The sequence below is a fragment of the Pseudoalteromonas sp. BZA4 genome (genome assembly GCF_040104395.1).
Lineage (GTDB): Bacteria > Pseudomonadota > Gammaproteobacteria > Enterobacterales > Alteromonadaceae > Pseudoalteromonas.
In genome coordinates this window covers 57,672-115,342 of the sequence record NZ_JBECOT010000001.1, presented here as the reverse complement: position 1 = coordinate 115,342, position 57,671 = coordinate 57,672, and the positions used below count along the sequence as shown (strand labels likewise).

The following is a 57,671-nucleotide window of genomic DNA, read 5'->3' as shown; positions in this document are numbered from 1 at the left end:
CGTACTTTTTCTGAGCATCCCATACACTCTATATATGGCATCATTCGTGTTTGAGGTGTTTTACCAGAGTCTTCTATTCTGCCAAGGATGATTGGTAACTCCTTATCACCAAATACCATTTTCATATCATTCATAAGGCTTGTTAAATTAGCTAAATAAACCTTAGATGCTTGCTCATGATAGGCATCGGCCTCACCTTGCATCCAAATAATCCCTGCTGGGACTAAAGTATCTGCTTCACCATCTGTATCATTGTTATCTAACGCAGATCTTACTGTAGTTTGAAAGTTATCCCAATGGTTGATCTTGGTGTTGTCAGCAACCGGGTTACCAAAAAAGAGTAAGGTATTTTCAACTGGTTTTTTATACTACGCAGGTAAATATTTATTAAAGCCAAACCCTTCTATATTTGATTGGCCGCCCATAAAGTAAAGCAAATAGTCATCCGCTTTACTTTGCGTACTTACTGCTAATAGAGCACATAAGGCTAGTTTTTTTAACATCATTTTCCCTTGCTCCAAAAGCAACATGCCCAATAAATATTGGGCATGTTAATTACGTTTTTACTTCAATGCTTCTTCAACAACTGGGTAATGATCCCACACATGTTTATCGCTCACTGAGCGGAGTAACTTAATGTATTCAGCATGAGTCCAAGCAAGTGGTGTGGCTGAGTTTGTACCCTCACCTAGCTGATAGCTTGCTTTATTGTTGCCTACGCCATCCCAAACTTGTTCAGGTAACATCATGCCTTCATTGGCAAATGCTTCCATACCTTTTACATAGGTGTCTTTAATCGCTTGTTGCTTCATCGCATCAAGGCTATTAATTGCGTTTGCAGCAGCAATTTCATAGTGACCACGCTCACCTGTGAAAAACGGCCATACACGACCACGTTGACCAGGGGTGTTGTTACCACCTTCAGCATAGTTGTTACCTGTCACTTCATCTTCACCGTAACCATCGTTACCATAGCGGCGGTAGCCTGGGAATGAACCTGAGCCATCAGCAAAATTAAAGGTGTAACGCACTTGTAGGTTATCAACTAAGGTTTCATCATCGTACTCTGGTAATGTTTTTACAATGCTTGGCGCAAGTGCATCACGAACACCATAACGTACAAGCTCTAAGAAACCACCATCAAGGATTTGCTTTTTATCAAAGCCTTCACGGCCATTATTGGCGTTAAGTGTGGTTGATGAGTTTGGATCTTTGTCTTGACCAATACGAATGAAATATTCACCATCGCTGTTTTTAGACTTAAGGTTACCTTGAGTCGTAAACATAGTGCTTTCAATTTCACTGTTGTAGGTTTTAGCCGTTGCTAAGTAACGCTCTGCATTTTTAGTGTCACCTGCTTTTTTAGCAATATCAGCAGCCGTCACTAGGCCTGCAACAACCGCTGCAGTTGTTGATGGAGAGAAACCATTTTGTTCTTCCCAACGCTCTTGTTGCGTTGCTGGCGGTGTGATTTGCGTGTCATTCCAAAGAATTTTCGCAAGGCCACCATCAACTAAGAAATCAGCAGCTGGTTTTAACATTTTGCCATACCAATCTGTCAGCTCTTGATCGCTAAGTACGCCAGCTTGATGTAGTTTCCACGCTAACATAATTGGCATTGCTGTTTGGTCAAGCTGAACACCTACCCACTCAAGCTCACCATCAACATGAGTCTTTTGTAAGAACCAACCCGTGTCACCACCATTGCCAGGTGTGTTATCTGTTACTTGTACTTTTTCTAAATATTCAAACGCCGTTTTTGCGGTACGTGTATCACCCATGGCCATAAATGCCATTGCTACTTGATAGAAATCACGTACCCAAACCGCTTTATAACCGGTAGAACCTGTTTTGGCTGATACTGTTTCACCCCAAGGGTTAGAAAGTGACGCAATTAAAGCACCAGCATGAGTTTTATCTTCTTGCGCTTTTAACACCATGGCGCTGGTATAAAGCAACTTACCATTATCTGCGGTGCTGTTAGTTAATGTGCTCAAAGGCTCAAGGCTTGCTAAGTAGTCTTGCCAACCAATTGCAACACCTTCACCGTTATATGCAGCAAGTACTTTTTGGTAGCCTTGATTTAAACTTGCTTGACCTTCTTTTAAGCTTGCAGCTTCAGAGTTACCAAAGCTTAAAGCTAAATCAAAGGTGGTGTTTTTTGATACTTCACCAAGCTCTGCAAGTAAGCTTACATTACCCGACTTATCACCAGTATTTTGGTAAGTCGTTGAGAGTGATTGCGATGTTTTTAACTCTTTTAAGCCATCACTTACACCCGTAAAGCCAACGCTTGCTTGCTTAAATGGTTTAGCGGCTTGTAAAGATAAAAAGCTATCATCTTGCCAAGCAACTAGACCCTTATCAGTTACTTTTGCAAAATCGTCTAAACCGTTGTTATCAATGTAAGGGTTTACATTAACGTAGGCTTTCACACCTTCAAGATCGGTATTAAATACGCTACGAACAAACAATGTTTGGCCGTTTGGATCTGTAAAGATATGTTTTTCTAAAGTAAAACGACCTTGTTTATCTTTACTAACGACTTTATAAGCAAGCGATAATGGGCGACCCGCATCGTCTTTGTATAAATAATCAATGCTTACATCGAGATCATCGTTCTCTGTAACGGTAAAGTCTTTACCAACTACAACAAACTGCATATCTTTGATTTGTGCTTGGTGAATTAAACCAAACATGGTTTCTGTGATCATGCCTTTAGCGATTGAAAACCAGACTTTTGATACTTTGCCAGTAGCAGCTGCATCGCTGTAGTGGCCGTCTTGGTATTGCTCGTAAGAGGTACCAATCCCCGTTTTACCTGAGTATGCCCAAAAAGGCTCAACACCCGGTGCTCCTGGTGCAGACACCTGCTCAACTGCTGTATTAGCTGATTGTTCTGAACTACAAGCTGTTAAACCTAACGCTAACAAGCTTGCTGTAATGAGATTAAATTTTTTCATGGTGTGTCCTTATTATTGTTGCTTAACGCGCAGTACAGCGACCGCTGCTAGTACGAATGACACTGCACCTAGCACTAACGCATAAATCGGTTGATTATCAAAAAAGTGACGTAAAATTAGGCCTAATACGCTTGCCGCTAAAAGCTGCGGAATAACAATAAAGAAGTTAAAAATACCCATGTACACACCCATTTTTTTACTTGGTACTGAGGTACTTAACATTGCGTATGGTAAAGATAGAATTGACGCCCAAGCAAACCCTACTCCAATCATTGGCCAGATCAGTAAACTTGGATCTTTGATAATAATGAAGCTGACCAGACCCAATGCACCTAGCACTAGGTTGATAGCGTGAGCCATTTTTAGCCCTACTTTTTTAACGATAACCGGAATACACAGTGCTGCAATGGCAGCAAAACCATTGTAAGCGGCAAATAATACACCAACCCAATCCGCACCGTTATTGTAAGCAAGAGAGCTTGTATCACTGCTGCCGTAGTGGAAGCTAGTTACTGCCGATGTGGTGTAAATCCACATTGCAAACAATGAGAACCAGCTAAAAAATTGTACCCAAGCCAATTGTTTCATCGTTTCTGGCATAGTGAATACATCATTCACAACTTGATAAAAGCCACCACTGGTTGCGTTTTTAGCCTTTAAAGCACCAGCAATAAATTGAATAACACCAAAGCTAATCAAACCACCAGCAAGTAAATAAAGCTCTTTTTCAAGCGATAGACCCGTAACAATACCAAGTACCACAAGGCCAAGAACCGTAAATATTGCAGCGCCTTTGTTAAAGTTTACATCACTTTGAACATCGCTCGAATCATCGCTTTGGTCTTGTTCATGAAAGCTTTCAAGTTCTTCTGGTGAATATTCTTTAGTAGTAAAGACAGTCCAAAACACAGCAATAATTAATACTACTGCGCCAAAGTAAAACGAGAATTTTACAGAATCTGGAATTTGCCCTGCAGGTGCAGTATTAGCAATATCGAACCAGTTAGTCATCATCCAAGGTAATGCAGACGCGACAACCGCACCAACACCAATGAAGAAGCTTTGCATTGCATAACCAGTTGCACGTTGCTTTTTCGGTAAGTTATCACTGACAAGAGCACGGAATGGCTCCATAGTTACGTTAATTGACGCATCCATGATCCATAACATACCCGCCGCAATCCACAGGCTTGGTGAGTTAGGCATAATGAATAACGATAACGTTGTTAAAATAGCCCCATAGAAAAAGAAAGGACGACGACGGCCTAACTTATTCCATGTTTTATCACTCCAATAACCGATGATCGGCTGAACAATAAGGCCTGTTAATGGTGCTGCAACCCAAAGAATTGGAATATCATCAACATTGGCACCTAAGGTTTGAAAAATACGGCTTACATTACCGTTCTGTAATGCAAAGCCAAATTGGATTCCAAGGAATCCAAAACACATATTCCATATTTGCCAAAAGCTTAGCGTTGGTTTGTTATTATTCATAGTCAGCCTTTAAGGTAAATACTGCACTGCTTAAGCCGTTCAGTTGTAATTGAATTGGCGCCTCAGTAGATGCCTCAGGAATCACAATGTCGGCATGATTTTCTAGGCTATCAGTTAACGTTAAACCACTGTGGTTAAGCTTAGGTAACAACGTTTGGTTAAGAGTAAGCTCAACATTTTGTGGGTTTTCTGAAAAGTTACTTACTACAAGCACCAGTTGTTGACCTAGCTTACGCGTAAAGGCAATCACTTGCTCTGAGCCTGTCAATTCAACCGCTTGCATGTCACCACCAACAATGGCAGGAAGTGTATTTAACGACATCAACTTGGTGTAGTAAGCGCGAAGATCAGCTTGCTGCTTTGAAAGCGCACCGCCATCGAATTTACCATTATTCATCCATGCTTGATGCGCAGGTACACCCATATAATCGAAAATGCTGGTACGCGTTGGATCGCCAAAACCACCGTCCTCAGAGCCATCTTCACCGACAGCTTGACCAAAATAAAGTAAGGTTGGCGAGCGCGACATCAATGTAGATACCACCATCGCTGGCTTACCTTTTTCACTACTACCAGCGAAATCTGGCCTAGCAATACGTTGCTCATCATGGTTTTCTAAAAAGTGCAGCATATGCTCTTCAATATCCGCCACTTGGCTTTGGATATCGAAAATAGTATCCGCTGATTGCTTGCCTTGCATCACAGCTTTAACCGTGTCGTAAAAACCGACTTTGTCGTAAAGGTAATCCATCTTACCTTGTTGGATATATGGGCGGTAAAGCGTTGGGTTATATACTTCTGCTAGGATAAAGGCATCGCTTTTTTGCATCTTGATTGATGAGTTCAAAAAGCTCCAGAACTCAACAGGCACCATCTCTGCCATATCATAACGGAAACCATCAACACCTTTATCTAGCCAATAAAGCGCGATATCGCGGAATTTATACCAGCTATTTGGTAGATCTTTATCTTGCCAAAATGCATAGTGTTCACGGTAATCTTTATCTGCGTAATCAGCGGGTAGCGTCGGGAAGTCGTAGCTGCCATCTGGTTTCACACCGTAATTGATTTTAACGGTTTCGTACCAATCATTAATGTCAGGTTTAGCGGCACGGGCCCCATTACCTGTCCATTTAGCTGGGGTTTCGGCAAATTGATTATCTGCAAGAGGATGCGGGTTACCACCTAAGACTTGGTAGCTATCGCTGGTAGGAACTTGAAATGACTGCCCTGTTACATAGTAAAAGTTATTATCGCGAGCATAGGTTTTCGTCGTGTCATCTTCAGCACCAAAATCCTTTACACCTTCAGGCTTGGCGACTGACTCGTAATTACGCGCTACGTGGTTTGGCACAATATCAATAACAACTTTCATACCGTGCTCATGAGTACGATTGATTAGCTCTACAAACTCTTCTAAGCGGCGCTCAGGGTTAATTGCTAAATCAGGATTAACATCGTAATAGTCTTTCACTGCATAAGGTGAGCCTGCACGGCCTTTTACAACATCAGGGTCATCTTGTGATAAACCGTATTCGGTATAGTCAGTTACTAAAGCATGACGCGGTACACCAGTGTACCAAACATGTGTTGTTCCTAGCTCTTTAATGCCTTGTAATGCTGCATCATTAAAATCAGCGAATTTACCTACCCCATTTTCTTCTAATGTGCCCCACGGTTTATTGGTGGTGTTAGTGTTACCAAATAATCGAGTGAATACTTGGTAAACCACAGGCTTAGAGATAGCTGCTTGGCTAGATTCTGATTGTTGCTGTTGCGTGTTCTGCTGTACTGGCGCATCGTTACCACAGGCAGTTAAACCTAAAACCGAAGCCACTACTAACGCAGTTAGTTTGTATGTTGTCATCATTACTTCATTTTTCTGTAAATATCAGTTCATACTAATGTTAAGGGCTGCATACGGACAGTAAATGCATACGTATTCAGCCTATTAGTTGCAATTATTCAAGCTCGATTAAGCGTGCTTGCATAGCTTTTAAGCGGATTGGCGCTGCAAGATCAACGCGTTTTTCACTGATTAAATCGCGTCCTTTATTATTGCCTTTCAGCACTTCTTGCATGTAGTTTAAATCCCAATCAATGGCTTGTTGGTTTTTGTTAAGAACAACCAATACAGTTTGGCCATTGTGCTCCCTCACATAGCTGTAAACGCCTTGCTTGGGTGAAAAATGCATTAAACGACCTTCGCTTAACGCTGGTTTTTCTTGACGCAGCTTAAGCAGTTTTTTCATGCTAGCTAACATCTCTTGCTGATCAGCTGAAAGCCCCTTACCTGTGAAGGCATTCGCTTTTTGACCTTTAAACCCACCAGGGAAGTCAATACGAATATCACCGTGGTCATTGCTTGGCGTGTTATCGAGCAGCAGCTCAGTGCCGTAGTAAATTTGTGGAATACCACGAGTTGTTAACAGCAGCGTCATGGCTAATTTAGTTTTTGCGAGGTCTTGACCTAGCTCAGTGTAAACACGGCTCATGTCATGGTTATCTGCAAACACTAAAATGTTATCTGTATCAGCATATAAAAAGTCATTAGCCAGCGATTGATATACTTTTACCCAACCTGTATTCCAGCTTTCTTCTTCGTTAAGTGCTTGGATTAAGGCTTCTTGTAATGAAAAGTCCATCACACTTGGTAAATCAGAGGTATAACCATCTTGATTGACTTTGCCGCGTTGCCAATAAGATGCAATAGCCGGGTTGGTTGTCCACTCTTCGCCAACAATATTAAAGTTTGGATACTCGGTCATAATCGCTTTAGTCCAATTGGCTAAAAATGCTTTATCTGAGTATGAATAGGTATCAACACGAATGCCGCTTAAGTTGGCGTATTCAATCCACCAAATGGCATTTTGAATCAAATACGTTGATAGTAACGGCTGGCGCTGATTTAGATCAGGCATAGACTCAACAAACCAACCATCGTTAAATTGACGTTTGTCGTATTGGCTTGCGTGAGGGTCTTGGATTGTTTGTCTGGCGTGACTGGTTGCATTTTTACCGTTTTCAAACTTACCATCAAAGTTAACCCAATCAGCAGTAGGCATATCAGCCATCCACTGATGTGATGAACCAAAGTGATTAAGTACCATGTCCATCACTAAGCCGATACCATGCTCTTTCGCTTCTGCAGATAAGGTTTTATAAAGCGCATTACTACCCATGCGCGGATCAACTTTGTAAAAGTCAGTAATAGCATAACCATGATAAGAATAACTTGGCATGTCATTTTCAAGCACAGGTGTTAACCAAAGTTGAGTCACACCGAGGTCCTCAAGATAATCTAGGCTATTAATAACACCTTGAATATCACCACCATGTCGACCTCCTTTAAAACTTGGGTTTGCAGCCTCCTTCATACCAGCAACGGTGTCATTGTTTGGGTCACCATTTACAAAGCGATCAGGATTGATTAAATAAAGCGTATCTTTATTTGTAAAGCCATGACGATTGGCACTTTGCTTATCACGGGTATTTAATGGGTAAGTAAATTCTGTGCCATCTTCAGCTTTAAAAGTCAGTGTACCCGCCTTTGCATTATCGCTAATGGTTAAATCTAAAAACGCGTAATTAGGGTTATTCGTTGTTGTCACCCCTTTAAACTCAACGCCTTTGTAAGGCTTCATTTGCCAGGTTTTGTTAGCAATATTGTTATCGTAAAGCATTACTTGTAATGAGTCATTTTGCATCCCTACCCACCAGTTTTCTGGTGATACAGTAATAGCAAAACTTGCTGTTGAGTTAAAAAGTGTAAATGCAGTCGTTAGCGCTAAAAATGATTGTGTTTTTTTCATAATTAATTTTGTACTTTTTCTAAGAATTGACTGTGGCTCGGCAGCTGCTCGACAGTGCTGTTAATCAAGGTTTTTAAATTGCTAAATAACTCATTTAATTGCTCATCTGATAACGCATCAGTTAATGGATGGTGATCCTCTGCAATTAGCCCTTGGCCTATCATCACTTGCTGCCACGCAACTTCGGCGAATAGCTCATCGTCTTCTCTAATGAGTTTGCCACTGGTTTTAAATAGCTCAATTTTCTTTTTAAGACTGCTTGGAATATCCATGCCTTTACAAAAACGCCAAAACGCACTGTCATCACGCTCAGTAATCTTGTAATGAAGAATAATAAAGTCACGAATTCGCTCAAATTCTGTTTTACTTTGTTGATTAAATTCATCCACAAGGCTTTGTTTAATACCTTGATGAGGAAAAAACTTAATTAAACGAATAGCTGCACTTTGAATTAAATGAATACTGGTCGATTCTAATGGCTCTAAAAATCCGCTTGATAAGCCAACTGATACTACATTTTTATGCCACTGTTTTAAGCGACGACCTGTTTTAAACTTAATAACGCGGGGTTCTGTCAGAGGTTTAGCAGGTAGGTTTTCTAAGAGCTGTTGCTTTGCCGCTTCATCTGATAAGAAACGAGAAGAATACACAAGTCCGTTGCCTACACGGTGCTGTAATGGAATTTGCCACTGCCAACCCGAGTCTCTTGCAATTGAACGTGTATAAGGAATTGCATCAGAAGCTGATTCACTTTGCACCGCAATCGCACTATCACATGGTAACCAATGTGACCAATCTTCAAAGCCGGTATTAAGAGTTTGTTCTATCAATAAAGCACGTAAACCGGTGCAATCAATAAATAAGTCGCCGTCTATTTGCTCGCCACTTTTAAGTAGCAAAGAGCGAATATACCCGCTTTCATGGCATTGGTTAACCGATTCAATTTTGCCTTCAATGCGTTTTACGCCCCTTGATTGCGCTAATTCCTTTAAGAATTCGCCATATCGAGTGGCATCAAAATGGTAGGCATAATGTAAGCCCGCCAATTGAGTGTTAGGAATGTGTTTGAGGTGAGCAAATTTATGCGCTTTTGCAGCTTGATAATTAAGTGAAAAATCCCAAAAATCAGACGCATTATTAGCTTGATTTGCTTTTAGCCAAAAATGATAAAACTCACAAAACGGAAAATCTTTACCTATCTCACCAAAGGCATGCATATAGCTGTGGTCTTGGCTGCGCCAATTTTCAAACTCAATACCAAGCTTTATCGTGGCACCAGTAGCCTTAATAAATTCTTTTTCAGAAATGCCTAGCGCACCATTTAGATGCAAAATAGGTGGGATGCTTGCTTCGCCTACACCAACAGTGCCAATCTCTGCTGACTCTACCAGCGTGATATCAATTACTTTGCCCAGCACTTTATTAAGTAATGCAGCGGTTATCCAACCTGCAGTACCACCACCGGCAATCACGACCTTGGTTATTTTTTTTGTTTCCATAGTACACCTACCGCCAATTTCAATTCATTGAGTGTAGCTCACTGATATAAAAAAGCCCTTGTAAAACAAATCACAAGGGCAATTTTCTATCGCTGTTTTAGCTAATTACAGCTTGTAGCTGAAGCCTAACAGGAATGTACGACCGTAGTCTTGGTAGTCACGTACTTGAAGTGAGTTATCACCTTGTAGTGACGTGAACGGCTCTTCTGTGATGTTCTGTACTTGGAATGTTACAGATAAACCATCAAGGCTCTCTACACCGCCTTCGCTAAAGTCATAACCAATTTGTGCATCCCAAATTGTTTCGCCTTTAATGTCAACCTGTTGTGTCGCAAAGCCTGGGCCATAAACGTCCCCCTTAAAGTCGCTACGCTTACGCATGCTAGTACGCGCTTGGAAACCGTTTCGCTCAAAGTAAACTGTTAAGCTATCAATTTGGTCAGATAAACCTGGTAGCTCAAAATCATTCCCCTTTTGGTCTTTGATATCTTGCTCAACACCCGTGTGACTCATAATTACACCAAAGCCATCAAGCGAATCGCTAAACATGGTAAATGGCAATGTTAATGAAAGCTCGTAACCCCAAAGGTCACCACCGCCACCATTTACTTTACCTGAACCTGTACCCGTTGAATACTCAGGAATTTCACCAGTAGACGGATTAGCAACACCGCTCATATCAACTTCATATATTCCGTCGAAAATCCACTCACTTATATCTTTATAGAATAGTGCTGCAGCGAAGTAACCTTCTTCATGGAAGTAGTTTTCGTAGCTTAAATCAAAACCCGTTGCTTCTTTAGGTTCAAGATTAGGGTTACCACCTGACACATTCCAATAATTTCCGTTTTCATCAGGCTGTTGACCATATGTGGCACTGATTGAAGCATTCATTTCATCCAAGCGTGCACGAGAAATTGTTTTCGCCGCACCAAAACGTACCGTTTGTTCTTCATCAATGGCAAATGATAAATTAATACTTGGTAAGAAGTGGCTGTAATCATGAGATATATCCGTAGGTGATACCACCACTATATGATCTACTGTATCCGCAGCAAAACCTTGTGAAGATTGTTTGGTTTTCACATAACGCACACCAACGTTACCTGTTACAGGGATAGAGCCCAGCTCTGCATTAATGTCAGCTTGCACGAAAAATGCAGTTACTTCCTCTTGTACTGTCCAAGAGCGCGTTAGGTGTTTAGAGTCATTCAAGCTTTCACGAAGCAAGTCATAATAACCATCTTTCACTAGTCCGTTAGTATCATAGGCAATCATGTCACCCATCCCAATAAAGTCCAGACTAGTAGAGCCCAATCGATACTCTTCAGGAACAGCCTTCATACCTGGGTTATCTAAAGAAAAGTCTGATAATGTCATGAAGTAACCTTCAGACAACTTACTCTTTTCACGGTCACGGTAAGACATACCAAATGACACACGGCTAATATATTCATTATCAAGTACTTTGCTTGCCGCAAGCTTTAATGTATTTAACTCATCGTTAATTTCAGGCGCATTGATAAAACCGTCTTGAGCTTGGTGCATATAGCCAGAAATATCATCTCCTATTTCATTCACCAAACCATACTTGTAATTAAGCGGAAAGCTTTCACCCCAAGATAACGGACTACCCAGTTGAATTAAATCATAATCACTGTAATCAAGGTTGTGGCTAAACTGTGCCCCTGTGTTACCACCGTCAAATTCATAACCAATCGTATCAGCAACACCTCTATCGTTACCACGACCTGTACCTGAGTAGCTTTCGATACTCCAGATTTGACGCTCAACTTCAGAGCGGCTTACGTCAAATTCTACTGACCAATCATCGCTGATGTCGTATTTTGCATTAAAACCAAACTGAGTTAGTTCTGCGTTACGCTCTTCGTAGTCATTACGAACAACTACACGTTGGCCTTCAGTTACTGCGCTTGTAATGAAACCAGAATCTGCGTCAACAACAGCTGAACTTGGGTCAATTGAACCTTGGCCCCATGCAAATGGCACTTCGATACCACGTAAAATTTTCTCATCAGAGAAATCTACATATAAAGCATCAAATGTCATGTTTAGGCGTTCAGTCGGAGCAGCTTCAATAACAAGCATTGCTGTATCACGTTCAAGAGTCGATGAACGTACGAATGGCTTAGCACCACCTAAAATTGAGTACGTATTACCATCTTCACCTGTAAATTCAGGGTAACCCCAAGAGTTCCAACGTTTTTCTTGGTTTGGAGAGCTCATCGTGTTGTAAGCAAATGCAACACCGATTGTGTCATCAGCAAATTGGTCAATGTAAGATACCGTGCCGCGGAAACCTTGGTCATCACCGTCTGGGTTTAATTTATCAAAACCCGTTTGCTCGTATTGGCCGTTGAACATGATAACTTGCTCACCTTTACTTAAAGGTTTAACAGTTTGCATGTCGATAACGCCAGCAATACCCTCTGCTTCAATACCTGCGCTTGGTGTTTTGTATACCGTTACGCCACTCATAATTTCTGATGGGTAAAGGTCAAATTCAACGCCACGGTTGTCGCCGATTGAAACTTGCTCACGACCGTTGAATGTTGTTGCACTTTCGTTTTCACTGAAACCACGAACACTTACACGGCTAGCTCGACCGTCTAGACGTTGTGCTGTTAAACCAGGAAGGCGCGCGATTGATTCTGCGATTGATGAGTCAGGTAATTTACCGATATCTTCTGCTGAGATTGACTCAACAACTTCAGGAGTGAAGCGTTTAGTATTAATAGATTCTACAACACTGCCACGAAAACCTTTTACTTCGATAACTTCAACGTTATCGTTTTTTGCTTTTTGGTCTTCTTCTGCAGCATAAGCTACAAAGCTATTTAAACCTGCGGCTGTTAAAGCCAGAGTTAATATACTTGGTTTGAACATAGACATGATGTTTTCCCATTACCCAAATTTTAATGCCAACGTGTTGCAGTTATTCATTAACATAATAGCTGTAATTCGCTGACTGATTTTGTTGTCGAATTGAATATTAACGCTCTGATTATTTTCTTAACAAATTTATGCATACGTATTCAGCGTAGTCCACCATCACGAACATTAACAATATTTTTACAAAATAGAGTTGTAACCATATGAATATAAATGATTTATCAATTTTATTGTGTGATTTAATAGTATTGAAACATTTTCGCTATATTTTTGCCCCTAATTTGGTTACGCAAATAGGTACTAAGCCATTTATCTCGCTTAAACGGTGACTTAACGCAATTATTAAAGCTACTAGTCTATACCAATGATAATTGGTCTTACCAATATAAACCCTGTACCATTATGGTGTAAGCCAGCTATATTATGCACCAAGCTGGCGTTCGCGATCATAATTAAAACCCAGCAAACCTAATTGGTAAATTTTATTGATAGAAATTCGAGTTGTTTACTTTTAAATCAAGTTAATAAATTTTACTAAGAACAAAGATGAATTTGGCGTGCATACGTATGCAGAGTTTTTACAGTATCTCACCCTTCACGTATGCTTTTGACATTCCGGCAACATATTGCATTAACGGTTGCCTAACAGTTTACATACACTGAGTGTCACGATGGAGAAAAACATGGCTCAAAAGCAGTGGTATAAAGGTGCGGTTATTTATCAAGTTTACCCGCGCAGTTTCCAAGACACCAATGGCGATGGCATTGGTGATATCAAAGGTATCATTGATCGTATTGATTATATTAAAAGCCTAGGTGTTGATGCTATTTGGGTTTCGCCTTTCTTTAAATCACCAATGAAAGACTTTGGTTATGACATCAGTGACTATCGTGATATCGACCCATTGTTTGGTAACCTTGACGATTTTGATGAACTCATTGCGCAAGCACACCAACGTGATATTAAGATCATTATTGATCAGGTATTGAGCCATACCTCAGATCAACATCAATGGTTTCTTGATAGCCGTGAAGATAAAACTAACGACAAATCAGATTGGTACGTGTGGGCTGATGCAAAGCCTGATGGCACACAACCAAATAACTGGTTATCAATTTTTGGTGGCCCTGCATGGCAATGGGAACCGCGTCGTGGTCAATATTACTTACATAACTTCTTTGCTGAGCAGCCTGATTTAAACTTCCATAACCCTGAAGTTCGTAAAGCAGTATTAGATAATGTTGAATTTTGGCTTAAGAAAGGCGTTGATGGCTTCCGTTTAGATGCAATCAACTTTTGCTATCACGATGCTCAATTACGTGATAATCCGGCTAAGCCACCAGAGAAACGTCAAGGTCGAGGCTTTAGCGAAGACAACCCTTATGCGTTCCAGTATCACTACTACAATAATACGCAACCTGAGAACCTTAGTTTTATGCAGGACATTCGTGCCCTACTAAACAAGTACCCTGGTACAGTTGCATTAGGCGAAATCTCATCTGAAGATTCACTGGCAACCATGGCAGAGTACACATCAGGTGGTGACAAACTTCATATGGGTTATAGCTTTGAGTTACTTACTAACGACTATAGCGCGGAATATATTCGTACCACAGTTAGCACTTTAGAGAAGCGTATGACTGAAGGCTGGCCATGTTGGGCATTTAGCAACCACGACGTTGAACGTGTTGCTAGCCGCTGGAGTCAAGGTGAAGAAATTGAGCCTCAGCAATGTAAGATGCTAACAGCCCTACTTGCTTCATTACGTGGTAGTGTATGTATGTACCAAGGTGAAGAGCTTGGTTTAGGTGAGGCAGAAGTCGCATTTGAAGACTTACAAGACCCATATGGCATTACATTCTGGCCAAACTTTAAAGGCCGTGACGGTTGTCGTACACCAATGCCATGGGATGCAGCAGATGCTGAGCAAGCAGGCTTCTCAACAGTAAAACCTTGGCTACCTGTGGGCGATGCGCACAAATCTGTTGCGGTAAATACGCAAGATCAAGATAAAGATTCAATTTTGAATGCTTACCGTGAATTTATGGCATGGCGTAAAGATAAGAACGTATTGTTAGAAGGCGATATTGAATTTATCGAAACGCAAGAGCCAGTGCTTGCTTTTTATAGAACGCTTAACGACACTAAAATGCTTTGTGCATTCAACTTAGGTGCACAAAGTAGTGAACTGACAATCTCTGATACTGTGTCTTCACAGCATACTGAGATCTCTCATCACACAGCTGAATTAAACAATAATACAGTCACTCTGCCCGGGTTCGGTTGCTTTTACGCAACCCTGAATTAATAATCAGTTGTTAAAAACCAAGCTCTGCAATTGCAGGGCTTTTTTATTACTATTCGTGGGATTAGTGGTTCATGGTTTTACTATTAATGTAATCTGTGAGCGCAAACAACACCCCCGACACCACAAACGTGACATGAATTAACACCTTCCAGAGTAGCTCATCTGTTGAATGGTTGTTCGAGCTAATAAAGACTTTTAAAAGCTCCACAGCCGATATAGCGACAATAGCGCTTATCAGTTTCATCTTCAGACCCGAGAAACCAACTTTACCCATCCACACAGGCCTATCTTCATGGTTGTCTATATTCAACTTTGACACAAAATTTTCGTAGCCACTGAAAATGATGATAAGCAAAAGCCCTGCTAGTAGCGCAGTGTCAACTAAAGTCAAAATACCTACCAAAAGCTCTTGGTTTGACGCAGTGAACGTATTTAAGGCCATACTGTATAAATATTTAAAGAACTTTAGCAGCAATAATACCACAGCGACTAATAAGCCAATAAAGAATGGTGCTAATAACCAACGCGAGCGAAAGATAAAACTCTCCACAACTTGCTCTAGTTTGGTTGGTACTTTCTTTATTTTTGAATGAGTCACTTGTTCAGACATAACTTAGTTCACTTTTCTTTTAAAATTAGCACGATAATACGTGTTTTGACCTTACGATTACCAGCATTAGAGGCAAAAAGAGTGGTTATTTTTTGCTTATCTTTACGATAAAAATTTTTCGTTATCTTTTTTTGAAATTTAGTTTATAAATTCACTCAAGCAAAGTGAGATACACATTGCGCACCATTACTGTGCAATTTAGCCGGTAATAATTACTTTTTTTGATTAGGAATAATTAAATGAAAAAAGCATTGCTAGCACTAATTTTGGCACCTGTTTTAAGCGTGTCAGCAACGAATGCAATCGCTAACGAAGCACCTGAAGCATCAGCTGAAATGATCAAAGAATACACTGAAATGTGTTTAAACTGGGCAAAAGATGATGACATCAGCAACGAAGAATTAAAGCCATACGTATTAAAATGTTTAAACGATGAGCTTGAAGCTGAAGGCTATAAAAAAGTAAAAGACGTACAAATCTAATTTTACGCCTGCTTAGAATAAAGAAAAAACCGGGATGACACAATGATGTGCGCTCCGGTTTTTTGTTTTTAATGGCTGTAAAAATCTGCTGTTGTGATAAACGTGTTTGCATTTTGAATCTCCTGTCTTGATGTTGATGACAGAATAACAACAGCCTAAAAGCAAATATTGGTAAAAAACGACATTATCAATGTCATACAAGCATAAAAAAGGGGTTGCAACTGCAACCCCTTTTTATAATCAAGATAGATGTAAACTTACTTTTTAGCCGCCGCTTTTTTCTTAGCTGGCGCTTTCTTTTTACTCTCTTCTACCCACTTACCATTTTGGTAGTGAGCAGTCCAGCCTGTGGCTTTACCATCTACTTCACTCATTACATACTGCTCTTTATTTTTACGGCTGTAACGAACAACTGAAGGATTACCATCAGGGTCTTTTGCAGGTGCGTCAGCAAGGTAATAGAACTTTTCAGAAATACGATCTCTAAAACGTTTTAACTCTTCAACTTTTGGCGCACGTGTTTCACGTGATTTAGGGAAGGTATTTGCAGCTAAGAAAATACCTGATGCACCATCACGCAGTACAAAGTAAGCTTCTGATTTTTCACATTCAAGTTCAGGTAAATGAACTGGATCTTCTTTTGGTGGCGCAGCTTCACCGTTTTTAAGTAACTTACGTGTATTTTTACACTCTTCATTACTACAACCGAAGTACTTACCAAAACGACCCGATTTTAACTGCATATCTGAGCCACATTTATCACATTCGATAATAGGGCCGTCGTAACCTTTAATTTTAAAGGTACCTTGTTCAACGATATAACCCTTACATGCTGGGTTATTACCACACACATGCAATTTACGTGTTTCGTCAATCAGGTATGAATCCATTGCCGTTTCACAAATTGGGCAACGCTTCATTTGCATTAGTGACTCTGTTTCAACGTCTTCCACGTCTGCCGCAATGGCTTCATCGCCGGGCACCAAGTTCATGGTCGTAGTACAACGCTCTTTCGGTGGCAGGTTGTAACCTGTACAACCTAAGAACACACCGGTTGATGCAGTACGAATACCCATCTTACGACCACAGGTTGGACAATCGATATCAGTCTCAACCATTTGGTTTTGACGCATACCACCGTGCTCTTCGTCGCCAGAGGCAATTTCAAGCTGAGTTGAAAAGTCCGCATAGAATTTATCAAGTACTTGTGTCCAAACACGTTCGCCTTCTGCGATATCATCCAGACGACCTTCCATCTTAGCGGTAAAATCAAAATTCATCAGATCTTCGAAGTTTTCAACTAAGCGATCTGTAACAATCTCACCCATTTTTTCGGCGAAGAAACGGCGGTTTTCAACACGCACGTAACCACGGTCTTGAATCGTTGAAATAATTGATGCATACGTAGAAGGACGACCAATACCGCGCTTTTCTAATTCTTTAACTAAACTTGCTTCACTAAAACGTGCAGGTGGCTTTGTAAAATGTTGTTTAGGATCTAACTCAACAAGGGTCAGTACATCACCTTCTTTAACCGCAGGCAGTGATTGATCTTCTTCGTTCTTTTTACGAACAGCTGGCTGAACTTTTGTCCAACCATCAAAACGAAGTACACGGCCTTTTGCTTTTAACTGATAATCACCGGCACCAACCGTTAGAGTTGTTAAATCGTATTCTGCTGGAACCATTTGGCAGGCAACAAACTGACGCCAAATTAATTCGTAGAGTTTTTTAGCGTCCGCTTCAACACCGTCTAAATGACCAGACAAAACGGTAACACTAGAAGGACGAATCGCTTCGTGCGCCTCTTGTGCATTGCCTTTAGAGCTATAACTAATCGGTGCTTTCGGTAAATACTTCTCACCAAACTGCTCTGTCACGTAATCACGACACATTTCAACCGCATCTTTCGATAAGTTAGTTGAATCGGTACGCATATAAGTAATGTGACCTGCTTCATATAAGCGTTGAGCCAGCATCATGGTCTTCTTAACACCATAACCTAGGCGTGTACTTGCTGCCTGTTGCATGGTTGAAGTAATAAATGGTGCGCTTGGTTTACTCTTACTAGGCTTTTCTTCAACGCTAATGACCTTGTAGTCGGCTTTTTCAAGTTGACTAACGGCAGACATTGCCTGCTCTTCATTAACTGGCTTAAAAGGCTTGTCAGCGTGTTTGGTCACTTCTAGGCGTAAAGCGGCTTCTGTATTTTTAACATCGGCGTGGATATCCCAGAACTCTTCAGGAATAAATGCTTTGATTTCGCGTTCACGTTCAACAAGTAAACGTACTGCGACAGACTGCACACGACCAGCTGATAAACCACGGGCCACTTTAGCCCATAGCAATGGAGACACCATAAAGCCCACTACACGGTCAAGGAAACGACGCGCTTGTTGCGCGTAAACCATGTCAGTGTTTAATTCACCGGGTGTTTCGAATGCTTGCTGAATCGCATTTTTAGTGATTTCGTTAAAAACAACTCGCTTATATTTTTCAGGTTCACCACCGATAATCTGTTCAAGGTGCCATGCAATCGCTTCCCCTTCTCTATCCAAATCGGTTGCGAGATAGATTTTATCGGCGTTTTCTGCAAGTTTTTTTAATTCTTGAACAACTTTCTCTTTGCCCGGTAAGACTTCGTAATGTGGTTCCCAGCCTTTTTCAGGATCAATACCCATGCGAGCAACAAGATTCTTATAATCGCGTTGCTTTTTATAGGCAGCTTTTTCTTCTGGTGACATTTTTCGAACTTCAGCAGGCGTTTTCGTCGCTGCAGTTTTCGTTTTGCCTGAACCTGAAGTTGGTAGATCACGCACATGTCCAACGCTGGACTTTACGATGAAATCGTTACCTAAGTATTTATTAATTGTTTTAGCCTTTGCTGGAGACTCTACAATTACAAGTGATTTGCCCATAGCTGCCTATTTCTGACCGAGTATTTTTAAAAGTTTTTTGCCCTTATTAATGTATATCCATCACATTAAACAAATAAGTATGATTTTTTAACATTGGAGCGCGAATATTTATAGGTATATCTACAAACACCAATTGTTACAAGCTTTTAATAGAAACTTTTCTTCATTGAGTGAATAATTAAACAATTTTTGTTGCTAATTTAGTCAATGTGGTGTTTTGCGGTAATTTCAAGGGGAATATATAGAACAGCAACAAAAATGCCAACCTTCTGGTTGGCATTTTTTAAATTTAAACAAATAACTAATTAATTAGCCATCGTCACTTATTGCTATTCTAGCAGTAGAAATGTTGCCTTTCCCTGTTGTAAATTCAACAGTTAAAAAGCCTTCTGCTTTGTCATTCCCTTCTGCTTCACGACTAATTGATAATGTTTCACCAAACGCTGCTGTTGCTGATGAATTTCGAAGCTCAAAACCATCAGTACCACTGTACTCACCATTATCAGTAGTTACTGATACACTCGTTCCTGCAGGCATTGGATTATTAAAAATATCGGAGTAATAAACTTCGAAAGTTAACGCGGCTAATTCAGTACCAGAATCAGCAGTTGTAATGTTGATATTTCTCACATCACAATAATTAGTATCAGCTGTTTCCTCTAAATCGAGAACAAACGCACCTTTTACATCAGCTGCAGGAAAACGTCGGATTGGATTACATTCCTCAATATCCCTAGCAAGTTGCATTGCATTATCTGTGAAAACTGTAGGATCATCCTCAGTTGTTTCAGCAAGAGCAGCTGCAAATCGACTACGCAATTCATTTTTTGTCACTACAAACCGAGAGTAAGCTGTACTACCTGACATAATGATTTCAAACGAATCTCGAATATCAACTAATTCTTTAGTGCACAGGCTTTCAAAAGTATCACTATCTGAAGGCGTTGTTGCTTCTTCTCGGCACACTAGACCATTATATTTTCCATCAGCGAGTGTATGCATGCCGTTCAGATCAATATCCCAATTTTCTTCAAAATGACCCGCATTCGTATTTTCTGGACTACATGGATCATCAGTAGCACCTTCTTGACAATTTTCAGCGGCCTTTGTAACCGTTGCAGTAACTGGGTCGTAAATTGCAGCTAAACCATCATAAAAACCATTTTCATTATGATCGATAAATGCTTCAGTTAAATCATAACCACTATAATATTCGTTGGTGTCAAAGCGGCCATTGCCATTAATGTCGATAAATGACTCTTGACCTTTTGCAGTTACAAGAACTGTGGCACGGCCACCTAATGGCACACCATCCTCATCAAAAGCCGCATTTAAAATACCTGCCATACAAGGCGCTGCGGCTCCAAAATAAAGATCACAGTTAATTGCATCAGTTTTTGGATTAACGCTGTTGATTCTGTTACCCCATTTAGCTTCTGTAAATGGTTTTGGATTTTGAGAGCGCCATTGGGCAACGCACGCACCATCAACCGTGTTACATTCCAGCTGAGGGTTAAACTCTGTGCCATCAATTGTTCCTATAGCACCGCCTTCTGTTGTTAAATATACAGATGTGCCATCAGGCACAGGGTTATTAAAGTGGTCGGCTAGATAAACGTTAATTTCTTCAAGGTCACCATTATAATTTAATGCTTCGATATTAAAATTAGTTGGTGCAGCGGTGAAACTATTACCATCAGGAAGGCCGGAGCTGATTGAAACAAGATCAGATACAGTTGTGACTTGTTGATCTAATGAAACCAACGAAAGCTCACCAGTTGGGCATGAAACATTAGCATTTCGATCTGCTTCATCAAGAAGACATTCGTCATAAAGTTCTTTCCAACAAGTCACATTATCATTTTGATCTTCTGGGATAAATTCATCCGGTATGTAGCATGCTTGCACGCGTACAGCTTGAGGTACAAAACCAGAATTAACTTGAATTCGAGCCAAACCTTCTGAATCTGTAGATACACTAGCATGAGAATAACCAGTTGCATCCGTTACCTCAGAAAGTGAAATCCCCCCATTCGTTGAGCTTAAACGAAAATCTAAGCGCTTTTGTTTAGCCGTATTACCAATTTCGTCTGTTAACTTAAATGTAAGTTGGCTAATTTCTTTTCGCGATACGCCACCTGTGCCTTTTAGTGCAATTACATTCTCGGTTGCTTCAACAAATTCAATCGAACTTACAGCTGCAGCTGATACAGGTACATTCACTGAAACAACTTTTGGTGTTCCACCTGTAAGAACTGTTGCTGTAACCGTATCACCTTGTGTTGTGTTGCAGCCGTTACTTCTGTATGTCGCGGTTGCAATACCACTAATGCTCGTCGCGGTTTCATCCATAACAGCAAGATCTGATTCAACGCAACCAGACGTAAACTCAACATCTAATGGCGTTACAAACAGCTCACCGTCAGCATCATAAATGCTGACTGTAATAACTGTTGTTGCGCCAGCTGCAAGTGGCACAAATTCGTCATCAATAACATTGCCAGTATCGTCTACTTTGTTATATAAGCCATTTGAAACTTCTACACTTAACTCTGCAGTTGCAATTTCGAATGCTTTTGATGCACTCACCGATTTAGCAGTAACAGACACCTCACCCGCGCCACTATTGGCGCCAGGTTGTAGTTTTAAAATTGCAAAACCGAAGTTGTCAGTAAGCGCCTTTCCTGATTCTGGTAATAAAGCGCCAAGATCTGTCGCAAGCTCAGCGATAATACCGTCAATACCATCACCAGAACTTGTATCAGTCACTTTGACCATAACGTCGATGAGTTCGTCAGATGAGAATTGATTTACAACCGTACAACCTGAAGCTAGGTAAGTTGTTTCAAGTGATGTTGTATTACGATTAGCCTCCCAGTTAGTTGCGCACCCTTGCAACAGCTTGATATCAAGTTCCGCTTCGGCACTTTCAACAGGGGCATCATCACCATTTGAAATAAAGCCTGCTATTTTTGTGATTGTGTTACCACTTTCATCTGTGTATGTAGCAACAACTTGACCGGCCCCTTTAGAATCACCACTGCTTAACGTTACTGAAGCTTCACCATTTTCATCAGTTAATGCAGTACCTAATACAGGAGTGATTTTGCCTGTATAGTTTGTTGTAAAAGAAATTAGATGCCCCGGTAATGGCTGATCTTCTTCTAATAAAGTTGCAGTAACTGTCCCTTTATTATCCTTGCTAACAGGGTTAGCAACTGTAAATGGCGAGCCAGTGCTGTCTAGAATTGACACATCAAGAGTAATACTGCCACTGACACTTGAGTCATCGGTTTCAGAACCGTCTGATGTAAAGCCAAAAGAATCGGTAAAAGTATCTTCGCCATTAGCATATGTTGCAGTAATAATGCCAGCCCCTGCAGTATTGCCAGCTGTTAACGTAATCGATGCCACACCATCCGCATTCGTTAATACCGTACCAGATACAGGATCAAGCAAGCCAATATCGCCATTAAGACTAAAGCTGACTACTTCGCCAACAACAGCTTCACCGCTATTCGTAAGCGTTGCCGAAATAGTTAGAGGTGAATCAGCTGTAACAGTATTCGCTTCTTCTGATGTAGATTGGTTGTAGCCTTGAACAGACACAACATAGTTCGGCTCTTCTGTTGTGCCGTCTCCGCCATCAGATGAATCACTATCTAATGATCCACCACCGCCACAGGCGGCTAACAATGAGCTGAAAAACAAAATACTTAGCCATCGTAATAAAGGCATCGCCCTCTCCCTAGTTAGCTATTTCTTATTTATATGTATGTTTACCTAATATTAACCTAAAAATTAAACGAAGATCATAATTTTTTTCCTTTAAAGGCAACGAAATTATTTAACTATTTATCGAATTTTTCTGTATAAAAATCTTCATGCTGGTAGTCTATGGCAAAATTTATAAAAAAATAGACTAGGTGTATGTCAAAAGTACGATCTTTAAGCCTTACATCTCGTATCATGGTAGGTATGGTACTGGGTGTAATCGTTGGTTTTATCTTTCAAGCCATTTTAGCAGGTGAAGACGATTTCCTTATTCCACTAGGGTTATTCTCTTTACCAATTAAAGCATTTTTTGTTGATGGTATTTTCCATGTCGGTGGCCAAATTTTCATCGCAAGCTTAAAGATGCTTGTGGTGCCACTGGTTTTTGTATCATTAGTCTGTGGTACTTGCAGCTTAAGCGATCCTAAAAAATTAGGCCGTTTAGGGGGTAAGTCAATCTTGCTTTATTTAGCAACGACCGCAATCGCGATTACTGTTGCTATTACCTTAGCCTTATTAGTAAACCCGGGCGAAGGAATCAACTTACCTTCGGATGCTAACTACAGTGCAAAAGAAGCACCTACCCTTGCACAAGTCATTATTGGTATGTTCCCAACAAACCCTATTGACGCTATGGCAAGTGGTAATATGCTACAGGTTATTGTTTTTGCATTATTATTCGGTGTTGCTATGGCCCTTAGCGGTAAAGCAGGCCAACGTGTTGCAAATGTTTTTGAAGACTTAAACACTGTTATTTTAAAGCTAGTTACCTTACTTATGAACATTGCACCTTATGGTGTGTTCTTCTTGATGGCAAAACTCTTTACAACCATCGACTTAAAGCTAATTAAGAGCCTTGCTTTATACTTCGGTGTGGTTGTATTCGCTCTTCTGTTCCACGGTTTAGTTAACTACAGTGTATTGTTAAAGTTATTTACCGGCCTTAACCCAATTACATTTTTAAAGAAGATGAAAAATGCCTGCCTATTTGCATTTAGTACATCTAGCTCAAGTGCAACTATGCCTATTACCCTTGAAACTGCGAGCAAAAAATTAGGTGCGCACAACTCAGTTGCTTCATTTACTGTGCCTCTAGGCGCAACCATTAACATGGACGGCACAGCAATTATGCAAGGTGTTGCGACCGTGTTCATCGCACAAGTATTTTCTGTTGATTTAACGATTTCTGATTACTTAATGGTTATTTTAACTGCAACACTTGCTTCTGTAGGTACAGCTGGTGTGCCAGGTGTTGGTCTTATTATGTTAGCCATGGTCTTAAACCAAGTAGGCTTGCCTGTAGAAGGTATTGCTATCATCATTGGTGTAGACCGCTTACTAGATATGACACGTACCGCAGTCAACGTAACCGGTGACTGTATGGTGACCTGTGTGGTTGCAAAATCTGAAGGTGAATTTGATGAGGACGTATTTAACGACCCAAATGCCGCTAAAGATTTAGAGGACTATCATAAGTCAATTAAGTAAATAGTTATTCATAGCCCATAAAAAAACCCGCTAAGTTAGCGGGTTTTTTATTGATAGTGCTTGGTTATGGATTTAAGCCTTTAAAACGTGACATTAAACTAACACCCGCTTTACTTACTCCAGAACTTAAACCAACAGCAAGCTTATCGCTTAAATTCTTCTTAATACGGTATTTAACTTTATAAATTTGACGTTCTTTCGCTTGGCTCAATAAGATATCATCACTTGTGTCAATCTTATCAACTAAACCTTTATCGAACGCTTGGGTAGCAAACCAATGCTCACCGGTTGCAACAGTATCAATATCTAGAGATGGACGCTGCTCACTCACAAATGTTTTGAATAAACCATGAGTTTGCTCTATCTCTTCTTTGAATTTTTCACGACCTTTATCGGTATTTTCACCAAAGATAGTTAGCGTACGCTTGTATTCACCTGCGGTGATTTGCTCAAAATCAACATCATTCTTTTTCAAAATTTTATTAAAGTTAGGAATTTGCGCAATAACACCAATCGAGCCAACAATTGCAAAAGGTGCTGCAACAATCTCATTGGCCACACAGGCCATCATATAGCCACCACTTGCTGCTACTTTATCAATAGCAACAGTTAAATGAATGCCAGCATTACGTAAGCGTTGTAATTGAGAGGCAGCAAGGCCATAGCCGTGCACCACACCACCACCACTTTCAAGGCGTACCAGCACGCGATCTTTTTCTTTGTCGGCAATGGTTAAAATAGCAGTAATTTCTTCTCGTAGGCTTTCTACTTCGTGGGCATCAACACTGCCATTAAAATCAATCACATATAAACGTGATTTAGGTTCGTCGTTTTGCTGTTTTTTAGTCTCAGCTTTTTGCTGTTTTTGGTGAGCCTTGAGCTCTTTTTTTGAAAGAGTATTTTCGATAAAGCTTTGTTTCAGATCATCAAGTTGCTCACTCAAATCATCAATCGTTATCTCACCTTTCTTCGCTTTAGGTTTCACTGCAGCGCCCATGATAATGGCAACAATCACAGCAATTGCGATGACAAATGTCAGGGTTTTTGCAAAAAATAACCCATATTCATATAAAAATTCCAATCAAACTCTCCATTTATTAATGCATCGGCACAATTTACCACGCTTTAAAGCAAAAAAAAGCCACATGATGTGGCTTTTTACTTAATTGGTTATTACTTAATTAGTAAGGTTTCGATTATTCAGTAACAACTTCTGGATTAGTCACCTGAAGATACTGACCACGGCTTGCTAGGAAAGTCGCGATTTGCAATTGCATTTCTGCAGTTGCCGCTGCACTTTCTTCAGCTGTTGCACCTGAATCTGCCGTTGCAGCAGGTGTTAACACTGAGCTGTGGTGCCCTTTAGTGAATTTAACCACATAACTCATTGCATCAGCTGTTGGGCCTTGTGTTTCAGCCACGGTTGATAAACCCATTAGGTTAGCAAGAGGTAAGCTACCAGCAATTGGGTTACTCGCTACCATAGGTGGAATAACCATATCAGCATTGTTGTTAGCACCATCGCCAACCACTACACTCATGTACACTGGCGTGCCAAGTGCTGCAACAGATGCTGCATAGTTAGAAGGATCGCCGCTATCAAGTGCTGTTTGCGCAGCAAAAGCAAATTGAGTGATCACACTTTGAATATTTGCTAGTTTTGCAGTTTCACCAGCAACCGTTAGTGAACCAATATATTCTTTATAAGCACACGTAACGAAAGCAGTTTGATTAGACGCAAGTGAACCACAGTTTGATAACGCTTCATTTTGAGCATACGCACCAAACTCAGCTGACTCTTCAATACCAGCTGCAAGTAATACCGAGCCTTGTACAAATGGGCCAAATGTATTTGACTCAATTAAGAAACTTGCGATACCGCCACCACCACTGGCAAGTGCCACACTTTTAACGTTGAACATTGGATCAACTTGGTCAGCTAGCGGAGCATTAGTTACAGCAACAAATGCTGGAGCAACTACCGAGCCTAATGAATGACCTAAGAATGATACATCTTGTGCATTTAAATCAGCAGCACCGGTAAAGTTAAGACCTAAGCGTAAGCCAAGTAAATCAGCAACTGATTGACGTAAGCTATCACGCGCTACTAATAATGACTGTAAGTTCATATAGCTTAATACAGAACCTGTAGAGGCATTAAAGTCGTCAGTACCGTCACCGTCTACATCTACACCACGCTCACCATGCATAGGGTGATCGATTGCAGCTGTTGCAAAGCCTTGCATTGTTAGCTGTGCGGTAATAGCTAGCATATCTTCTTTTTTAGAAGTAATACCGTGCTGCAAAATAACGATAGGCCAACCACCTTCAGGCATTGCTAACTCATCCATACCTAACTGACCACGTATTGCATTGATCACAGGTAAAATTGGTTTAGTAACTTGCACTGGCACATTAGCAATGCTTTGAGTTTTTGGAATTGTGTTGTACTTAGTTAAGTGTTTAGTTTGATCTAAACCTAAGTCGCGTAACTTACCATCACTTAACGCCATACAAAGGCCATCAGTTTCACTAATAGGATCGGTTGGGAATGAATCACCGGCTGCTGCCGCATAACCTAACACAGCAACACCACTATCACACAAACCTTGCCAATAAGTCGCTGATAAGTCATCGACCGTTGTGCCTGTAGGCGTGGCTAAATACATAGGTAACATCACGCTACCTTTTTGATATTGCACACCGCCAAACACCGGTGATAAACCTGTAATACCTTGTGATGCGAATACTTGCTCAACCGTAATAACAGGTTGCTCAGGAATTTGCACCATCGGTGTTGGCAAGGCTGGTTGCGAAAGACTAGCCGCTAAAAGCTGTTTTACTGTACCAAGCACTTGACCTGCTGATTGCATTGTCATCGCTGCAGAATAGATAATTTCATCTTTTGTGATGGCACCGCCCGATGTCACTGCATCTTCGTAGCTATTGATAACCGCTTGAAGTGACTTTTGCGAATCAGTGATAAGTGTTGTCTCTTCGCTCACTAGTGCATAAGTTGAAGATGGCTCAATTGAACGCCCTTCTGAGTCCATTAATGACGTTGTCAGAACATTAATGTAAGTGCTGCCCGCTTTAAATGGCTTAAGTGGGATAACAGCAACCGCATCACCAGAGCCTTGAGTGATGAAGTCTACGCCAAAGGTTAATTCAGACACTAATTTACAAGCAATACCCGCTGGAACTTGCGAGCAAGTTTCATCTGTTTGGCTTGCCCCCATTACAACTTCAAAAATACGCACAGCTCCTGCTGAAGCAGCAGAAGTCATATCAAGAGAAATACCCGCAGGAAAAGTTAAATCGATTTTAAACGGAGTTTGTGTTGACCAGCCATCAAGGGCACCAAGTGCAAGCTGAGGATCAGCATAAGCTGCACGTTCAACACTGACATTGTTGTCGTCTAATTCACCCGGCATGTTTAAAGTACCATCAAGGGTACCACTCATCAGTAAATCATTTGGTACTGAGATTACACTATTCGCTGGGTCAAATTTTACTGTCGCGGTTGGGAGAACAGGAGGATTATCATTTTTTACATCTTCTAATGTTTCTCCTCCACCACAGCCAGTAATGGCTGACGCAATGGCTAGTGAGAGTAGCAGTTTTTTCATAATTTCGCTCCGCGCAAATCTTATTGTTATTGTGTGTTCAGGGTTAAAAGTAGTTATTCTACTACCTTCATTCTAAGTTAATTTAATGTAATTAGGTTATTAATGAGACATTAGACCAGTTAAAGTTAACGTAAAGTTTCAATTTTCGCCACCTTAATTTGCAATAAATTCGATAACTTGGCTTTTTGCTATGGTAAAATGATGAAAAATTTAATCGATGGTACGTTTATGCATACTTATAAAGCCGCAGAGAATGCGCTAAAAGACAAAGTAATTTTAATAACAGGTGCTGGTGATGGCATTGGTCGTGTTGCCGCATTAACTTATGCTAAGCATGGTGCCACTGTTATTTTACTTGGAAAAACAACCAATAAACTTGAATGTGTTTACGATGAAATTGTAAATGCAGGCTATCCACAACCGGCTATTGTGCCAATGGATTTAAAAGGTGCCACAAAACAAAACTACCGTGACTTAGCTGCAACCATCGAAATGCAGTTCGGGAAGTTAGATGGTTTACTTAATAACGCAGGAATATTAGGTTCATTAGGTCCCCTTGAACATTTCTGTGTTTCTACCTTTGAAAACATCATGAAAGTGAATGTAACTGCACAAGCGATGATCACTAAATTCATGTTCCCTCTGCTTCGCAAATCTGAAAGCGCATCTGTTATTTTTACCTCGTCAGGTGTTGGTCGCCAAGGCCGTGAACACTGGGGTGCGTATGCAATCTCAAAATTTGCTGTTGAAGGTATGATGCAAACTTGGGCTTGTGAAGTGGGTAAAACCAATATTCGCGTGAACTGTATTAACCCAGGTGCTACCCGCACATCGATGCGTGCATCAGCATACCCTGGTGAAGATAGAGATAAGTTAGCAACACCTGAAGATTTAATGCCAACATATTTATACTTGATGAGCGACGACTCTAAAGAGGTAAACGGCCAGTCTTTAGATGCTCAGCAAAAATAAAGCAGATTGCTAATATCTAGATACAAAAAAGCAGCTTTCGCTGCTTTTTTAATTTTCGATTAAATAAAACGTTTGATAATAAAATCAACTTTTACACGTTTAGCCTGCCCCAATAGCTTTTTAACCGGTGCAGGATAGTCATCCATCGTCTCTAAATCCTGTGGACCTGTTAAACGACGACAGTGCTGCAAAATAGCGTGTTTTTCACTTTCTATTTGCTCAAGAATATGCTGCTTAGGGTCGTCAATTAAAATACCGTTTTCGATATCTAAGCCCCATGCGCGTGGATTTAAATTATGCCCACTTAATAAATGTAAGCGCTTATCAGAGCAAATCCCTTTTAAGTGAAAAGAATTACTTTCATGCTTCCAAAGGTATACATTCAAATTACCATTACTGATGTGGCGTTTTTGTGACTTTAAAAACTTATATAAAATGGTTTCATATAAATAAGGTAATGCACCAATTTTACTAAATGGCTCACTTGGCGGCAGATAAAAATCGTTTGCGGTTTTATCTCCTACCACAATAGTTACTTGCTTGCCTTGCTTCAATAAACGGCGTAATGAACGCATTAATGGTGCAGGAAAGTTAAAGTAAGGGGTATAAAGAACGAGTTCTTGCTCTGTGGTATCGAATAACGACTTAATTAAACGATTCAGCTTATTACTTCTGCGTCCTAAACCTAAAAATAAACGCACACCCAACTCACCGGCACTAGCTTCTGCAGCACTTTCGTAACTTGCCGATTTAAGTTCACGCATCAATTGTTTTTGCGCGACTTTAATATCATTAAACTTTACCAGTGGACGCATATCAATACGTGGCACTGCAGCTGAGCTTAAAAGATGTGTTTCTATAAATTCGATGACCGAATTACATAATCCAGCTTGGCGAACTAAAAAGTAGCGGTCTAAACGGTAACGTTCGTCTTGCTGTAGATATACATTATTTAAGCTTGCGCCGCTGTATAATAATGTGTCGTCAATCACAAAGCCTTTTAAATGCAGTACCCCGAAAAGCTCTTTGGCTTTTACTGGAACACCATGTACTTTGACATTTGATTGATACTGCTCTTGAAAATCACAATACATACTGGCATTGCCATCAGACTTAGCCGCACCAATTAAACCACGTTGAGCTCGGTGAAAATCAACCAGTACTTTTACTTCTAACTCAGGGTTAGCAAGTGATGCCTCATGTAACGCTGTTAATATTTCTCGCCCAGCTTCATCGTCTTGCAAATATAAAGCAGTAATATAAATTCTTTTTTTCGCTGCACCAATTAAACGCAATAGTTCAGTGCGATACTCTTTTGCATTGGTTAAGACTTGTACGTCTTCTGTAGTCAGCCCAAAAGCGGGCTTTTCCTGCCAAAATACCATAATTGCCTGTTCGTTTAGTTAGCTCATACCAAGAGCTAATATCAAAATTAGCTAAAACATACCAAAAAAATATTGCTTGGTCATGAATTACCGTACTTTGATCACAGAACAATTTGTAATTAGCCTGTTTTATGAGCAAAAAGAGTTATTTAAATTATAATAAGTAAGGATTATTTGACAGCTTAGCGATTTGACTAAAAAAATAATCAGGGCTTTTGTTTACATCCGCCTTGTTTTTCTTAGAATCGGGCGCATAGACATCGTATTGAAACGTTTTTAGGAAAAACCATGAGTGACGCAAAACACTGTAAACTATTAATCTTAGGTTCTGGCCCAGCTGGCTACACGGCAGCGGTATACGCAGCACGTGCCAACCTTAACCCTGTTCTTATCACTGGTATTCAGCAAGGTGGTCAATTAACGACAACCACTGAAGTTGAAAACTGGCCTGGCGATGCACACGGTTTAACAGGTCCTGCATTAATGGACCGTATGAAAGAACATGCTGAACGTTTCGAAACTGAAATTGTTTTTGATCACATTAATAAAGTTGATGTTTCAAAGCGCCCTTTCACTTTAACTGGTGACTCAGGCACATATACGTGTGATGCATTAATTATCGCAACAGGCGCGTCGGCTAAATACTTAGGTTTAGAATCAGAGACTAACTTCCAAGGTCGTGGTGTTTCTGCTTGTGCAACCTGTGATGGTTTCTTCTACCGTGGTCAAAAAGTAGCGGTTGTGGGCGGTGGTAACACTGCTGTTGAAGAAGCACTTTACTTATCAAATATCGCTGATGAAGTTCACGTTATCCACCGTCGTGACAGCTTCCGCAGTGAGAAAATCTTAGCAGATCGTTTAAAAGAAAAAGCTGAAAACGGTAACGTTGTTTTACATTACAACCGCACATTAGATGAAGTGCTTGGTGATGAAATGGGCGTTACTGGCATCCGCATTAAAGCAACTGATTCTGAAGAAACAGAAAACCTAGATCTTGCCGGTGTATTCATTGCAATTGGCCATAAGCCAAACACTGACATGTTTGAAGGTCAGCTAGAAATGAAAGACGGCTATTTAGTCGTTCAGTCTGGTTTAAACGGTAACGCAACACAAACAAGCGTACCAGGTGTATTTGCTGCAGGTGACGTGTCTGATCACATTTATCGCCAAGCAATCACATCAGCAGGTACTGGCTGTATGGCTGCACTTGATGCAGAACGCTTCTTAGATAACCTATAAAATAGTTGATCTAAAGCACTAATACTAGGGGCTGTTGTAAAACAGCCCCTTTTTTATAGCTAAATTTTTGTTAAAATCAGAGCAAATAACAACGATACGCTGATATGATCAAGCAACTATACCAACTCTCGCCCGAGACTGTTGATTTTCCAGACCCAGAACTCTCCCTTGATGAGCCCGATGGCCTGTTAGCAATTGGCGGGGATTTATCAGTTGAGCGCATTAAAAATGCCTATAACACCGGTATTTTCCCTTGGTTTAGTGACTATGAGCCTATTATGTGGTGGTCACCTAGCATGCGTGGTGTTATTGAGCTTAATGAATTTCATGTTAGTCGCAGCTTAAAAAAGCATTTAAAGCGTTTTCCTGTGCGTGTCACCATAAATCATGCATTTTCCCACGTTATCAATGCCTGTCGTGAGCAACGTATCGATGCAGAAGGTACCTGGATCACTGAACAAATGATGCATGCCTACATTGAAGCGCACCATCAGGGTTTGGCTCATAGCCTTGAAATATGGCACCAAGATGAACTCGTAGCTGGTCTCTATGGCATTATGCAAAATGGCATATTTTGTGGTGAATCAATGTTTCATCAAGTCAGTAATGGCTCAAAACTGGCTATGTGGGCATTAGTTAATTGGCTTAAGAAGCACCAAGCCCATTTTATTGATTGCCAACTAGAAAACCCTTATTTAATCACTTTAGGTGCAAAAGTTATCCCACGCAGAGAATTTTTAACTAGACTTAAATTAGCGCACAGTTATGTGCCTAAAAAAGATATGTGGCAACCACAAGAGTTGATTAATATTTATGACTGAGCACTTACCCGCTAGGCTTGGTTTAAGCCAGCAATTTGATTGCAGTTATTTACCCGACCGTCAGGAGCAACTACTTGTTATACTTGACCCAAGTTGTTATTGCCCTGATAAATTTGAACAGTTATTAGCATTGGGTTTTAGACGCAGTGGTGACCAAATCTATCGTCCACATTGCCCTATTTGTAATGCTTGTAATTCAGTGCGCGTTTTGGCCCAACAATTTACCCCTTCAAAATCCCAAAAGCGCAAATTAAATAAAGCAAATAAGGTTTTCACAGTCAGTTATAGTGAATACGAACGCGCAGAATATTACCCGTTATATTGCAAATACATCACGCAAAGGCATCAAGATGGTTCAATGTTTCCGCCTGATCAAAGTCAGTACGAAAGCTTTTTGTTTTGCCAGTGGCTACCCGTTACGTTCATAGAGTTAAGAGATGGCGATAAATTAGTTGCTGTTGCGGTAACCGATTGCATGACCAATGCCCTATCAGCGATTTATACCTTTTTTGATCCCGATTATGAGCAATACAGTATTGGTAGCATCATGATCATGGAGCAAATTAAATTTGCAAAACAACAAGCAAAACAATTTGTCTATTTAGGTTACCAAATCGACGAATGCACTAAAATGAAATATAAAACCCAATTTTTGCCTGCACAAAAGCACATTGGCGACGAGTGGTTGGCGATTTAATTTACAAAATTGAGCCCTGTAGCTTTACTTATTGCTGTATTTTCGGCAAAATCTGCAGCGTTTAACTATTTAAGAGGTGTTACGCTAAACATGGCGAAAGAAGACGTAATCGAAATGCAAGGTACGGTCCTTGATACTTTACCAAATACAATGTTCCGAGTTGAGCTAGAAAATGGTCACGTTGTTGTGGCTCATATCTCTGGTAAAATGCGCAAAAACTACATCCGCATCTTAACTGGCGACAAAGTAACCGTAGAAATGACTCCTTACGATTTATCGAAAGGTCGCATCGTATTCCGTGCTCGCTAAGTTAGTGCGTTAACGAGAGATTTAGCTTTTTGCTGCTTTGAATGAGCAGGTGTGTTTATTACAAAGAGCTAAAAGCGTTTGTTAAATGGTGTTAAAACTAACTTAGTTTTAATTCCATTTAATAAACAAAAAGCCCAGCAATTGCTGGGCTTTTTGTTTTTAGCTAAAAACAACTTAAGCTGTTTCTAGGCTAGTTTCAAAGTCAAAGTGGATTTTCTTGTCTTTAACCGATACCTTAACTGAACCACCATCGGCTAGCTCACCAAACAAGATTGCATTTGCCAGTGGCTTTTTAAGCTCATCTTGAATAACACGCGCCATCGGGCGTGCACCCATCGCTTTATCATAGCCTTTATCTGCCAACCACTCTCTTGCTTTGGATGTAAGTTCAAGGTTAACCGACTTCTTATCAAGTTGTGCTTGTAACTCAACAATGAACTTATCAACCACTTGCAAGATAATCTCTTTCTCAAGGTGATTAAACCAAATGATATTATCTAAGCGGTTTCTAAACTCAGGTGAAAACACTTTGTTGATTTCACTCATCGCATCATGAGAATGGTCTTGTTCGGTAAAGCCAATCGACTTACGTACAGTCTCTTGAACACCCGCATTCGTCGTCATCACCAATACTACATTTCTGAAATCAGCTTTACGACCGTTGTTATCAGTAAGCGTACCGTGATCCATTACTTGCAGTAGAATGTTGTAAATATCTGAATGTGCTTTTTCAATTTCGTCCAGTAGTACAACTGCATGCGGGTTTTTAATTACCGCTTCAGTTAACAAACCACCTTGCTCAAAACCAACATAGCCAGGAGGTGCACCAATTAGACGACTGACCGCATGACGTTCAACGTATTCAGACATATCAAAGCGAATAAACTCAACACCCATACACTTAGCAAGCTGCTTAGTGACTTCTGTTTTACCAACCCCTGTTGGGCCTGCAAATAAGAACGAACCCACTGGTTTGTCTTCGTTAGCAAGGCCAGAGCGCGATAAACGAATTGCTGAAGTCAACGCATCGATTGATTGGTCTTGACCAAACACCAGCATTTTCAAGTTACGGTCAAGGTTTTTAAGCGTCTCTTTATCGCTAGATGAAACGCTTTGCTGAGGTATACGCGCCATCTTAGATACAATAAGCTCGATATCAGCCACGCCAATTGTTTTCTTACGTTTGGAAACGGGCTGTAAACGCTGATTAGCACCTGCTTCATCAATAACATCAATAGCCTTGTCTGGTAAGTGACGTTCATTAATATATTTAGCACTAAGTTCTGCAGCTGCTTTCAATGCCTTTTGTGTATAACGAATACCATGGTGCTCTTCGTAACGCTCTTTTAAACCGTTAAGAATTTTCGTGGTATCGGCAACACTTGGTTCAAGCACATCAATTTTTTGGAAACGACGCACTAACGCACGGTCTTTTTCAAAGATATTCTTGAACTCGTTATAAGTAGTTGAGCCCATGCAGCGCAGCTTACCACTCGAAAGTAGCGGTTTAATTAGGTTCGATGCATCCATTACACCACCCGATGCTGCACCGGCACCAATGATGGTATGAATTTCATCAATAAATAAAATTGAACCTGGTTTAGCTTGTAACTCTTTAAGCAGCGATTTAAAACGTTTTTCAAAATCACCACGGTATTTGGTACCCGCTAATAATGCGCCCATATCGAGTGAGTAAACAACAGCATCGGCAATCACTTCAGGCACTTCTTTATTTACAATACGATAAGCTAAGCCTTCAGCAATGGCTGTTTTACCCACCCCTGCTTCACCGACCAAGAGCGGGTTATTTTTCTTACGACGACATAACACTTGTACAGTGCGTTCAACTTCGTTGTCGCGACCCACTAATGGGTCAATATTGCCATCAATCGCTTGCTGATTCAGGTTAGTCGTAAAGTTTTCAAGCTTAGTCGGCTCTTCACCTTGCACTTCTTGAACTTCTTCATGAATGTCATCGTGATCTTCACCGCCGATATCATCATCTGTTTTAGAAATGCCATGCGAAATAAAGTTAACAATATCTAAACGATTAACATCTGATTTTTTAAGTAAATAAACAGCTTGGCTTTCTTGCTCAGAAAAAATTGCCACTAGCACATTAACGCCAGTTACTTCGTTTTTGCCAGATGATTGCACGTGAAATACAGCGCGCTGCAATACACGCTGAAAACCTAACGTCGGTTGCGTTTCTCTGTCTTCTTCAAGATCAGGAATAACCGGCGTTGTTTCATCAATAAAATCTGATAATTCGACTTTTAATGCGCCCATATCAACGCCGCAGGCGTTTAGCGCTTCTCCAGCAGAAGGGTTATCGAGCAGTGCAAGTAAAAGATGCTCGACGGTCATAAATTCATGACGGCGTGTTCTCGCTTCGCGAAACGCCGCATTCAAGGTTAGTTCTAAGTCTTTGTTTAGCATTGGCAACCCCTTACTGAGATAATATTTATATACCGTTGTGACGGGCTAATTGGTTCACCCTACCTTGGTATTTATTCCTGCTCACAACTACATAGCAGTGGATGCTCGTTGTCTCGTGCGTAACGATTAACTTGTTCAGCTTTGGTATGAGCTACATCGGCGCTGTAAACACCGCAAATTGCTTTACCGTTATGATGAACTTGAAGCATCACATCTGTTGCTCTATCGCTATCCATATTAAAAAACGTCATTAGTACTTCTATCACAAAGTCCATAGGCGTGTAATCATCATTATTTAAAATGACTTTATATTTTCGCGGTGGTTGCAATTTTTGCTTTTCACTGTCGCGAACTGTTTCAATAACACCAGAATCTTTCATGCCACTCATAATTAAATATAGTCTTGTCTTTAGAACTCAAGCAAACTTGAATAAAAAAATAAATAAATTGTTAAAAAATAGTCTAAAACACTTGACTGACTGGCTAAATAAACTACAGTCAAATATAGATTGATTAATCATTAGTCAGTCTAGCAAATTACACGGTTTAGAATAACTAAATTAGTCAACTTATAGAAGGATGTAGAAGTATGGCTTGTGGAAAAGTCAAATGGTTCAACAATGCCAAAGGTTTTGGCTTCATCGTAGAAGACGGCAGCGAGACTGATATATTCGCTCATTACTCAACGATTGTAATGGACGGTTATAAAACACTTAAAGCTGGTCAAGATGTAACATTCGAATTGCAACAAGGTCCAAAAGGGTTACACGCAACGAATATTGCGCCTAACGATGAAATCTCTTAGGTAAAACCTATTCGAGTATCAAGCGAGCGACCTTGTTAAGATCCTCGCTTACTCTTCTCATTTAAATATATCTCTCACTTCCCTTGAAATTCCATTTCTTTACCCCAATTGTTTAATTGTTATTAGCCCTTTAGAGCCAAGCTTGTTACACTCTTGTTGCTTAAATTTAGCTTTTTCGTCATTTTGACGTAAGGCTTTTGGCTAATTTCATAATTTGCTTATTTGAGCTATAAGAATTTTACAGTCTGTCAGCTGTGGTTATTTTAATACTATGTATTGAGTTGCAACAGCTAACAGACTGCTTGCTGTTGTTTTATCAAGGCACTTAAGCTTGGTAATTCAAGGCTATATATTGCATTGTTGAATATGGCTAATTAAGGGTTACTGCTAGCAGTCATTACCAAACATTACGCCAACTATCTAGGAATGATGATGACATCAAAAATTATCTATACTAAAACAGATGAAGCGCCAGCTCTTGCGACGTATTCATTGTTACCAATCATCCAAGCGTATACAAACGCTGCGGGTGTTGAAGTTGAAACTCGCGATATTTCATTAGCGGGCCGTGTAATTGCAAACTTCCCTGAGTACTTAACTGAAGATCAACGTATTGATGATGCACTTGCAGAATTAGGTGAAATGGCTAAAACACCTGAAGCTAACATTATCAAGTTACCTAATATCAGTGCTTCTATCCCTCAGCTACGTGCAGTAATCAAAGAGTTACAAGAAAAAGGTTACGCACTACCTGACTACCCTTCAGAACCAAAAACTGATGAAGAAAAGAAAGTTAAAGCAACTTACGACAAAATCAAAGGTTCTGCTGTAAACCCGGTACTTCGTGAAGGTAACTCAGACCGTCGTGCTCCAGGTTCAGTAAAAGAGTACGCACGTAACAATCCACACTCAATGGGTGCATGGAGCAAAGATTCACAGTCTTACGTTGCTAGCATGGAAGAAGGTGACTTCTTCGGTTCTGAGCAATCAGTCACTGTTGCAGAAGCAACTGACGTACGTATCGAGCATGTTGCTGAAAATGGTGACATTACAGTACTTAAAGCAAGCACACCATTACTAGCGGGTGAAGTAATTGACGCTTCTCGCATGAGTGCTGCTAAGCTTCAAGCTTTCCTTGCAAAAGAAATTCAAGCAGCAAAAGACAAAGGCGTGTTGTTCTCATTACACATGAAAGCAACTATGATGAAAGTGTCTGACCCAATCATCTTCGGTCACGCCGTAAAAGTGTTCTTCAAAGACGTATTCACAAAACACGCTGATCTTTTCAAAGAACTAGATGTTGACGTAAACAACGGCTTTGGTGATGTATTCTCAAAAATCGAAAGCCTAGATGCAGCTAAGAAAGCTGAAATCGAAGCGGATATCCAAGCGGTATACGACAACAACCCTGCTATTGCAATGGTTGATTCTGACCGTGGTATCACTAACCTTCACGTACCAAGTGATGTGATCATCGATGCATCAATGCCTGCTGCAATCCGTTCTAGCGGTCAAATGTGGAATAGCGAAGGTAAATTACAAGACACTAGCTTTGTAATTCCAGATCGTTGTTACTCAGGTGTTTACCAAGCAACTATCGATTTTTGTAAAGAAAATGGTGCATTCGATCCAACAACTATGGGTAGCGTACCTAACGTTGGTCTTATGGCTCAAAAAGCTGAAGAGTACGGTTCACACGACAAAACGTTTGAAGTAGCTGCTGCTGGTACAATCCGTGTAGTTGACACAGCTGGTACGACTTTACTTGAGCATGCTGTTGAGCAAGGTGATATCTGGCGTATGTGTCAGGTGAAAGACGCACCAATCCAAGATTGGGTTAAACTTGCTGTTAATCGCGCTCGCGCAACTAACACGCCTGCAGTTTTCTGGTTAGACGAAAACCGTGCACACGATGCTGAGCTAATCAAAAAAGTAAACGCGTATTTACCACAACATGATACTGACGGTCTTGAGATCCACATCTTAGCACCAATTGAAGCGACTAAGTTCTCATTAGAGCGCATCAAAGAAGGTAAAGACACTATTTCAGTAACTGGTAACGTTTTACGTGACTACTTAACTGACTTATTCCCAATTCTTGAGCTTGGTACAAGTGCTAAAATGCTTTCAATCGTACCACTTATGAATGGTGGTGGCTTATTCGAAACAGGTGCAGGTGGTTCAGCGCCTAAGCACGTTCAACAGTTCGAAAAAGAAAACCACTTACGTTGGGATTCACTAGGTGAGTTCTTAGCACTAGCGGCTTCTTTAGAGCACCTAGCGGTTAATACGGGTAATAAGAAAGCACAAGTACTTGCTGATACACTTGATAAAGCAACAGGTACTTTCCTAGCTGAAAACAAATCACCTTCACGTAAAGTGAAAGAGATTGATAACCGTGGTTCGCACTTCTTCCTTTCTTTATTCTGGGCACAAGAACTTGCTGCACAAAATGATGATGCGGAATTAAAAGCACAGTTCACACAAATCGCTGCTGATCTTGAGTCTCAAAAAGACCAAATCGTTACTGAATTAAACGATGCACAAGGTCCAGCAATGAGTGTTGGCGGTTACTTCCAACCAAATGATGAGTTAGCATTCAAAGCAATGCGTCCAAGCTCAACATTTAATGACATCCTAGCTAAACTGGTTTAATTCATTTAAACCTAATCAATTAGCTATAAGAGAGTTACCTCAGTGTGTTTACCACCAAAGAGGTAACTCTTTTTTATTTTAGTGACTAACAATCAATTTTTAGCAGTCACTCGTAGCGCTCACTTCACTTTTAGACCACTTTAATAAAGCCGTTTTAACACATTGGTAATCAATCGGCTTGGCAACAAAATCATTCATTCCTGCGGCAAAACATCGTTGCTTATCAGCTTCAAGTACATTGGCTGTTAAGGCAATAATAGGGATAGCTCTATACTCTGGCATTTCTCTTATACGTATTGTTGCTTGCGGGCCATCAAGTACAGGCATCTGCATATCCATAAATATAATATCAAAACTATTTTGCAGATTATTTTCCCCACTATGTTCCTTACATAGCGCAATAGCTTGCTCGCCATCCCCTGCTATTTTTATTGAGCTTATACCAAACTCATTTAACATAGCCTCGATAACAACCTGATTAATGTCATTGTCTTCGACTACAAGTACATGTAGTGTTGAAAAGTCTGCTTGTTCCTCTTCGATTTCTTGGCTAGTTTCGGCTTCAAACTCAGAGTGCTCAATAACCTGTGTTGTTTTTAAATCAAAATAAAAGCAAGAACCCTGCCCAACTTCGCTTTCTACCTGCAAAGGAGCATTCATCAAGTTTAGTAATTTACTTGAGATAGCAAGGCCAAGTCCTGTACCACCGAAGCGGCGTGTAATTGAGGTATCAGCTTGAGAAAACGCTTCAAATAACCTACCGAGATTTTCTTTTGCGATACCTATTCCTGTATCAATCACGCTAAATTTGATGCTCAGATCATCTGAGCCAAGCTCACTAATTTTTACGTTGAGTGTCACACTGCCTTTCTCGGTGAATTTAATTGCGTTCCCTAAAAGGTTTATCAACACTTGTTTTAGGCGGGCTTCATCAGCAAAGAAAACACAATGTTGATATTCTTCAGCAACAGAAATATTCAACTTGATATGCTTACTTTGGGCTTGCTCTTTAAATAAATGCCGTAGCTCATCTAGTAGCGAATTTAAATGTATAGGCACAGACTCTAGCTCAATTTTAGAGGCTTCAATCTTACTTATATCTAAAATGTCGTTGATGATTACCAATAAACCAGCCCCTGAAGATTGAATAATATTAAGCATCTTTATTTGTTCATTAGACAAATTAGTACGGCTCAACTGCCGCGCCATTCCTAAAATGCCATTCATAGGGGTTCTAATTTCATGGCTCATATTTGCCAAAAATTCTGATTTCACTTTGGTGGTGTGTTCTGCCGTTTTCTTGGCTTGGGTAAGGTCTTGGCTTAACACCCGAAATCTATCTGCCGCAGTTGCAAGCACACCAATTTCATCGTTACGCTTTAAATCATAAATAGGGGCTGATAAATCACCAGCTAAGAAGTATTGGAAACTTGTGGTTAAACGTGTAATTGCACGCGATATATGCAAGTGGAAATAGATGGCAAGCGCGATAATGTAGATAACCACGCCAACAGCAAGAAAACGCAGAGTTTGAACTGTTTTTATTACTGTTTCTTGCGCTTCACTTTTAATTTTTTGCAGTTTTGCTAGGGATTGCTCTCTGAGTTTATCTGCAAGGGTGCTGAACTCTATAGCATCGCCAGCCATAACAACATTAACCAAGCTTAAATAGTTTCGGTTAGCCTGCACGCCTCTCGAAAAAGCCTGTTTATATGTTTTAGCATGTTCATGGTTATTACTTAGATCAGTGTTGGTTTGTGACTGATTCGATAAAATAGCCAGCGCCTTATTCACCGCCGCTCTTTTAGAGTAATCTTTTTTGGCAAGAAACAAAGACGCATCACGATGTAATTCATGCCATACATTGAGATGTTCAGTGATAGCCAGCTTCTCGTCATTGCTAGTCGCAGTTAATTTGAGGTTGGTTAATTCATTAATAGCTTCTAAATAGATTTGCGGTAACTCAACGTCAGTGAGCTCTGCTTTTATTTCATAACGCTTGGCAAGCACATCTAGATTTTCACCGTACCGTGAAATCAGCTGTGTCATTGAATTTAAATAAACTTGGCTTTCAAGTTCATCACTTTTCAAATCAACACTTTCTAAACGTGCTTTTATACTTTCAAAGTTCTCTATTATTTTACTAAATACGGTTTTACTGCCTGAGAACCCATAAACTGAAATATCACGCTGCATTTCAACAATATCTTTATTTATACGAAGTATACCCACGGCATAATTACTAATGCGGCTTATATCGTTAAAAGATGTTTCAATTCTTTGTAATCGCTTGTTCAAGACAAAATAACTCGCCCCCATTACAAGTAAAACGAGTGTCAATGCCAATAACACTTTGGCTGCTAAAGACCTAGAAAAAATGGTTAGCAATGTAGCTCCTTATGAGTTCAACAACTCATACCATTTATCTAAACTGTAATCATAATTCGGCATTACCGTATTCCAGACCGCTATATTCGAAAAACGCTTGATATAGCTTCCTCCATCACGAGCTTGACCCGCTTGAACAGATATTTTGCCGTCTGTTCCGCGTAAATCCATGGATGCTTCTTGCCCTTCATACCAATATTGCCATTCTGCTTTTGACATAAGAGGCTGACTCCGCTCAGGATTAGAAATGTAATAACCTTGTCTTGCGATAAATGCGCCTGGATAGCCAGAAAGCCACCAATTCATGTATTCATAAGCAGCATCTTTAACATGTCCCTGTGCATTAGCTGATAAGCACATTTCTCCATGCCAAGCACGATAACCTTCTTTCGGTGAAGCATAAACAACGGGGATACCTTGCCCTTTGCAGGCACTAACACCGGGCGAAAACATACTTTGAATAGTAACGCGCTTCATTTTCATAAAATCAACAGACTGCGGTACCGAAGTCCAAAAACCAGCAAAATGACCTTGCCTTTTCTTTTGCAGTAATATTGCAAATAGCTGGTCAATTTCGCTAATACTCATATTACCCATATCTTTAAATGTCATCAGTCCCTGCGCTTCGGCAGCCAGAGCAGCATAAAAAATACCGATTGTTGGCGCATTAACAAGGGCGACTTTGCCTTTATTCTTTTCATCGAGTAACCAAGACCAAGACTCAGTTTCGTAAGGAATCCCCTTTTCTATGAACTGAGTGTTGTAGCCAAACGAGTCGACATTATGCACGTAAGGCAAGAAACTAATTGCATCGCTTGGTGTAGTCGCAAGCGTTCCATCTGCTTGCACGTAAAGAAGTTTGTTGGGTGAGTCACCAGCGCCTAACTTAGCTTCAGGCACAATTTTACCTGTTTTAGAGAGTGGATTGATTTCATCCCAATAGGTAAGGCGCTCTGTTTCGATAGGTTGAATAGCACCTGCTTGCCAGAGAATATTAATTGAATCTGACCATTGCTCGTACAAGTCAAAGCTACTTGGGTCTGATGCTGCCTTTTGCAACACCGCAGCACTGCCCATTGGGGTAAATTCAATATTAATACCCAGCTCAAGCATGGCTTTTTGCCTGAGTTCTTCTTGTAGAGTTACGTGGGTCCCCATAACCCTAATTGTGGACGTGTTTTTAGCAAACACATAAGGAGCATTGAAGGCAAGTGTTGAAGCCACAGCACCAACACCTAATGTTTTTAAAAAGTCTCGGCGGTTATCTGAGTAGTCCATTTTGCAATCCAACCTATTAGACCCATTCAAAGTATAGGTTAAATTTGAAAATTGCCTAAAATAACTACTCATTTACCCAGCAATGATTTTTCTAAGCCGAGTATTCACAAACTACTATTTCTTACATTAAAAAATGTTCTTTAGCTGACACAATTGCTTGCTCAATAGCCGTATTTTTTACAGGCTTTGAAACAAATAAATCCATTCCAGCTTGTTTACAAGCAGCTTTATCATCTGCAGAGGTATTGGCTGTTAGAGCAATGATGTAGGTTTTATCAGTTGGGCAAATTTGTTCATCTCTTAAAATACGAGTTGCTTCAATACCATCCATTTCTGGCATTACGCAATCCATAAAAATCAGATTGTATTTGTTTTGCTTGCACTTATTTATCGCATCAATTCCATCGCAGGCATAATCGGCCGTTAAGCCTAACTTTTCTAGGTGTGCTTTTAACACAAAGCGGTTAATTTGATTATCATCAACAACTAGTATCGATAAAGGCAAGGCTGAAAAGTCGATATCAGAGGTATGCAGCGTATCATGTGATTGTGGTTGCCCTAGCTTCAGAGGTAGTTGAATATCAAAACAACTGCCTTTTTGGAATTCGCTACTGACCTTTATTGTTCCACCCATGTAGTCAATAAGTTCTTTCACTATTGCAAGGCCAAGCCCCGTGCCCCCCTTTTTACGGTCCTTATTTAGCTCTTGGGTAAATGGTGAAAACAGTGACTTCATGAAGGTTTCTGTCATGCCTATGCCCGTATCAGAAACTCTTAAATTTAAGATGAAATCGTCATTTTGAACCCTAGCAGATACGTATAACTTAATAGTGCCTTGCTCGGTAAACTTTAAGGCATTACTCAGTAAGTTAGACGCAATTTGAGTGAGTCGGGTGTTATCACAGTAAGTCCAACACTCTTCACTTATATCAATATCGACGTCAAAATTAAGATTTTTTTCTTGGTATAAAGGTAAGTACAAAGACGCTAAATCAACAAAAATTGTTTTTAATAAAAAGTGACTAGGCTCTAATTTCAGTTCACCATGATTTATTTTAGAAAAATCGAGCACTTCATTGATTATATTTAATAAGATATCTGCGCTGCGAAGGGCAACTTTGAGTTTTTCTTCTCGCTTTTGCTCTGACTTTTCATAAAGTAAAGTCGTTAGCATGCCTGTAATGCCATTTAACGGCGTGCGTAATTCATGGCTAATCTTAGCCAGCAAGATACTTCGGTCTTCAAGTGTACGTTCAGCATCCGCTTTTTGCTTTTTAAGCTCTTCACGAAGTAACACCTCTTTCGTTACATCTTGAAAAGTGCCTATTAAACGAACGCATTGCCCGTTTTCAAATTCTGCTTCGCCATACGTTGAAACCCATACACGATTACCTTTCGCTGTGATGAGCTGAATTTCAATATTCCAATCTTTACCATGCTCGATTGCTTCTTGAATTACGTGTTGTATTACATCACGACTTTCACCTTCTTTATAAAACTCAATAGCCGTTTCAAGGTTTGGAGAATAATCAACGGGCACTTCATGGATTGCTTTAGTTTGCTTGCTCCAGTACAACTTATTTTCTAGCAAGTCGAACTCCCAAGAACCTATACGAGCAACTTCTTCAACTTGCGCCAGCATGTAGTTCTTTTTTATTAACCGTTCTGAAGAAGCATTGCGTGCTATTTCGTTACCTAACCACTGAGCAAATAACTCTACGTAATCGTGAGACTCTTCACTAAAAGGTTTTGATACATTCGGCGCCGAGAAGTTAACTGTGCCGAACACCTTTTTGCCAACAAAAATAGGCGCGCCAATGTAAGATTCGAGTTGAAAATTTACATAACAAGGGTGCTTTGCAATCCGACTATTTGAGGCATGATGAAATGAAAGCGCTTTATTAGCTTCTAAGGTGTGAGCACAATAGGTTCCTTCCAAATCAAATTGCGTACCAACCGGGATTGCATTATCTGGCGCTACCACATGAATGACCGTATAGAGCTTGTCATCAACTTGACTCACAATCGCAAATTCGAGATCAAATACCTCTAAACCAAATTCTAGTAACTTGATTACTTTGTCGGAAAAATCAATTTCTTGATTAGATACTATATCGTGGAATTGGCGCAGAAAGTTCACAGTCACTCCTTGTCACTTAAAACTGCATCTAGCTAAAAATAGCATATCAATAAATTATTAAGCGTACACTTAAAACAGGCTAAAGAACCAAGTTTCATTAAAAATACCATGAGATAGCATTAAAACAGCCATTTTTTGTTGACAAATTGGCAAAGCTCGGTGATTGGTTAATACTTTTTAACTAAGAGTTAATAATTTTAGGCTCCCATTATTTCTATGTCGCTGAGAGCTAAATTTATCCTTCTACTTTCCTCTATATTTTTAGTGGTGGTAGCCAATACCTTCATTATCTATGTATTAGATAAGCAAGGTCAGGCTAAACTTGAGGCAGTGTTCCATACTCATGATGTGCTCGATGAATCAGAAAAGCTCTACAATCAAATAACAAACGCAGAAACTGGACAACGGGGTTATTTATTAACGCGAGATCATAACTATTTAGAACCTTACTACACAGCACTTGAACAAGTTAAACAACATTTTTTGACTATCAATAAGCTAACGTTAAATAACCCCGAACAACAAAATACTCTTACTGAAATTGATGAGCTAGTCGACAAAAAATTAGCAGAGTTAGCATTAACTGTCACACTTGTGATGCAAGGCACACCATATGCCCTCGAAGAAGCTAAAGCGATTGTGTTAACGAATGAGGGTAAACAGTATATGGACCAGATCCGCGAGCATACTTTACTTTTTCAAAATACCGAGCTTGCCAAGTTAGAACAGCAAAATGCTGACTACCAAAAAAACAGACTATTTATAACTCGCTTCGTAACTTTGCAAATACCATTAATGCTCATCTTGTTAGTTTTTTGCGCTTTTTATATCAATGCAAAGCTTTTTAAACCTCTTAAGTTATTAATTCAAAACACTGATCAACTAGAAAAAGGCGAAAAACCAAAAACGTTGACGATTAGTAGCCATGATGAAATTGGCTATGTTTTAAAACGCTTTGCACGCATGAGTGACATCATTTATGAGCGAACGAGTAAGTTAAATTTTCAAGCTAGTCATGATCATCTAACAGGCGTTCTAAATAGCACAGAGTTAAAGCCTGCATTAAAACATGCCATTACTACTTGCTCTGAAGACAATAAACTGGCTGTTATATTTATAGATATTAATAAGTTCAAAAAGCTAAATGATGAATATGGCCATTTAATTGGTGACAAAGTTCTTATTGAAACCGCAAAACGAATTACGTCATCAGTTAGAGCCGATGATGATGTATATCGTTATGGGGGAGATGAATTCGTCATAATTACACATAATATCGCTAAATACAGACACATTAATGCCATGATCACGCATCTATTGGCATGTTTTGATAACCCATTTGTATTTGAACAGTTCACATTAAATATTTCATTAAGTATTGGGGTAGCCCTTGCTCCAGATCACAGCCTAGATCACCAAGAATTGCTGAAATTAGCTGACCAAGCAATGTATCACGCTAAACATGAGTTAAAAAATAGCTATCATATTTACAACAACCACAATCAAGAAGACTAATCTAAATTACTGCTTTATACGTATATATTTGCAAAAATCACCATCACTATGTATAAAAAACACACAGATATTAATTAAGGCAGCACTATGCATATTTTTTTAACAGGTGGAACAGGCCTCATTGGTAGACATTTGTGCCCTTTTTTATTGAATCACCACAAGGTTACTGTGCTAACACGCAACCCTATTCAAGCCGCGGTCATACTGACTCATCAAGTACACACTGTTAAATCACTCGATGAAGTTAATTTTGAAGAGATTGACGCTGTCATTAATCTGGCTGGAGAGCCAATTGTCAACAAACGTTGGAGCGAATCGCAAAAACGAACTTTACTGAATAGCCGGATTAATCTTACTTTACAGATATCTAAAGCGATTAGCCGCTGTGAATCACCACCTCATACTTTTATTTCTGGCAGTGCGATTGGCTTTTATGGCCGCCAAGAAAATCAGCCAATTGATGAAAGCTTTAATGATATTTATCCTGAATTTAGCCATGTTCTTTGCCGTGATTGGGAGCATGCAGCGACGAAAGCACAATCTGACCAAACTCGAGTATGCCTACTTCGTACAGGTATCGTATTAGCTAAGCAAGGTGGTGCCTTAGGTAAAATGCTGCCAGCCTTTAAGTTTGGCTTGGGAGGACCTTTAGGTCATGGTCAACAAGGAATGTCATGGATCCATATAGATGACATGATCCAACTTATCCTTTTTGTACTCTCACATCAGGATATACACGGCCCAATTAATGCCACTGCGCCAAATCCTGTTGATAATAATGAATTTAGTCAAACACTCGCGAGTGTGATTTCGCGACCTGCCATGCTACGTATGCCTAGCTGGGTTTTAAAATTGATGATGGGAGAAATGTCTGATCTTCTGCTTCATGGTCAATTTGTGCTTCCGAATAAACTACTTAGTCACAATTACCGCTTCCACTATCCAACATTGAAGCCGGCATTAGAAAGCCTGAAATTATAGTTACAAAGTGCGGGTTGCCAATACAAAACCAATACATAATAATTAAATAGATTTTAGTCGAGTGATTCTTCAGGGAAAGTCATGATGCATTTACCCACCATAATCAGCATCTCAATTTTATTGAATGTGATTATTGGGTCGTTCTTATTGTCTTTGTATTTTTTAAGACAACAATCAAGTTATTTATATTGGGGTAGCTCGTGTCTCATATTTGTAGGCGCACAAATAGCAGCTTCTCTGCGTATTTTTATCGACCTTCCTCTAATTACACATTATCTAGCTGATTTACTGATAATTTCAGCTCCCTTAGCAGCCATACTAGGTATTCATACTTACAGTCAATCAGACAAAAAATGTCAAAATAAATGTGCATATGTGTTAGTTGCATCTGCAGTAATATTACTCCTTGTTTATGATTCACCATTTAGCCAGTTATTCACAACAGCCATAATTGCAGCATGTTTTAGCTATGCAGCTTTCGCGCTAAGGAAGTTGCATGTTAAACGCATCATGCATTTAGTATTACTCAAGTTGTGTTTCGTCATTCACGCTTTGATTATGGTAACCCAGTTTTCACTACTACTTAGTGATTACCTAGGTTTGTTGCAAACAGACTTGAAACAAATATTAGCTGTTATTCTCATAAGCCATATTGTTATTACCACACTAACCGCCATGATCTGGCCATTAATGATGTTCTTAGAGCATGAGCAGGTACTGAGTGACCTTGCTAATCGTGATTCGCTAACAGGTTTATTGAATCGTCGAGCGTTTATTAGCGTTAGTAACAATTATTTAGAACAAGCAAACAACAACCTAACAAAACTTTGCGCTTTGATGATAGATATCGATTTCTTCAAGAGAGTTAATGATCAGCATGGTCATGAAACTGGTGATGAAGCACTTAAGTGGGTTGCTAAAAAGATTAAAAGCCAGCTACGTGAGCACGATTTAGTGGCTAGGATTGGTGGTGAAGAGTTTGCAGTGATACTACCCAATACTAGCCAAGCTCAAGGAGAAATCTTATCAGAGCGAATTCGTTTAGCCATTCATAATGATAACTTTGTGCACAATGACCATGAAATAAACCTGTCTATCAGTATCGGCATCATCACCCATAAATCGGGCACCAATAATGTTAACGAGTTACTGGCAGAAGCCGACAAAGGCTTATACAAAGCAAAATTAAATGGCCGTAATCAGGTTGTGACCATGGCATTTTAACGCAACAACTTGTTAGTTTAATTTAAACTCTCATTTAACTGGCTTAGCCCATTGGTCACCCACTGTTTATCTAGGCATTGCTCTAAGTTCAGTTGGGCAAATTTTAAAAAGTTGCGCGCCGCATGTGATAAATGGCGATCAGTGCGCACCACAAAATACCAATGGCTGGCCAAATTCACATCTTCAACATTTAGCATGCAAAAACTCGTATCGTGAGGTGGCAGCACATGGCGCGAAACCACCCCTAGCCCCATTCCTGAGCCAACAGCAACACGAATAGCCTCGTTACTCGCCATTTGCACTGTGTTGCTAAGGACAAAACCTCTGCTTTGCAGTTCACTCTCAAACAGCATTCGCGTAGCTGAACCTGGCTCGCGAAGTAAAAAACGTTCACTCACTAAGTCATGTAAAGTTACATGACTTTTACTCGCAAGCTTATGGTTATTTGCCGCAATAAATACAAGAGGATTTTGTAAAAACCGCCCCGCTTTTGCGTGTTCTAACGAAGGGGGATGACTAAATACATAAATATCGTCTTCGCCTCTTTCAAACCGGGCAAGCACCTCAGCACGATTACCAATCTCTAGTGGCAATTCAACATGCGGATGTAAATTACTATACGGACCAAGTAACTTAGGCAAAATATATTGTGCAGTGTTAACCATGGCTATTTTACAGCGCCCGCGCTCTCCACCTCTAAGCTCAGCTAAGTAATCTTGATAATCATCAAAATGACCAAACACCTGCTGACATGTTTGAAACAATGCAAAACCCGCTTCTGTAACATGTATACGCTGCTGATTAACCATCACTAATGGCTCATTAACTGTTTCTTGTAAGCGTTTAATTTGTTGCGAAACCGTTGGTTGCGTTAAGTGTAGCTGCCTTGCTGTTTCACTGATAGATCGCGTTTTTACCACACACATAAACACTTCTAGTAAGCGAAAAGAAATATGTCTTAAGTCCATAAAACCCAACCTATAGATGATTATCTATAAGATATTATCATTTATTTAATTATTTACTATGTGAATTTTTATCTAGAATAGCGGCGCTTTTAACCAAGAGGAGAACAAAGTGCCTGATATTGTTGTAATGTTTTTTGTTTTAGGACTCACAGCCGGATTACTTCGCTCTGACCTAAAAATTCCGCAAGCAACCTATGAAACCCTTAGCCTATTGTTGATGCTCACCATTGGCTTAAAAGGCGGCATGGTGCTACATGGCAATTTACATTGGCAACTCTTACCCGAAATGGGCGCTGTGTTAATGCTTGGCGGCTTAATACCTTTAATGCTTTACCCAGTTTTAAACAAACTGCTAAACCTCTCTGTTGCTAATAGCGCAAGTATTGCCGCCCACTATGGTTCTGTAAGTGCAGGTACATTCGCCGTTGCTTTAGCATATGCCGAATCGAACTCACTTAATGTGGGTGCTGAAGTCACGCTTTACTTAGTAATGCTTGAGTTACCTGCAATCATCGTTGGTTTATTACTATTCCGCCGTCTTGGAAATGGGTCTGGGCAAAACCTATCACTCAAAGCGCTATGGCATGAAACACTGACTAACAAAAGCGTGATTCTGCTTGTAGGTGGTGTAATTATTGGCATGATGTACGGCACACAACAAGGCAGCCAAGTAACTAGCCTGTTAACAAACAGCTTTAAAGTTGTATTAGCGTTATTCTTGCTCGAAATGGGTTTAATGGCCGCACAAACACTGCGCCCTATTCCATGGCATCATTGGCGTTTAGCATTATTTGCACTTATAACACCTAACCTATTGGGTGCTATCGGCGTCTGTGTTGGTACTGCCCTGCAACTCGAGCTGGGCTCGGTAGTAATATTAGCAAGCCTAGTTGCTAGTGCCTCTTATATTGCTGCTCCAGCAGCTATTAAAGCAGCGATTCCTGATGCTGATATAGGCTTAGCCATGTTATGTTCTTTAGGTATTACCTTTCCTTTCAATGTATTACTAGGAATTGGCTTGTATCATCAAATAGCATTGTATATGAATTAAAAGGTTCGCTAACTATCACTTTATGCATGAGATTTTTTAAAAAGTCGTTTAATATAAATAAAAAAGCAGTGCAAGGACATGCTATGTTCAATCAAACGCTTAGCACTGAGCAACAGCATGTAAGTGATATTTTTATGCGCTTATGTACGCTTTGCCATGTGCAAAATAATTTAGAATTAGAGCAACATTTATCATTACAACGTGGCTTTTGTGAGCAAAGTATTGAGCTTGCAACTGTTCCTTATCAGTTAATTGATAAACTAGCTAAAGCTTCTGAGGTTAGCTTTGATTCACTACTTAATGGTAATAACCAAACCACAGCTACACTTGATGGGCCACTCTTAGAAGCAGTGAGTAACGGTATTATCAAGAGTATAAAAAAACTATCAATGGCGGGGTTAATTAAGGGTGAAAATCAAACGCAAGAAGCACTTAGTCAACTTGCAGATATTCAGCTAAAACAAATAGCAAAAGAGCTCAAAATACAAAGCCAGGTTAAATAACCTGGCTTTTTACTAATTCTTACCTTTGTACATTTTCTCGTAAATGTCAGATATGTTGTTTTGTTTATCGTAGTATCGCTGCAGCTCCCCAAGCGATAACTCCTTTATTTTATCGCTATCAAGCCCAGTCGGTTCTGCTAATTTAAAATTTACAGCGTGCGGTGAATTGCCCATTAAGGTTGCAATTTCGCTCTTTAGTTGTTCAGCTTTATTGAATAGTTTAATTGCTTTGCTGATATCTGTTTCATACTCGGCTTGTAACGTGCACCAAACCACCTCAACAGACTTAGACCTGATTTGATCTTCAAAGATATTTTTGCGCGCAATCAACCATGTACTTGCAATCAGCAAGATGGCTAAAACGGCAATGGCTATGTAAATTAGTTCAAGCATTACGATCCCTCGGTAAACTAAATGTTACTATACACCCAAACTTGGTCCGTAATACATCAGGAAAAAGCATTATAAATGATAGTACAAGGCTGATATACAACACAATAAAGCTGTAAACGTAATGTATCTGCGCAAATTCTTGCTGCAAATCCAGAACAACAAATTTCACCCAAATAATTAAGTGAGACAGAGTTAGAATAATGAAAAGTTGTGAAACTTTGAAAAATAAATCATTAAATTTATAACTAAACATTGTATGAAGTTTATACATCATAATAAGCATGACTGAATTTGCAATTACAAATCCTAAATATACATTTTGTGCACTTGCTGCTGAATTATGATTCTTCACATACTCCAAAGCATATTCCATCATCAAAGCTGTAAACAAATAGTTAGCGCAAACATTGGCAATAGTGATGAAGTTGCTAAAAAATTCTTTTTCTTTTAAAGCTTTTCGCAATGAATTAATTAAAGCTATCAAGTAACTAGTTGCGATTACAGCTTGAAAGGAAAATGTATCAGTATATGGCTTAATAACGAGCCACTTATTATAAAGCTCTTGCAGAAACTCCACAGGCGCAAACTCTTTTTTTCTTTCATGTTAGAATGTTAGATAAAAAAAAACCAGCTCTTAGCTGGTTTTATGTATTAGTTTTCTTTCTTTTTAGGATTTAGAATGATGATTCCGCCCGAGTTGTTTAGATTTTCTTCTTTTTTCTTAGGGTTAAGAATTATGATTCCACCTGAATTTTTAATTTGCTCAACTGAATTAGTTGAAACTGGTGCTGCGTCGAATGCTAAAGTAGATAGTAATAAAGCTGATAAAGTCATTTTTTTGTTCCTTCATTGTTAAAGATAGTTTTCGTTAGCAAATACCGAGCCACTAAAATACAAATTTGGGTAAAAACTAACGACTAGACCCTATATAAGCATAAAATTAAACTGTTAGGCCATTTTTTATACTAATCGTGTATGCAAAACGTACGCTGAACAGCATCAAACCGTTTAGCTCTATAAACTAGCTAGGCTCTATGCCATAATTCTGTTAATTCAAAAAATAAGTCAAAGCGGTCCTACGCTTAGCAAGGTTTAATGCATGGCATATCCAGAACAACAGCAACCAACAATTTATTGGCACGACTACGAAACATTTGGCGCAAGCCCGCAAAAGGACCGCCCAAGTCAATTTGCAGGTATTCGTACCGATCTCGATTTAAATATTATTGGTGAGCCGTTAATTGAGTATTGCAAGCCAGCTGCCGATTACTTGCCCCACCCTGAAGCGTGTTTAATAACGGGTATTACCCCGCAAGTTGCGATGCAAAAAGGCTTAGTCGAAGCTGAGTTTATGGCAAAGATCCATGCTGAATTTAGCCAACCTAATACCTGTGTTGCGGGCTATAACAGCATCCGTTTTGATGATGAAGTCACACGTTACAGCTTATACCGTAACTTTTATGACCCATACGAGCGTGAATATAAAAACAATAATAGCCGCTGGGATATTATTGATTTAGTGCGTGCCTGTTATGCACTACGCCCTGAAGGCATTGAGTGGCCGCTCAAAGAAGACGGTACACCGAGCTTTAAGCTCGAGCATTTAACCGTTGCCAATGGCATTGAGCACGCTGCCGCTCACGATGCATTAAGTGATGTAACGGCAACCATAGCGTTGGCAAAATTAATAAAAGAAAAACAACCTAAGTTGTATCAGTTCTTCTTTAGCTTACGCTCTAAAAAAGCACTGGCTGATTTAGTTGATGTATTTAACATGACACCACTGGTGCACACTTCATCACGAATTCCGGCAAGCCAAGGCTGCACCAGCTGGATTGCACCAATGAGCTTTCACCCAGTCAATAAAAACGCCATTATTTGCTTTAATTTAACTGAAGATCCGCAAGTTCTATTAGATTTATCAGTTGAAGAGCTACGCACGCGTCTTTACACAAAACACAGCGACCTTGGCGAAGACGAAGCACCGGTAGGCTTAAAACTCGTGCATTTAAACAAGTGCCCTATTCTTGCACCAGCAAAAACCTTGTTACCAGAGAACGCAGCCCGTTTAGGTATTGACCGCGAAAAGTGCCTACAAAATCTCGCTATTTTAAAAGCCAACACTGAGCTTCGCGACAAAGTAACCGAAGTGTTTAACGAGCAACGTGATTACGGCGAAACCACTAACCCTGATTATCAACTTTATGATGGTTTTACCAGCCATGCTGATAAAGCAAAATTTGCTATGATACGTGATGCAAGCCCTGAGCAATTAGCCTCAATGCAGCTTGATTTCGATGATAAAAAGTTTGCTACCTTATTATTTAGATACCGCGCTCGAAACTGGCCACACACCCTTAGCCAGGATGAATTAGCCACTTGGCGTCAGTATTGCCAAAACAAGCTAATGCATGGTGAAGATAGCCCGTCGATCAGTGGCCAAGATTTCATGATCACCCTCGAAAATCTAGCCCATGAAAATGATGATAACGAGAAGAACCTGCATATTTTAAAAGCCTTGTACAATTACGCACAAAGCATGTAATAAAAAACGCGACAATCATTGTCGCGTTTTTTATGGATATTACTTTTTACGTAACGCTTCTATACGCGCTAATAAGCTTGAGGTGTCGTAGCGACCGCCACCTAACGCTTGCACATCGGCGTAATATTGATCAACTGTTGCCGTCATCGGCAAAGTTGCGCCGTTTGCCTTTGCCTCATCCAAAGCGATGCCTAAATCTTTGCGCATCCAATCAACAGCAAAACCAAATTCGTATTCGCCAGCCCACATTGTTTTGTAGCGGTTTTCCATCTGCCATGAGCCTGCAGCGCCTTTAGAGATGGTTTCAATTACTTTTTCACCATCAAGGCCAGCTTGTTTTGCAAAGTGTAAACCCTCAGCCAAGCCTTGTACCACACCCGCAATACAAATTTGATTTACCATTTTACAAAGTTGACCAGAACCTACTTCACCTAATAATTGGCTAAAACGGCTAAAAGCAGCCATGACAGGTTGAACAACATTAAAGTCGGCTTCGTCGCCACCAACCATCACAGTTAATACACCATTTTCTGCACCCGCTTGGCCGCCAGAAACCGGCGCATCTAAAAATGCGATGCCTTGTAATTTTGCTTGAGCGCCAACTTCACGTGCCACTTCAGCTGATGTTGTAGTGTGGTCAACTAAATAGCTGCCCTCATGCATGCTTGCTAACACACCATTTTCACCATAAACAACTGAACGTAAATCATCATCATTGCCTACACACATGAAAACGATATCAGCCCCTTTTGCGGCTTCACTTGGCGTTTCAGCGTATTCACCTTGGTACTCTGATACCCACTTTTGCGCTTTAGCCGTTGTGCGGTTGTAAACTGTCACACTGTGACCTGCGTTGGCAAGGTGACCCGCCATTGGGTAACCCATTACACCTAATCCGATGAAGGCGACTTTCATTGACATAAAACTGACCTATTTGAGTGATAAATTAGTAACAATTTCATTATCTCAACCGAATAACTAAAAAGCGAATGAAAAAAAGTTCATTTAAACCGTTTAAAAACACACAGGTAAAACATGGATAGTATATATCGTTTCAATGCCCAGCTTGCTTCTGGTGAAAACTTTAGCCTTGAATCGTTACAAGGAAAAACAGCGCTTATCGTCAATATTGCCAGCAAATGTAATTTTTCAGTGCAAATGGCAAGCCTTGAAAAGTTGTATCAAGAATATAAACAGCAAGGTTTTACCGTACTCGGTTTTGCCTGCAATCAATTTGGCCACAATGAGCCACTTGATGGCAATGAGCTTAAAGCCTTTTATCAGCAACACTTTGATGTCAGCTTTCCTATTTTTAACAAGGTGTTAGTCAACGGCCCAGACGCCCACCCTTTATTTAATTATTTAAAGTGTCATACCCGTGGCATTGCACAAAACCGTGCAATTAAATGGAATTTCACCAAATTTCTTATAAACTCAGAGGGTCAACTCGTTGCGCGATATGCCCCGCGCACCAAACCCGAAACCCTCAAAATGGTGATAGAGAGTAATTTAAATGATGAAACTGGCCTTATTCAGTGCGCAAAAGTATGAGCAACCGTTTTTTGAAAGGAATCTAACTGAATACGCTGAGTCTGTTTCGCTCAGTTATTTTGAGCAATCCTTAAACAGCAATACCACGCCCCTCTACCAAGGTTTTGATGCAGTGTGCGTGTTTGTAAACGATACGGTCGACAAACACGTCATTGCAGATATGGCGGCTGTTGGCATTAAAGCAATCTTATTACGTTGTGCAGGCTTTAATAATGTTGACCTTGATGCTGCCAAAGAGCATAACATCAAGGTTTGCCGCGTGCCCGCTTACAGCCCAGAAGCTGTAGCAGAGCATTGTATTGCCCTTATGCTAACGCTCAACCGAAAAACCCATAAAGCCTTTAACCGAGTACGTGAAGGCAACTTTGATTTAAACGGTTTACTTGGTTTTAATCTGTTTAAAAAAACTATTGGGATTATCGGCTGTGGCAAAATCGGTTTAGCGCTAGTTAATATCTTAAATGGCTTTGGTGCTAAGGTACTCGTGTGCGACCCAATGGCTAGTGAAGGCCCTTACACACTATGCGATTTAGACACATTGCTTACCCAAAGTGATGTCATCTCTTTGCACTGCCCGCTCAACGAGCATACCCATCATTTAATTGATGCTAACGCATTTAAGAAGATGAAAGACGGTGTCATGCTGATTAACACCTCTCGTGGTGCACTTCTTGATACTCAAGCATGTATTCAAGCGCTTAAGTCTAAAAAGCTTGGACACCTAGGCCTAGATGTGTACGAACAAGAGTCAGAGTTATTCTTTAAAGATCACCGTGAAGAAATCATGCAAGACGATATTTTTTCACGCCTTATTAGCTTTCCAAATGTGTTAGTGACAGGCCACCAAGGCTTCTTCACCCAAGAAGCACTTAGCGAAATAGCCTGCACCACATTACAAAGTGCTAATGAAATAAGCCAAGACTTACCACTAACTAACGAAGTTATTTAAAGTAAGCGCACCTTAAATTAAAAAAGGCGTGAGGTTTAAACCCCACGCCTTTTACTTTTTTCTTTCACCTTGAAACTAGAAACTTGTAACTAGAAGCTCAAATTTCTATTTCAACAACGCCACGTTCACAAAAACCGCCGTCATTAATAACGGGCAGACAAAGCGAATGTACTGGGCAAACCAATAATGAGGGCCGCTCGATACTTGATGCAATTTATTACCACGCTGCCATAACCAGCCAACAGTAATGAAATAGAACAGTCCCATTAAAGGTAATTGGTACTGTGTAAGCACCATTATGACTAAACCAAATAACCAGTCAAAGTTTAAGATAATAAGTGATGAGGCAATAAACACGATTAGGGTTACAAATAAGGTTGCTTTTTTACGCTCTACACTGTGATTCTCAACTAAAAATGCCACTGGAATTTCGGTCGATGAAATAGTTGATGTCACTGAGGCAATCGACATTAATACAAAGAATAATAAGCCAACGAGTAAACCCACTTGACCCATCGTGCTAAACAGTTCAGGTAAAATCGCAAAAATTAACTGCCCTTCACCCACCAGTTTACCGCCGCTAAATACCTCTACACCGTTATGTTGAGCAACAAAAATAGCCGGAATAATCAATAAACCCGCTAAAAAGGCCACACCAGTATCAAGCAGTGCCACGGTTCCAGTTAATTTAGGCAGGTTCGCATCTGGTTTTAAATAAGAGCCGTAAACCATCATACAGCCAACACCTAACGACAATGAAAAGAACGCTTGCCCCATTGCCGCAATAATTAAGTTTGCATCAAGAATTTGACTAAAATCTGGCACTAAATAGGCTGCAAAACCATCCATCGCACCATCTAGGGACGCGATATAAGCAATTAACGCCACTAATAATACTAGCAATAATGGCATTAAGCGACGTGACCAAGTCTCGATACCTGATTTAACGCCTTTTAAAATAATACTCGC

General features: G+C 40.1%; 43 protein-coding genes (2 of these 43 cut by a window edge). 18 read left to right on the top strand and 25 right to left on the bottom strand.

What is annotated here, in order from left to right:
* The 8 genes from ABMY41_RS00435 to ABMY41_RS00400 all read right to left on the bottom strand — a co-directional run.
* A protein-coding gene (locus tag ABMY41_RS00435) for a sialate O-acetylesterase (RefSeq protein ID WP_349273946.1) crosses the window boundary here: on the bottom strand, window positions 1-305 show its 5' portion. Its footprint begins 4 nt before the window's first position; only the first 305 of its 309 coding nucleotides appear in the window; its start codon is at window positions 303-305; its stop codon lies beyond the left edge, outside the window.
* A 63-nt stretch (window positions 306-368) separates the two neighbouring features.
* A complete protein-coding gene (locus ABMY41_RS00430) occupies window positions 369-506 on the bottom strand; it encodes a hypothetical protein (protein ID WP_289096494.1) in 138 nt (45 codons plus the stop codon).
* A 57-nt stretch (window positions 507-563) separates the two neighbouring features.
* Window positions 564-2,963 (bottom strand): glucan 1,4-alpha-glucosidase, encoded by a 2,400-nt coding sequence (locus ABMY41_RS00425; RefSeq protein ID WP_349273903.1) that lies wholly within the window; start codon window positions 2,961-2,963, stop codon window positions 564-566.
* Between the two features lie 12 nt (window positions 2,964-2,975).
* Window positions 2,976-4,460, bottom strand: coding sequence for an MFS transporter (locus tag ABMY41_RS00420; RefSeq protein WP_349273902.1), 1,485 nt, complete (start codon window positions 4,458-4,460; stop codon window positions 2,976-2,978).
* Entirely contained in the window at window positions 4,453-6,330 is a 1,878-nt protein-coding gene (locus ABMY41_RS00415) for an alpha-amylase family glycosyl hydrolase (protein ID WP_349273901.1), read from the bottom strand. Before ABMY41_RS00415 ends, ABMY41_RS00420 begins: the two co-directional genes overlap by 8 nt.
* A 91-nt stretch (window positions 6,331-6,421) precedes the next feature.
* Window positions 6,422-8,272 carry a glycoside hydrolase family 13 protein gene (locus ABMY41_RS00410; RefSeq protein ID WP_349273900.1) on the bottom strand — a complete coding sequence of 617 codons (1,851 nt, stop codon included), beginning with the start codon at window positions 8,270-8,272 and terminating at the stop codon, window positions 6,422-6,424.
* Between the two features lie 2 nt (window positions 8,273-8,274).
* On the bottom strand, window positions 8,275-9,771 hold the full coding sequence (locus tag ABMY41_RS00405) for a tryptophan halogenase family protein (RefSeq protein WP_175079549.1): 1,497 nt from the start codon (window positions 9,769-9,771) through the stop codon (window positions 8,275-8,277).
* Between the two features lie 105 nt (window positions 9,772-9,876).
* A complete protein-coding gene (locus ABMY41_RS00400) occupies window positions 9,877-12,684 on the bottom strand; it encodes a TonB-dependent receptor (RefSeq protein WP_289096488.1) in 2,808 nt (935 codons plus the stop codon).
* A 683-nt stretch (window positions 12,685-13,367) separates the two neighbouring features.
* On the opposite strand from ABMY41_RS00400, the gene ABMY41_RS00395 reads away from it, so the two are divergent.
* Window positions 13,368-14,993, top strand: coding sequence for an alpha-glucosidase family protein (locus tag ABMY41_RS00395; RefSeq protein WP_289096487.1), 1,626 nt, complete (start codon window positions 13,368-13,370; stop codon window positions 14,991-14,993).
* Window positions 14,994-15,054: 61 nt separating this feature from the next.
* On the opposite strand, the gene ABMY41_RS00390 is transcribed toward ABMY41_RS00395, so the two are convergent.
* Entirely contained in the window at window positions 15,055-15,603 is a 549-nt protein-coding gene (locus tag ABMY41_RS00390) for a TIGR00645 family protein (protein WP_058585177.1), read from the bottom strand.
* Between the two features lie 239 nt (window positions 15,604-15,842).
* Between ABMY41_RS00390 and ABMY41_RS00385 the strand changes: the two genes are divergently transcribed.
* Complete coding sequence (locus tag ABMY41_RS00385; RefSeq protein ID WP_054561654.1) at window positions 15,843-16,085, top strand: hypothetical protein; 243 nt, start codon at window positions 15,843-15,845, stop codon at window positions 16,083-16,085.
* Window positions 16,086-16,342: 257 nt separating this feature from the next.
* On the opposite strand, the gene topA is transcribed toward ABMY41_RS00385, so the two are convergent.
* Together topA and ABMY41_RS00375 are read right to left on the bottom strand one after the other, a co-directional pair.
* Complete coding sequence (gene topA / locus ABMY41_RS00380; protein ID WP_062564522.1) at window positions 16,343-19,003, bottom strand: type I DNA topoisomerase; 2,661 nt, start codon at window positions 19,001-19,003, stop codon at window positions 16,343-16,345.
* 309 nt (window positions 19,004-19,312) lie between these two features.
* Window positions 19,313-22,741, bottom strand: a complete 3,429-nt coding sequence (locus ABMY41_RS00375) for a hypothetical protein (RefSeq protein WP_287241797.1) — start codon at window positions 22,739-22,741, stop codon at window positions 19,313-19,315.
* Window positions 22,742-22,933: 192 nt separating this feature from the next.
* On the opposite strand from ABMY41_RS00375, the gene ABMY41_RS00370 reads away from it, so the two are divergent.
* Window positions 22,934-24,265, top strand: a complete 1,332-nt coding sequence (locus ABMY41_RS00370) for a dicarboxylate/amino acid:cation symporter (protein WP_055020834.1) — start codon at window positions 22,934-22,936, stop codon at window positions 24,263-24,265.
* 64 nt (window positions 24,266-24,329) lie between these two features.
* On the opposite strand, the gene sohB is transcribed toward ABMY41_RS00370, so the two are convergent.
* Entirely contained in the window at window positions 24,330-25,346 is a 1,017-nt protein-coding gene (gene sohB / locus ABMY41_RS00365) for a protease SohB (protein WP_287241794.1), read from the bottom strand.
* A 115-nt stretch (window positions 25,347-25,461) separates the two neighbouring features.
* Window positions 25,462-27,894: a VolA/Pla-1 family phospholipase gene (locus ABMY41_RS00360; RefSeq protein WP_289096481.1), complete on the bottom strand. Its 2,433-nt coding sequence runs from the start codon at window positions 27,892-27,894 to the stop codon at window positions 25,462-25,464.
* A 228-nt stretch (window positions 27,895-28,122) separates the two neighbouring features.
* Between ABMY41_RS00360 and ABMY41_RS00355 the strand changes: the two genes are divergently transcribed.
* On the top strand, window positions 28,123-28,866 hold the full coding sequence (locus ABMY41_RS00355) for a YciK family oxidoreductase (protein WP_062564591.1): 744 nt from the start codon (window positions 28,123-28,125) through the stop codon (window positions 28,864-28,866).
* Between the two features lie 59 nt (window positions 28,867-28,925).
* Here the strand turns inward: ABMY41_RS00355 and pssA are convergent, their stop codons facing one another.
* Complete coding sequence (gene pssA / locus ABMY41_RS00350) at window positions 28,926-30,251, bottom strand: CDP-diacylglycerol--serine O-phosphatidyltransferase (protein ID WP_287241788.1); 1,326 nt, start codon at window positions 30,249-30,251, stop codon at window positions 28,926-28,928.
* 288 nt (window positions 30,252-30,539) lie between these two features.
* Between pssA and trxB the strand changes: the two genes are divergently transcribed.
* From trxB to infA, 4 genes are all read left to right on the top strand, one after another.
* On the top strand, window positions 30,540-31,490 hold the full coding sequence (gene trxB / locus ABMY41_RS00345) for a thioredoxin-disulfide reductase (RefSeq protein WP_054551466.1): 951 nt from the start codon (window positions 30,540-30,542) through the stop codon (window positions 31,488-31,490).
* Between the two features lie 104 nt (window positions 31,491-31,594).
* A complete protein-coding gene (gene aat / locus ABMY41_RS00340; protein ID WP_175079540.1) occupies window positions 31,595-32,311 on the top strand; it encodes a leucyl/phenylalanyl-tRNA--protein transferase in 717 nt (238 codons plus the stop codon).
* The gene (locus ABMY41_RS00335) at window positions 32,304-33,008 is read left to right on the top strand and encodes an arginyltransferase (RefSeq protein ID WP_054551468.1); all 705 of its coding nucleotides are present in this window, start codon (window positions 32,304-32,306) and stop codon (window positions 33,006-33,008) included. Before aat ends, ABMY41_RS00335 begins: the two co-directional genes overlap by 8 nt.
* Before the next feature lie 90 nt (window positions 33,009-33,098).
* Window positions 33,099-33,317, top strand: coding sequence for a translation initiation factor IF-1 (infA, locus tag ABMY41_RS00330; protein ID WP_002962494.1), 219 nt, complete (start codon window positions 33,099-33,101; stop codon window positions 33,315-33,317).
* 174 nt (window positions 33,318-33,491) lie between these two features.
* On the opposite strand, the gene clpA is transcribed toward infA, so the two are convergent.
* Together clpA and clpS are read right to left on the bottom strand one after the other, a co-directional pair.
* Window positions 33,492-35,756, bottom strand: a complete 2,265-nt coding sequence (gene clpA / locus ABMY41_RS00325; protein WP_054561665.1) for an ATP-dependent Clp protease ATP-binding subunit ClpA — start codon at window positions 35,754-35,756, stop codon at window positions 33,492-33,494.
* 71 nt (window positions 35,757-35,827) lie between these two features.
* Window positions 35,828-36,136 (bottom strand): ATP-dependent Clp protease adapter ClpS, encoded by a 309-nt coding sequence (clpS, locus tag ABMY41_RS00320; protein WP_161804337.1) that lies wholly within the window; start codon window positions 36,134-36,136, stop codon window positions 35,828-35,830.
* A gap of 209 nt (window positions 36,137-36,345) precedes the next feature.
* Here clpS and cspD point away from each other — a divergent pair, with 209 nt between their 5' ends.
* Together cspD and ABMY41_RS00310 are read left to right on the top strand one after the other, a co-directional pair.
* Window positions 36,346-36,561 carry a cold shock domain-containing protein CspD gene (cspD, locus tag ABMY41_RS00315; protein ID WP_036968098.1) on the top strand — a complete coding sequence of 72 codons (216 nt, stop codon included), beginning with the start codon at window positions 36,346-36,348 and terminating at the stop codon, window positions 36,559-36,561.
* Window positions 36,562-36,993: 432 nt separating this feature from the next.
* A complete protein-coding gene (locus ABMY41_RS00310; protein ID WP_062564528.1) occupies window positions 36,994-39,216 on the top strand; it encodes an NADP-dependent isocitrate dehydrogenase in 2,223 nt (740 codons plus the stop codon).
* A 99-nt stretch (window positions 39,217-39,315) separates the two neighbouring features.
* Here ABMY41_RS00310 and ABMY41_RS00305 read toward each other — a convergent pair whose 3' ends face one another.
* The 3 genes from ABMY41_RS00305 to ABMY41_RS00295 all read right to left on the bottom strand — a co-directional run bounded on the left by ABMY41_RS00305 (window position 39,316) and on the right by ABMY41_RS00295 (window position 45,022).
* Window positions 39,316-41,604 carry an ATP-binding protein gene (locus ABMY41_RS00305; protein ID WP_287241781.1) on the bottom strand — a complete coding sequence of 763 codons (2,289 nt, stop codon included), beginning with the start codon at window positions 41,602-41,604 and terminating at the stop codon, window positions 39,316-39,318.
* Between the two features lie 9 nt (window positions 41,605-41,613).
* A complete protein-coding gene (locus ABMY41_RS00300) occupies window positions 41,614-42,882 on the bottom strand; it encodes a substrate-binding domain-containing protein (protein WP_289096477.1) in 1,269 nt (422 codons plus the stop codon).
* 121 nt (window positions 42,883-43,003) lie between these two features.
* Window positions 43,004-45,022, bottom strand: a complete 2,019-nt coding sequence (locus ABMY41_RS00295; RefSeq protein ID WP_289096476.1) for an ATP-binding protein — start codon at window positions 45,020-45,022, stop codon at window positions 43,004-43,006.
* A 264-nt stretch (window positions 45,023-45,286) separates the two neighbouring features.
* Here ABMY41_RS00295 and ABMY41_RS00290 point away from each other — a divergent pair, with 264 nt between their 5' ends.
* From ABMY41_RS00290 to ABMY41_RS00280, 3 genes are all read left to right on the top strand, one after another.
* Window positions 45,287-46,537, top strand: a complete 1,251-nt coding sequence (locus tag ABMY41_RS00290) for a diguanylate cyclase (protein WP_349273897.1) — start codon at window positions 45,287-45,289, stop codon at window positions 46,535-46,537.
* Between the two features lie 87 nt (window positions 46,538-46,624).
* Complete coding sequence (locus ABMY41_RS00285) at window positions 46,625-47,518, top strand: TIGR01777 family oxidoreductase (RefSeq protein ID WP_349273896.1); 894 nt, start codon at window positions 46,625-46,627, stop codon at window positions 47,516-47,518.
* 558 nt (window positions 47,519-48,076) lie between these two features.
* Window positions 48,077-48,742: a GGDEF domain-containing protein gene (locus ABMY41_RS00280; RefSeq protein ID WP_287243996.1), complete on the top strand. Its 666-nt coding sequence runs from the start codon at window positions 48,077-48,079 to the stop codon at window positions 48,740-48,742.
* A gap of 17 nt (window positions 48,743-48,759) precedes the next feature.
* On the opposite strand, the gene ABMY41_RS00275 is transcribed toward ABMY41_RS00280, so the two are convergent.
* Entirely contained in the window at window positions 48,760-49,710 is a 951-nt protein-coding gene (locus ABMY41_RS00275) for a LysR family transcriptional regulator (RefSeq protein WP_289096470.1), read from the bottom strand.
* Window positions 49,711-49,819: 109 nt separating this feature from the next.
* Between ABMY41_RS00275 and ABMY41_RS00270 the strand changes: the two genes are divergently transcribed.
* Both ABMY41_RS00270 and ABMY41_RS00265 read left to right on the top strand, forming a co-directional pair.
* Window positions 49,820-50,761, top strand: a complete 942-nt coding sequence (locus tag ABMY41_RS00270) for a sodium-dependent bicarbonate transport family permease (RefSeq protein ID WP_287245204.1) — start codon at window positions 49,820-49,822, stop codon at window positions 50,759-50,761.
* Window positions 50,762-50,844: 83 nt separating this feature from the next.
* On the top strand, window positions 50,845-51,264 hold the full coding sequence (locus tag ABMY41_RS00265; protein ID WP_287245206.1) for a hypothetical protein: 420 nt from the start codon (window positions 50,845-50,847) through the stop codon (window positions 51,262-51,264).
* A 12-nt stretch (window positions 51,265-51,276) separates the two neighbouring features.
* Here the strand turns inward: ABMY41_RS00265 and ABMY41_RS00260 are convergent, their stop codons facing one another.
* From ABMY41_RS00260 to ABMY41_RS00250, 3 genes are all read right to left on the bottom strand, one after another.
* Window positions 51,277-51,657, bottom strand: coding sequence for a hypothetical protein (locus ABMY41_RS00260; RefSeq protein WP_287245209.1), 381 nt, complete (start codon window positions 51,655-51,657; stop codon window positions 51,277-51,279).
* Window positions 51,650-52,234 carry a hypothetical protein gene (locus tag ABMY41_RS00255; RefSeq protein ID WP_287244645.1) on the bottom strand — a complete coding sequence of 195 codons (585 nt, stop codon included), beginning with the start codon at window positions 52,232-52,234 and terminating at the stop codon, window positions 51,650-51,652. The genes ABMY41_RS00260 and ABMY41_RS00255 overlap by 8 nt, the downstream gene beginning before the upstream one ends.
* A 74-nt stretch (window positions 52,235-52,308) precedes the next feature.
* Window positions 52,309-52,491 carry a hypothetical protein gene (locus ABMY41_RS00250; protein ID WP_054561679.1) on the bottom strand — a complete coding sequence of 61 codons (183 nt, stop codon included), beginning with the start codon at window positions 52,489-52,491 and terminating at the stop codon, window positions 52,309-52,311.
* A gap of 265 nt (window positions 52,492-52,756) precedes the next feature.
* Between ABMY41_RS00250 and sbcB the strand changes: the two genes are divergently transcribed.
* Window positions 52,757-54,202, top strand: coding sequence for an exodeoxyribonuclease I (gene sbcB / locus ABMY41_RS00245; RefSeq protein ID WP_058585199.1), 1,446 nt, complete (start codon window positions 52,757-52,759; stop codon window positions 54,200-54,202).
* A gap of 39 nt (window positions 54,203-54,241) precedes the next feature.
* Here the strand turns inward: sbcB and ABMY41_RS00240 are convergent, their stop codons facing one another.
* Window positions 54,242-55,123: an NAD(P)-dependent oxidoreductase gene (locus ABMY41_RS00240; protein ID WP_289096463.1), complete on the bottom strand. Its 882-nt coding sequence runs from the start codon at window positions 55,121-55,123 to the stop codon at window positions 54,242-54,244.
* 114 nt (window positions 55,124-55,237) lie between these two features.
* Between ABMY41_RS00240 and ABMY41_RS00235 the strand changes: the two genes are divergently transcribed.
* Both ABMY41_RS00235 and ABMY41_RS00230 read left to right on the top strand, forming a co-directional pair.
* Complete coding sequence (locus tag ABMY41_RS00235; RefSeq protein WP_054551485.1) at window positions 55,238-55,753, top strand: redoxin domain-containing protein; 516 nt, start codon at window positions 55,238-55,240, stop codon at window positions 55,751-55,753.
* Window positions 55,719-56,702, top strand: coding sequence for a 2-hydroxyacid dehydrogenase (locus ABMY41_RS00230; RefSeq protein WP_289096708.1), 984 nt, complete (start codon window positions 55,719-55,721; stop codon window positions 56,700-56,702). The genes ABMY41_RS00235 and ABMY41_RS00230 overlap by 35 nt, the downstream gene beginning before the upstream one ends.
* Window positions 56,703-56,807: 105 nt before the next feature.
* Here the strand turns inward: ABMY41_RS00230 and ABMY41_RS00225 are convergent, their stop codons facing one another.
* Window positions 56,808-57,671, bottom strand: partial view of a sodium-dependent transporter gene (locus ABMY41_RS00225; protein ID WP_175081010.1) — the 3' portion only. 462 nt of this gene lie beyond the right edge of the window; only the last 864 of its 1,326 coding nucleotides appear in the window; its start codon lies beyond the right edge, outside the window; its stop codon occupies window positions 56,808-56,810.

What these genes read in the sequence shown, in the direction of transcription:
- ABMY41_RS00360 (WP_289096481.1), bottom strand. Translation starts at nt 27,894, where the DNA reads ATGAAAAAACTGCTACTCTCACTAGCCATTGCGTCAGCCATTACTGGC.
- cspD (WP_036968098.1), top strand. Translation starts at nt 36,346, where the DNA reads ATGGCTTGTGGAAAAGTCAAATGGTTCAACAATGCCAAAGGTTTTGGC.
- ABMY41_RS00430 (WP_289096494.1), bottom strand. Translation starts at nt 506, where the DNA reads ATGATGTTAAAAAAACTAGCCTTATGTGCTCTATTAGCAGTAAGTACG.
- ABMY41_RS00425 (WP_349273903.1), bottom strand. Translation starts at nt 2,963, where the DNA reads ATGAAAAAATTTAATCTCATTACAGCAAGCTTGTTAGCGTTAGGTTTA.
- clpS (WP_161804337.1), bottom strand. Translation starts at nt 36,136, where the DNA reads ATGAAAGATTCTGGTGTTATTGAAACAGTTCGCGACAGTGAAAAGCAA.
- ABMY41_RS00310 (WP_062564528.1), top strand. Translation starts at nt 36,994, where the DNA reads ATGACATCAAAAATTATCTATACTAAAACAGATGAAGCGCCAGCTCTT.
- ABMY41_RS00265 (WP_287245206.1), top strand. Translation starts at nt 50,845, where the DNA reads ATGTTCAATCAAACGCTTAGCACTGAGCAACAGCATGTAAGTGATATT.
- ABMY41_RS00240 (WP_289096463.1), bottom strand. Translation starts at nt 55,123, where the DNA reads ATGTCAATGAAAGTCGCCTTCATCGGATTAGGTGTAATGGGTTACCCA.
- ABMY41_RS00385 (WP_054561654.1), top strand. Translation starts at nt 15,843, where the DNA reads ATGAAAAAAGCATTGCTAGCACTAATTTTGGCACCTGTTTTAAGCGTG.
- trxB (WP_054551466.1), top strand. Translation starts at nt 30,540, where the DNA reads ATGAGTGACGCAAAACACTGTAAACTATTAATCTTAGGTTCTGGCCCA.
- ABMY41_RS00280 (WP_287243996.1), top strand. Translation starts at nt 48,077, where the DNA reads ATGGTAACCCAGTTTTCACTACTACTTAGTGATTACCTAGGTTTGTTG.
- ABMY41_RS00300 (WP_289096477.1), bottom strand. Translation starts at nt 42,882, where the DNA reads ATGGACTACTCAGATAACCGCCGAGACTTTTTAAAAACATTAGGTGTT.
- ABMY41_RS00415 (WP_349273901.1), bottom strand. Translation starts at nt 6,330, where the DNA reads ATGATGACAACATACAAACTAACTGCGTTAGTAGTGGCTTCGGTTTTA.
- ABMY41_RS00335 (WP_054551468.1), top strand. Translation starts at nt 32,304, where the DNA reads ATGACTGAGCACTTACCCGCTAGGCTTGGTTTAAGCCAGCAATTTGAT.
- ABMY41_RS00400 (WP_289096488.1), bottom strand. Translation starts at nt 12,684, where the DNA reads ATGTCTATGTTCAAACCAAGTATATTAACTCTGGCTTTAACAGCCGCA.
- ABMY41_RS00250 (WP_054561679.1), bottom strand. Translation starts at nt 52,491, where the DNA reads ATGACTTTATCAGCTTTATTACTATCTACTTTAGCATTCGACGCAGCA.
- ABMY41_RS00375 (WP_287241797.1), bottom strand. Translation starts at nt 22,741, where the DNA reads ATGCCTTTATTACGATGGCTAAGTATTTTGTTTTTCAGCTCATTGTTA.
- clpA (WP_054561665.1), bottom strand. Translation starts at nt 35,756, where the DNA reads ATGCTAAACAAAGACTTAGAACTAACCTTGAATGCGGCGTTTCGCGAA.
- ABMY41_RS00230 (WP_289096708.1), top strand. Translation starts at nt 55,719, where the DNA reads ATGAAACTGGCCTTATTCAGTGCGCAAAAGTATGAGCAACCGTTTTTT.
- ABMY41_RS00355 (WP_062564591.1), top strand. Translation starts at nt 28,123, where the DNA reads ATGCATACTTATAAAGCCGCAGAGAATGCGCTAAAAGACAAAGTAATT.
- ABMY41_RS00390 (WP_058585177.1), bottom strand. Translation starts at nt 15,603, where the DNA reads ATGTCTGAACAAGTGACTCATTCAAAAATAAAGAAAGTACCAACCAAA.
- ABMY41_RS00370 (WP_055020834.1), top strand. Translation starts at nt 22,934, where the DNA reads ATGTCAAAAGTACGATCTTTAAGCCTTACATCTCGTATCATGGTAGGT.
- ABMY41_RS00235 (WP_054551485.1), top strand. Translation starts at nt 55,238, where the DNA reads ATGGATAGTATATATCGTTTCAATGCCCAGCTTGCTTCTGGTGAAAAC.
- ABMY41_RS00395 (WP_289096487.1), top strand. Translation starts at nt 13,368, where the DNA reads ATGGCTCAAAAGCAGTGGTATAAAGGTGCGGTTATTTATCAAGTTTAC.
- ABMY41_RS00285 (WP_349273896.1), top strand. Translation starts at nt 46,625, where the DNA reads ATGCATATTTTTTTAACAGGTGGAACAGGCCTCATTGGTAGACATTTG.
- ABMY41_RS00275 (WP_289096470.1), bottom strand. Translation starts at nt 49,710, where the DNA reads ATGGACTTAAGACATATTTCTTTTCGCTTACTAGAAGTGTTTATGTGT.
- ABMY41_RS00405 (WP_175079549.1), bottom strand. Translation starts at nt 9,771, where the DNA reads ATGGAAACAAAAAAAATAACCAAGGTCGTGATTGCCGGTGGTGGTACT.
- ABMY41_RS00420 (WP_349273902.1), bottom strand. Translation starts at nt 4,460, where the DNA reads ATGAATAATAACAAACCAACGCTAAGCTTTTGGCAAATATGGAATATG.
- pssA (WP_287241788.1), bottom strand. Translation starts at nt 30,251, where the DNA reads ATGGTATTTTGGCAGGAAAAGCCCGCTTTTGGGCTGACTACAGAAGAC.
- infA (WP_002962494.1), top strand. Translation starts at nt 33,099, where the DNA reads ATGGCGAAAGAAGACGTAATCGAAATGCAAGGTACGGTCCTTGATACT.
- aat (WP_175079540.1), top strand. Translation starts at nt 31,595, where the DNA reads ATGATCAAGCAACTATACCAACTCTCGCCCGAGACTGTTGATTTTCCA.
- sbcB (WP_058585199.1), top strand. Translation starts at nt 52,757, where the DNA reads ATGGCATATCCAGAACAACAGCAACCAACAATTTATTGGCACGACTAC.
- topA (WP_062564522.1), bottom strand. Translation starts at nt 19,003, where the DNA reads ATGGGCAAATCACTTGTAATTGTAGAGTCTCCAGCAAAGGCTAAAACA.
- ABMY41_RS00410 (WP_349273900.1), bottom strand. Translation starts at nt 8,272, where the DNA reads ATGAAAAAAACACAATCATTTTTAGCGCTAACGACTGCATTTACACTT.
- ABMY41_RS00260 (WP_287245209.1), bottom strand. Translation starts at nt 51,657, where the DNA reads ATGCTTGAACTAATTTACATAGCCATTGCCGTTTTAGCCATCTTGCTG.